Source organism: Brevundimonas sanguinis, from assembly GCF_029636725.1.
GTDB classification, from domain to species: Bacteria; Pseudomonadota; Alphaproteobacteria; order Caulobacterales; family Caulobacteraceae; genus Brevundimonas; species Brevundimonas sanguinis.
Genome location: NZ_CP116770.1, coordinates 804,471 through 857,960 on the forward strand (window position 1 = coordinate 804,471; position 53,490 = coordinate 857,960).

Consider the following 53,490-nt stretch of genomic DNA (forward strand, 5'->3'; position numbering starts at 1 on the left):
CAGGGCGAGGCCGGGTGGGGGCGGCTTGGCGATCCCGGACGCGAACCGGGGCGAGTTTCGACAGGAGGCGTCTGAATGGCCCTGCCGCCCCCACCCGGTCGCTGCGCGACCACCCTCCCCGTCCCGGGGAGGGAGAGGCGCTGTGCTTGCGCCCCTTCACTTCACGCCTCCCGGTTGGCGTGGCTCGATCAGTTCGCGGCCCTCGCCCAGCAGGATCAGCCGTTCTTCGTCATCGACGCGGATCAGCACCAGACGGCGCGACGGGTCCAGCACCAGGGTCTCGACGACCTTCATCCGCCGCACCTGTCCCTGCTGGCCCTGAAAGCGGGCCAGGATCTCCGGCGCATAACGACGCGCCGCCCAGGCGGCCAGGCCGATGATGCCCAGGGTGATGGCCAGGCCGAAGATCGCCCGGAACAGATCAAGGAAGTCCATGCGGATGCAGCCCCAGACGCGCGACGATCCGGCGTTCGGCCGCCACGCTTCGGGCCATGTTTCAACGGACGTGGTTAACGGCGCGTTTAGGGATACGGGATATTAACCATGCAGGCGGCAAAATCTGCCGATCCGTTCGTCCGAGGGATTCGCATGTCCGTCACCGACCTGCCGCTGCTGAATCAGATCAAGGGCCGTCTGGCCTGGCTGGACGACCGTCAGCGGGTGATCGCCGAGAACGTCGCCAACTCCAACACCGCCGGCTACATCGCACGCGACCTCAAGACGCCAGCCGACTTCGCCGCAGCCGTGAAAAAGAACGCCGGGCTGCGCATGACGGCCACCAACGCTCATCACGTCTCTCCGCCAGCGCGCGCGCCGCGTTTCGAGGGGATGGAAGCGCCGGATTCCGAGACCACCCTGGACGGCAACTCGGTCGTGGTCGAAGAGCAGATGCTCAAGATGGCCGAGAGCCGCATGGCCTATGACGCCGCCATCGGCTTCTACCAGAAGTCCATGCAGATGATCCGCCTGGCGGCCAAGAAGCCGGCCGCCTGAGGGGAAATGAAACATGCCTGACCCGATCAACAACCGCCCGGTAAGTCCCCGCAACACCGCCATGGCGGTCGCCTCCAGCGCGCTGAAGGCGCAGCAGTCGCGGATGCGGATCATCGCCGAGAACATCGCCAACGCACAGTCCACGGCCACTGTCGCAGGCGGCCAGCCGTATCGCCGCCAGATGCCGGTGTTTCAGGCACGCGACGTGGACGGCGCGACCGGCGTCGCCCTGGCCGAGGTGCGGCCGGATCAGAGCGACTTCCGCAAGGACTACGACCCGTCGCACCCGGCGGCGGACGCCGAAGGCTATGTCATGCGGCCCAACGTCGACACCCTGATCGAGGCGATGGACATGCGCGAGGCGCAGCGCGCCTATGAGGCCAATCTGAACGTCATCGAGACGGCGCGGAACATGGATTCGCGCACCCTCGACATCATCAAGAAGTAAGGGGCTAAGGCATGAACCCCATCATGGCCGCCCGCGCCTACGCCGCCGTTCAGGGCGGAGGCGGCGTCAGCGTCACGACCTCGGCCAACGCCGCCGCGAGCGCCGGTCCGAACGCGGCCGGCGGCTTCGCCGACCTGTTGCAGAACGTCATGACGCAGACGACGCAGGCCACCCGCGTCGCCGAGGTCCAGATGGCCCAGTCGGTCCAGGGCCAGGGCAATCTGATCGACGTCGTCACGGCCATCTCGTCGGCCGAGGCCTCGCTGGAGACAGTGATGGCCGTCCGCGACCAGGTCATCTCGGCCTATCAGGAGATCATGAGGATGCCGATCTAGCGTCGGCTTCTCCATTTCCTGACGAGTGCGGATCGAACCCGCGCCCCGCACGCTTTCTTTCCCGACAGTGAAAGGAAGACCCATGCTCAAGGACAAGAACTCCTCGGCTATCGTGGCGGTCAGGGATCTGGATCGCGCCCGCGCCTTCTATTCAGACGTGCTGGAGCTGAACCTGGCTGATAGCGGGATGGAAGGGATGCTGGGCTACCGCACCGGCGGCACCTGGCTGATCGTCTATAAGTCCGACTTCGCTGGAACGAACCAGGCCAACGCCGTATCCTGGGACGTCGGGGTCGAACTGGACGACATCGTCGCCGCTCTGAAGGCCAAGGGCGTGGCGTTTGAGCGCTATGACGGCATGGAGCACGACGGCGACATCCACGTGTGCGGGTCCCTGCGCCTGGCGTGGTTCAAGGACCCGGACGGCAATGTGCTGCATCTGGTCGGCGGCGCCGGCGCAGGCTGAGGTTAGCCTTCCAGCGACACCACCGGCTGGCTGACGGCGGCGCTGCGGCCGCGCGCCTTCAGCCACGCGCGGATGCGGTTCTGGATCGGCTGGTCGATCAGGTAGTGCAGGCCGAAGGCGAAGACGAAGGCCGCCAGCACGCCCAGACCCCACAGCCCCCAGCGCCAGGCTTCGCCCAGCGCCAGCTTGCCGGCCACGGCGTCGGCCAGGCCGAACCAGGCGATGCGCACCACCTCGTTCGAGATGAACATGGAGAAGGACACCATCGCCGCCTGCTCGACCAGTTTTGAGGGCCTGCGTCCAGGAACGGCGCCCGCCGCCAGGATGATGAGGCTGATGAAGACCAGCGAGATCAGGGCGTGTTTGTCGAAATACTGCACGCCCGCCAGGGCCACGGCGGCCAGCACGCCGGCCCAGCCGGCGACGCGCGGGTGGATCCATACCCCTTGCGCGAACCAGGCCAGACCCATGCCGAGGATGAACAGGGGCAGGGCGCGCCAGATGCCCAGGTTCAGCGGCATCTGATAGACGGGATAGTTCAGGATCGCCCAGCTCAGCTCATTGGCGGCCAGATAGCCGACGACGACCAGAATCAGCGCCGTCCAAGGTCCGATCCGGCTGAGGCCGCGCAGCACGAAGGGAAAGGCGACGTAGCAGCCCAGCAGCGCCGAGATCGACCACGTCGGCGCGTTCCAGCCGATGCCGCCGGGCACGCCGAACGACTGCACCAGGGCGACCTGAGCGGGGAGTTGGTCCCAGGCGAACCATTCGGGATGGTTGGGCGGCATCCCTGCGGCCGTGGCGACCAGCACCAGCGCCACCAGCAGACCCAAGACAATCAGGTGCGCCGGAAACACCCTCAGCGCCCGCTTCAGGAAAAAGTCTGTCTTCGACATCCGCCCCGACCCGACGGCGCGGCCATAGACGCGCATCAGCACGTATCCGCTGTCGATCAGGAAGAAGTTGGTCAGCAGAAAGCCGCCCCGCTCGAACACGGGATGCAGCCCTTCGGCCAGGGGCACGGGCGCCGACATCTGGAAGTGATGCAGGATGATCAGGGCGGCCACGATGAAGCGCAGCGCATCCAGCCACCCCCCGCGCCCGATCGGCGGCGGCTCATTCCGGGACGAAAACACGGCCTGCAGCATGGCGACCCCCTTGTTCAGAGGGTTTCATGCAGGAACGGGACCGTCTCGCCATGTCCTTCTCCCCTTGTGGGAGAAGGTGGTCCGTGAGGACCGGATGAGGGGTGTCGGCGCTGCGGTCGGTTGTCGCGTGCCTGCGTGAAGCGCCTTTCGGATGGGGCGGGCGCGCTTACACCCCTCATCCGTCAGGCTTCGCCTGCCACCTTCTCCCACAAGGGGAGAAGGAAGATGGTCCTACCCCCGCACCAGCCGCAGGAATTCCTCACGCGTGCGCGGGTCTTCGCGGACGGCGCCCAGCAGGCAGCTGGTGGACAGGCTGGCGCCTGGAACGTCGACGCCGCGCATGGTCATGCAGCTGTGCTCGGCCTCGATGACGACGCCGACGCCGACGGGGCGCAACACTTCCTGGATGGCTTGCGCGATCTCGGACGTCATCTTTTCCTGGATCTGCAGGCGCCGGGCGTAGCCGCGCACCACGCGGGCCAGCTTGGAGATGCCCACGACCCGGTCGGTCGGAAGATATCCCACGTGCGCCTTGCCCACCACCGGCAGCATATGGTGTTCGCAGAAGCTGACGAAGCGGATGTCCTTCAGGACGATCAGTTCGTCATAGCCGCCGACCTCTTCGAAGGTCTTTTCCAGATAGTCGCGCGGTTCGACCTCATAGCCCTGGAACAGCTCGCGATAGGATTTGGCGACGCGCTTGGGCGTCTCGATCAGGCCTTCGCGCGCGGGATTGTCGCCGGCCCAGCGGATCAGGGTGCGGACGGCGGCTTCGGCTTCTTCCTGCGAGACGGGCGGGGTGGGGGCGTGATCGGTCATGGGCGCTTCATAGCGCCGAGCCGCCGCCGAAGGCCAGAGCCGAGCTTGAGCGACTTTTTGTCCGGACGGTTAGCGCGGCGTTAACCATCCTGTCGGCATTTTCTGCCCACTGTCCCGTGTCTGATGTTCGGCGGGTTTGGGGAACAGCGATGAACGGCGCGGAAGTTCTGGATGTCGGGCGCGACGCCCTGTGGCTGACCATTCAGCTGTGTCTGCCGATCCTGACGGTCGCGCTGGGCGTCGGCGTGTCCATCGGCCTGTTTCAGGCCCTGACACAGGTTCAGGAGCAGAGCCTGGTCTATGCGCCCAAGATCGTCGCCGTCTTCGCCGCCCTGTTGCTGTTTCTGCCGATGATGGGCGCGCTGCTGGGCGGGTTCATGAACGAAATCGCCGCCCGCATCGCGGGAATGTAAGGCGAGGGCAGGCGGGTGGAGCCCTATGCGACGGCGGAGCAGGTCTGGACCGGCGGGCTGATCTTCGCGCGCGTCGGCGCCATCCTGATGCTGCTGCCCGGTTTCGGGGAATCCTATGTGCCGCCGCGGGTGCGGCTGTCGCTGGCCCTGGTGCTGTCGCTGGCGTTGTGGCCCATCGTGGCCAGCAGCCTGCCGGCCCTGCCCGCGACCCTGGGCGCCACCGTCGGCTGGGTCATGCGCGAGGTGCTGACCGGGCTGGCCATCGGCGCCATCCTGCGCAGCTTCATGACCGCCATGACGACGGCGGGCGAGGTCGTCTCCCTGCAGACCACCCTCGGCTTTTCTCAGACGGCCAACCCTATGCAGGCCCAGCCGGGCACGACCCTGTCGGCCTTTCTGATGCTGCTTGGCGTGACCCTGGTGTTCGCCACCAACACCCATCATCTGTTCATCGGCGGCATGGTCGGATCCTATGAGGCGATCGCCCCGGCCAAGCCGTTGATCGTGTCGGATTTCACCCAGATGGCGATCCGCACCCTGAGCCAGAGCTTCGCGCTCGGGGTGCAACTGGCGGCGCCCGTGCTGGTTTTCGCCCTGATCTTCAACCTGGCTTCGGGGCTGGTGGCGCGCGTCATGCCCAGCTTTCAGGTCTATTTCGCCGCCGCGCCCTTGAGCGTCGTTCTGGGGCTGTCGGTGTTCGCCCTCAGTCTAGGGGTCCTGGGGACCGTATTCATCGACCGTTATCGCACGGTAGCGGCCTTCTTCACGGGAGGCGCCGTTGGCTGACGGTCCCGATCCCGAGTCGAAAACAGAAGAAGCCACCCCGCGAAAACTCGAACAGGCGCGCAAGAAGGGCGATGTCGCCAAGTCGCCGGACGTGGCGCAGGCCCTGTCGCTGGCGGGCGCGGCCTGGGTGTTGCTGGCGGGGGGCGGCATGTTCGCCACCCAGATCGCCGAGGGGCTGATGCCCTTCCTGTCGCAGCCGCACGCCATGATCGGCGGGCTGGAGGCGGGGGCCGGCATCGAGATCGGGATGCGCGCTGTCTGGGTGGTGACGCCTTTTCTGGCGGCGGTGTCGTTCGCAGTCATTCTAGGCGGGGTCGGGGGCAATCTAGCGCAGTCGGGCCTCATCTTCACCGCCGACAAGATCAAGCCCAAATGGTCCAAGGTGAATCCGCTGGAGGGGTTCAAACGCATCTATGGCCCGGACGGCGTGGTGCAGTTCCTCAAGACCTTCATCAAGCTGGTCGCCATCGGCGCCGTGTGTTTCTGGGTGCTGAACCCGCATGTGCGCGAACTGGAGGCACTGGCCGCCATGAGCCCGGCCTACATCCTGCCGTTCGCGCGCGACCTGGCGCTGGCGTTGATGGTGTCGGCCCTGGTGTTCCTGGGGCTGACGGCGGGCATGGACTATCTGTGGCAGCGGATGCGCTTCGCCAAGCGGATGCGGATGACCAAGGAAGAGCTGAAGGACGACTTCAAACAGTCCGAGGGCGACCCCCATGTGAAGGCCAAGCTCCGCCAGATCCGCATGCAGCGCGGCCGCCAGCGGATGATGCAGGCGGTGCCGGACGCCACCGTCATCATCACCAACCCGACCCACTATTCGGTGGCCCTGCGCTATGAGCCCGATCAGGGCGACGGCGCGCCCGTCTGCGTGGCCAAGGGCGTGGACGCCCTGGCCCTGCGCATCCGCGAGGTGGCCAAGGAGCACCAGGTGCCGATCGTCGAGAACGTGCCCCTGGCCCGCGCCCTCTATGCGGCAGTCGAGGTCGACGATGTGATCCCTCGCGAACATTTCGAGGCGGCCGCCAAGGTCATCGGCTTCGTCATGCAGAAGCGGAAACGGCGGTGAGGGGAGACGGGCGCCACGCCTCTCCCTCCCCGTCCCGGGGAGGGAGAGGCGTCGTGCTAGAAGGTATGCTGACGAACCCTGATTCGCGCGGGCGAGACGCCATGATGATTTCCCGACCCCAAGACAGGTTGAAGGCGCAGGCGACGCGCCGCCCGACGTTCGATCCCCTGCTAGTGATCATGGCCGTGGGCTTCACCCTGGCGGTCGCCGCCATCGCCTATCCGGCCTTTCGGGCCAACGCCTTCAGCGCGCCGGGTCTGATGCTGATCTTCGCGGCGGGCGCCACGGCGCTGATCTGGCTGTTCGCCTTCGGCCGGGCCGAGGTGCGGCGCGCTAATGGCGATACGGCGGTCGAGATGCTGGACGCCCTGGCCGAGCCCGCCGCCCTGGTGTGGCCGTCGGGCCAGGTGCTGGCTTACAACGCCGCCTGGGCCGAAGAGAACGGGACCGTCACCACGCTTCCCAGGTCCGGCAAGGGAGGGGGCAAGTCCGCTCAGGCCCTGTACATGGCCTTCGCCCAGGCGCGTGAAGGCCAACAGGGCCGCGCCATCGTCCAGATCGGCGCGCGCGAGAAGGAGGTCCTCATCGGCCAGGCGGGGCAGGGGCGCTTCCTGGTCCGCGCCGCGCCCGACGCCGTCCTGCCGCTGGCCCCGTCTGCGCCCGCTGCGCCCCAGCCCATCGCCTCGACCGGCGAGGCTCGCGCCATGGCCGCAGGCGCCCCCTTCGGCTCGGCCGTCATCGGCGGCGAAGACCTGTTCGCAGGACGAGCTGAGGAGCCGAACGCGGCCATGGCCCTGCTGACCGGTCCGGCGGCCTCGGGCGACGCCGCCTTCGGCCACCTGTTCGACCCGGCGGGCGTGGCCGAGGCCCGGACCAAGCTGGAGGCCGGGTCGTCCGGCCCGATCGAGCTGATCGCCCGCGCCCACCCGGACCGCCAGCTGCACCTCTATGTCGCGCCCGAAGGCGACAAGCGCCGCGTCTGGCTGTTCGACGTGGCGGCGCAGAAGTCGATGGAGTTGCAGCTCTCGCAGGCCCAGAAGATGCAGGCCGTGGGCCAGCTGGCGGGCGGGGTGGCGCACGACTTCAACAACCTGCTGACGGCGATCCAGCTGCAGCTGTCCGGCCTGCTGGAGCGGCACCCGGTCGGCGATCCCTCCTATGACGGGCTGAACGAGATTCGTCAGACGGCCATCCGCGCCGCCGATTTGGTGCGCAAGTTGCTGGCTTTCTCGCGCAAGTCGACGGTGCGGCGCGAGCGGCTGGACCTGGGCGAGCTGGTCGGCGAGTTCGCCGTCCTGCTGCGCCGCCTGCTGCGCGAGGACGTGCGGCTGGAGACCGACTACGGCCGCGACCTGCCGCTGGTGCTGGCCGACAAGAGCCAGCTGGAGACGGCGGTGATGAACCTGGCCGTCAACGCCCGCGACGCCATGCGCGGCGTGGTCGAGCCGGGCGCGGGCGTGGTCACCATCAAGACGCGCCGCCTGACGGGCGCGCAGGCTCGCGATCTGGGCTGGCGCGACGCGCCCGAAGAGGTCGCCCTGATCGAGGTCTCGGACACCGGCCCCGGCGTGCCAGCGGCTCTGCTGGACAAGATCTTCGAACCCTTCTTCACCACCAAGGCGGTGAATGAGGGTACGGGCATGGGCCTGGCCACCGTCTACGGCATCGCCCAGCAGGCGGGCGGCCACATCACCGTGGTCAACCTGGATGGCGCCGGCGCGGCCTTCCGCATCTTCCTGCCCGCGGCCACGGCCGAGGAACTGGTCGAGGCCCCGGCGGTCGAGAAGGTCGTCAAGGCGCCGCGCGACCTGTCGGGCGCCGGCCGCATTCTGTTCGTCGAGGACGAGGCCGCCGTGCGCGGCATCGCCGCCCGCCTGCTGCGCCAGCGCGGCTATGAGGTGATCGAGGCCGCCGACGGCGAGGAGGCCCTGGTCCTGGCCGAGGAATGGGCCGGTCAGATCGACATGCTGATCTCGGACGTCATCATGCCGGGTCTGGACGGGCCGTCGCTGCTGAGGAAGGCGCGGCCGTTCCTGGGCGACGCGCCGGTCATGTTCATCTCGGGCTATGCCGAGAGCGACTTCTCGGACCTGCTGCAGGACGAGGTCGGCGTGTCCTTCCTGCCCAAGCCGCTGGACATCAAGACCCTGGCCGAGCGCGTGAAGCAGGAGCTTCACGCGAGCTGATTCAGGGCGAGGGCGTCAGGCCCTGAGGTCGAGCCGATCTTCCGACGACCAGCGCCGCTCCCGCGCGGCTTCGTGCAGGGTGTCGGCGAGATCGAGCAACTGATGACGGCGCAGACGTGGAATCACCTCCAGCAACCGCAGGCGCAGGCTTTCCGCTTCGGCGTCGGAGAGGAAGGCGCCGCGAAAACGGACAGGCATGATGCACCATCCTTGAAAAGCGACCGCAATGACGGTCCGGGGCGTGCGGAAAACCGTTATTCGCCGCTTTAGGTTCCGAAAACCGGCCTTGGCTCGACAATTGTGAACAAAGGCGAGGTTCAAGGCTTGGGTATGTCGCGCGCGGCCCTAGATAGGGTCCAGAGGAATCACACGCCGTAAAGAGGAGTCTCCCATGGCCTTCACCCTGCCCCCGCTGCCCTACGCCTATGACGCGCTGGAGCCGGCCATCGACAAGGAGACGATGACCTTCCACCACGACAAGCACCATCAGACCTACGTCGGCAACCTGAACAAGTTCGTCGACGCCACGCCCGAGGCGCAAGGCAAGTCGCTGGAAGAGATCTTCGCGATCATGTCCAAGCTGCCGAAGTCGATCCGCAACAACGGCGGCGGCGTGTGGAACCACAGCCTGTTCTGGGAACTGCTGGCCCCGGTCGGCACGGGCGGCGAGCCCTCGGCTGAACTGGCCGCGAAGATCGACGCCGAACTGGGCGGCATGGACAAGTTCAAGGCTGATTTCGACGCGGCCGGCGCCGGTCAGTTCGGTTCGGGCTGGGCCTGGCTGATCCTTCAGGACGGCAAGCTGAAGGTCACCTCGACCCCGAACCAGGACAACCCGCTGATGGACGACGCGGCCGAAAAGGGCGCCGTCCTGCTGGCCGCCGACGTGTGGGAGCACGCCTATTACCTCAAGTACCAGAACCGCCGCGTCGACTACCTCAAGGCCTTCTGGTCGGTGGTGAACTGGAACAAGGTCAACGAACTGTACGAAGCCGCCAAGGGCTGAGCCTTCGGTTTGCTTGACTCAGGGAGGGCGGGCCTTCATAAGCCCGCCCTTCTCGCATCGGGTTCGTCCCGAGGCGCGATGTCTATTACGGACGATGCGTGGACCGCCGTTGAGATCGCCGCTCCAATAGGGGAGGGGCCGGGCCGCATCATGATGAAGAGTGACATATGTCCAAGCGCCACAGCGCCAAGTACAAGCTCGACCGGGCCATGGGTGAAAACCTGTGGGGTCGCGCCAAGTCTCCTGTCAACAAGCGCTCCTACGGCCCCGGCCAGCACGGTCAGCGCCGCAAGTCCAAGGTCTCTGACTTTGGTCTGCAGCTGAAGGCCAAGCAGAAGCTGAAGGGCTACTACGGCAACATCACCGAGAAGCAATTCGCGGCGACTTACGCCGAAGCCGCCCGCCGCAAGGGCAACACCTCGGAAAACCTGATCGGTCTGCTGGAATCGCGCCTGGACGCCATCGTCTACCGCGCCAAGTTCGTGCCGACCGTCTGGGCCGCCCGTCAGTTCGTCTCGCACGGCCACGTCACCGTCAACGGCAAGAAGGTCGACATCGGCTCTTACCGCGTGAAGGTCGGCGACGTCATCGAGGTCAAGGAAAAGTCGCGCAACATGGCCCTGGTGCTGGAAGCCCAGCAGTCGGGCGAGCGTGACCTGCCCGACTATCTGGAACTGGGCGATCGCGGTTTCTCGGTCCGTTACGGCCGCGTGCCGGAACTGTCCGACGTGCCGTACCCGGTGAAGATGGAGCCGAACCTGGTCGTCGAATACTACTCCTCGTAAGTTCGACGGATCTGCCAAGCTTCTTGGCCAAGGTTCTTTGGAAGGCCCCGGCGTCGCCGGGGCCTTTCTTTGTTCATATTGCGGCCTTGACGGTTCACTTTCGGGCCAATTGAGCGCACAATGGATAATCATCAGGATCGCGCCCAGGGAGGCCGAACATGAGAAGGTCTTTCTTTGGTCTGGTTCTGGCCGCCGGGCTCGCCGCCTGCGCTCATGCGCCGGGCGAACTGGTGCGGACCGAAGGCATGCCGGGCCAGCTGGAGCCGATCCACGCCGCCGCCTTCACCCGCGACCTGGCGGTGTTCCGCGTCAGCTCCAACGGCTGCACCGACAAGGCCGACGTAAAGCCGTTCATTACGCGGCTGAAGGATTCGGCGGTCATCACCCTGCGCCGCCTGGACGAGGACCGTTGCACTCGTCCGGTCAAGGACGGCGTCCAGTTGCAATGGACTTTTGAGGAGCTGGGTCTGCCGCCCGGCGCCAATGTGGTGGTCAACAACCCCTATCTGTTGAACGGGGACGAGGGCGTGACCCAATAGGTCCGATCGAGCTGAATTTTCAGCTTTTGTTAGCTACGCTCAGACAGGCGCGTTTAAGGCCTCGGTCATAGAAGGGCCGACCGTTTTCTCATGTCTGGCGTCTCCCTCGTATGCGCGTCCTCTCGTGTCTGACCGAAGATCACCATTTCGGTCTGGTGGCCTTGGCGGCTTTCATCTGCCTGGTCGGCAGCTGGGTTACCTGCGGACTTTTGCGGCGGGTCAGGGAAGAGCGCGGCGTGCCGCTGGCGTCTTGGGTGTTCCTGGGAGCGCTGGCCGGCGGCGCCACCATCTGGTGCACCCATTTCGTCGCCATGATCGCCTATCGACCCGGCGTCGAGATCGCTTACGAGCCGCTGCTCACCGGGGTGTCCTTGGCTATCGCCATTGTCGGCGTCGGCCTGGCGTTGGGCGGAGCGACGATCCGGGGGCGCTTCATGCCTGCGCTGGGCGGGGCGGTGTTCGGCCTGGCGGTCTCCGCCATGCACTTTGTCGGCATGGCGGCCATGGCGGTGGAGGCCGTGGTGCACTGGTCCTACGCCTATGTCGCCGTGGCCTTGATCGGTTCGGTCGTCTTCGGGGCCGCCGCCTTCCAGTTCAGCGCCCGTGCTGACGACCGGTTCGCTCGCCCGAAGGGAGCCGCCGCCATGGTCATGGGCATCGTCTGCCTGCATTTCACCGCGATGGCGGCGATGACGGTCATCCCCGTCGCCGCCACGGACGGCGTTCTGACGGGGCAGGACGCCCAGCATGTGCTGGCGTTGGGCGTTGCGGGCGTGGGGTTGCTGGTGCTGGGGGCAGGGGCCGCCAGCCACTTTCTGGACAGTCAGGCGCACGCGCTGCACCGTGAGCGTCAACAGTATCTGATCGACAGCAGCGTCGACGGCATGGCGATCGAACGCGACGGGGCCATCATCGCCGCCAATGAAGTCCTGGCGACCCTGCTGGGGATCGAGCGCGAAGCCCTGGTAGGGGCAAGTCTGGAGCAATGGGTCGAGGACGCTCATCGTCTCGGGGACGGCGCGGTGGCCCAGACCGTGCTGCGGACCGAGGCCGGAGACATCGCCGTCGAACTGTCGGCCCGTCGCGACCAGACGACCGCCGGCGGCGTCATGATCTACGCCGTGCGCGATCTGCGCGACCGCATGGCCCAGGAACGGCGGATCGCCCATCTGGCGAGGAACGACAGCCTGACGGGCCTGCCCAACCGGGCCTCATTTCTGGAGCGGCTGACCCGGCTGAAGAAGACGGCGGCGGAAGGCGAGACCCTGGCTCTGTTCGCCCTCGACCTCGATCGCTTCAAGGAGGTGAACGACCTGTACGGCCATGCCGTGGGCGACCAGCTTCTGTGCGTCATCGCCGAGCGGATGAAGGCGGCCCTGCACGAGGGCGAATTCATTGCGCGTCAGGGCGGAGACGAATTCCTGGCCCTGGCGTCGGTCGCCGGCCGGGATCAGGCCCTCGCCGTCGCCGAACGCCTGCGAAAGGCGGTGATGGAAACCGTCACCATAGAGCACGCCGACCTGTCGTGCGGCGCCAGCATCGGCGTGTCGTTGTGGCCGGAAGACGCGCGGGACGTTTCGACCCTGATCAACAATGCGGACCTGGCCATGTATCGCGCCAAGGCCTCGCTGACACAGGACGTCTGCTTCTATGAGGCGGACATGGATCAGGCCGTGCGTGCGCGCCGCCGGGTCACCCAGGCCCTGCGCGAGGCGCTGGAGCGCGAGCAGTTCGAACTGCACTATCAGGTGCAGGCCTCGGTCGAGACGGGCAAGGCGACGGGGTATGAAGTCCTGCTTCGCTGGAAGAACGACGAGGGGCGCTATATCTCGCCCGTAGACTTCATCCCCGTGGCCGAGGAGACCGGGCTGATCCTGCCGATCGGCGAATGGGTCCTGCGTCAGGCCTGCCGTCACGCCGCCGCCTGGGCCGAGCCGCACCGCATTGCGGTCAATCTGTCGCCAGTCCAGCTGAGCCATGTCGACCTGCCGCGTCTGGTGCATCAGATTCTGATCGAGACCGGCCTGTCGCCGTCGCGCCTTGAGCTGGAAATCACCGAGACGGCGATGATCACCGACATGGAGCGCACCACCCATGTCCTGCGTCAGCTGAAGGCGCTGGGCGTCACGGTGGCGATGGACGACTTCGGCACCGGGTATTCCTCCCTGTCGACGCTGAAGGCCTTCCCCTTCGACAAGATCAAGCTGGACCGCTCCTTCATGCTGGAGCTGGACGGAGCGGCGCCCCAGTCGCGCGCCATCATCCGCGCGGTGTTGACCATCGGCGAAAGCCTGTCGATCCCGGTGCTGGCCGAGGGCGTGGAGACGGCCGAGCAGCTGGCCTTCCTGCGCGCTCAGGGTTGTAATGAGGTGCAAGGCTACCTGCTGGGGCGGCCCCAGCCTGAGGCGGACGCCCTGTCGCATGGCGCCGCCGTGATCCCGGCGACGGCCAGAACGGCCGCCTGAGCCGCGCAGCCGCAGCCTTTCCGATTATTCACGTGATCCGGAACGGCGACGCTGGCAGTCTTGGGCCAATCAACACGGGAAAATCCTATGCGTCGTCTCATCATCGCTCTCGCCGCCGCTGCGGTCGCCGCGCCCATGCTGTCGGGCTGCATCGTCATCGCCACCGAGAAGCCGACCACGCGCGTCATCCACTCGGCCCCGGCTGAGGCGAACTGATGCGTCTGGCTGTTGTTCTGGCTGCGGCCGCCCTGCTGCCCCTGCTGGGCGGCTGCGTCATCTATTCGAACGAAGGGGGCGAGAAGATCTCCATCGTCGCCGATCAGAGGACGACGCGCGTCGAGGCGCTTGAAGCCGTCCGCAAGGTCGACTTCGACGGTCAGCGGCTGAATGTCGTGGTCGGCTCCAACGGCTGTACCGAGACCTCCAGTTTCGAGGTCAAGATCAAGGACGGCGAACCGGCCGAACTGACGTTGACGCGCCGTACGCCGGACCTGTGCAAGGCTCTGGTTCCCGAAGGCGTTACGGTCAGCTGGACCTACGCCGAACTGGGTCTTGAGCCGGGCCAGCCGGTGCGCGTGCTGAACCCCATCAGCCTCTAGGCTTGAAACGGCCCCAGCATCTCTTTCGGGATGCGGGCCGGACGCAGGGTTCTGGCGTCGACCAGGCACCATTCGGACAGCCCTTGGGCGCACAGGCGGCCTTGGGCGTCCTCGATACGGACATAGCGGTTGAAGCGCGGCCCCTGCGGATCGCCGACCCAGGTGCGGGCGATCACGCCTGTCGCATCCGGTTCGATGGCGCGCAGGTAGTCGATCTCATGACGCAGGGCCAGCCAGGCCCATTTCGCGCGCGTCTCCTCGTCAAAACGCGCGTTCCAGTGCGCCGTGCCGACATCCTGCAGCCAGCCGACATAGACGACGTTGTTGACGTGGTTGTTCTCGTCGATGTGCTCCGGCCGCACCTCCAGCGGCACGACGAAGACCTCGCGGTCCTCTCGCGGCTGAAGCTGCGGCCGGGCCATCGGTTCAGCCTCCGCTCGGCTTACGCTTCGCCGAGGGCGACGCCCTTCTCGGCCATCAGGGCTTGAAGCTCGCCCGACTGGAACATCTCGCGTACGATGTCCGAACCCCCGACGAACTCGCCCTTCACATAGAGCTGGGGAATGGTCGGCCAGTCGGTGAAGGCCTTGATGCCTTCGCGCAGGGCTTCGTCCTGCAGCACGTCGACGCCGACGAAGGGCGCGCCGACGTGATCCAGGATCTGAACGGCCAGCGAGGAGAAGCCGCAGCGCGGCGAGTCCGGCGTGCCCTTCATGAAGAGCACCACGTCATGCTCAGCCACCGCCTGGGCGATGAAGGCGTGAACGGGATCGGCGGCGGCGGTTTGTTCGGTCACTGTGTCGAAACCCTTCTTGAGGAGCCCGTGAGCTAGGCGCCCTTTGGGGCCGGGTCAAGGCCGGGACAGTGCAGGGCCAGTCCAGGGCCAGTGCAGGGGCGGTGCAGGCGGACTGTCCGCCTCAGGCGGACTGCGTGCGGGCGGTCAGCCGTTCGGCCCGTTCCGCCAGCGTCTGGGCGCCGTATTCGCGCGCGGTCTGGGCGGCTTCAGTCAGCATCAGGCCGACGCCGCGGGGGCTTTCGCCGGTCCACCGCGCCCGGGCCAGCGCGACCCGCGCCAGGCCGATCTGTTCGGCCGCCCAGTCCAGCGGCGTGGCCTTGACCGAAGGCCGCGCCAGACGGCGCCGCAGGCTGGTCTCGATATCCAGCAAGGCGGTCAGGTCGCCGGCGGCGCTGGCGCGGGCGGCGTCCTGGGCCACCCGCTGCTCATGGGCCAGGGCGCCCAGGATCAGGCCGCCGCCTTCGGTGAGGGCCTCAGCCTGGATCAGCACCACCGACGGCAGGGTCTCCCGCTCGGCGCGCATGACCTGGATGGCGGCCCAGTCCAGCGGGCTGTGATCGGGGGTGAACAACTGGGCGGCCACGTCGAACATGGCCTGCGCCTGATCGCGGGCGGCGGGGGCGTCGGCGACGGCCGCCAGGGCCGCCATGCCGGCCGCGCAAAGGGCCAGGGCGCGGGCGCGGCTCAGCGGCCTCTGTTCCGGAGCGGCCGCCTCGACAAGGGCGCGCAGGTCGCGGCCGGCCTGATCCAGCATCTGGGGATCGCGCGCGGTCAGGCCGATGTCCAGAACCAAGGCGGCGCGGTCCAGCCGTATCTCGTCTTCCACGGTGCGCGGGCCCTTCAGGTTGGCCAGCGCAGTTTCCAGCAGGCTGGCGGCCTCGTGCATTTCCGAAAGGCGGCCGGACAGAAGCGCCAGCCGCGCGCGCAGGCGGGCGTGCAGCGCCGCCGCCGCCGCGACCGTATCCACCCGCCGCGCCGCAGGCAGGTCGCTCAACAAATCGAGGGCGGCGGTGAGGCGTTCCGGCCCGCCGCGAAGGTCGAAGGCCAGCATGGCGGTTGCGGCCAGGTCCAGGGCGGCGCGCACCGCCTGATCGCCGTTGGCGGCGTGTTTGGCGGCGTCGCGGCCGCTGCTTTCGGCGCGCTCCAGACTGCCGGGGGCGCCGCAGCGACGCGCGTGCTCGCGCCACAGGGCGGCGGCGCGCAAGGCGGCGTCAAACGGGCGGGTGCAAGACACGCGCCCGGCGTCGGTGGCTTGCTGGCGCGCCTCGACCTCGACCAGGCCCACGCCGATCAGCTCCAGCCACCCAAGGTCGTCGCTGTCGCGCGCCTTCTCGAACAGCCGTCTGAGATCTCTGCCGAATTCGAACATTCGCCTCTATCGCCGCCTGCATCGTCCCGCTTCGGGATCAAGAGGATGATCCCTGGGTCGACCAAGCAAACGCAGCGCCGTTGGAACGGTTCGCCTTAACCATATGCACAACTTTTGGGGCGGCAGGGCGAGGGCCCGCCGCGTTGGGAGGCTGCGCGACGCGGCCTCAGCCCAGGCGGGGCGCCTTCTGACGGCAGCGCTGCAAGGTCGCGCGAGCCTCGGATTCTCCGGCGGAAAGGCGACGCACGGCGTCCAGACGGGCGCGAGTCTGTTCCGTTTCCGCCACGGCGGGATTGCGTCCGGCGACGGTCGCCGCCTGCATGGCCGCCAGCGACCAGTAGAGGGCGGCGTCATAGAGCGAGCGGCCATAACGGCTCTCTCCGCCCTCCAGTTCGGACGCCGCCTGTGTCAAACCGGCGCAACGCACCGCCTCGTCATAGGAGACGAGCCGGGCGCTGGGCGCTGGAGCCGGAGCCTGGGGCGAAGGTTGGGTCTTCGCCGAGGTCTGGGCCAGCGCCATGGCGGCGGTGACGACAAGGATGAACATCAGAACTCCACAGGCGCGGGGAGCGCCAATCTGGCCCTAATAGAGAACCACGTCCCCGTGAAGGATGAAAGACGTGTTCAGCTAAGCTTCAGGTTGCATCCAGGGCGTCGGGCATGGCGCGCCCCTGATCGCCGAGCCAACGCAGGAACTGACGGCGACCCTCCTGCATCCGTTCGGCGCCCTGGTCGCCTTCGTCGGCGGCAAGGGGGCGGCGGGCGCCGTCGCCATGGGCCAGGGGGCGGGCAACGGCCTGCTGGCGGTGGCCTCGGGCCTCCTGCCGCTGCATCTGTTCGGGCGCGAGAACTATGGCGCGCGACAGGCCCTGATGCTGACGCCCGCCCGCTTCGTCCAGGCGGCGGCTCCGGCGCTTTACGAGGTGGTGCTGGATCGCTCGGCGGGGCTGGCCATGCTGCTGTCCAGCGGCGTCTGTCTCGTCATGGCCGCCATGACCTTCGGGCTCAGACGAAAGCCGGACCTGTAATTCCCGGCGCGATCAGGCAGAAGGGGGCCATGTTCATGCGCCGCTTCATCCAGCTTCAATTCGGCCTGTGCCTGTATGGCGTCGCCGCCGCCATGATGGTGCGGGCCAATCTGGGCTTGGATCCGTGGAACGTCTTCCATCAGGGCCTATCGCTGCGCACGGGCATGAGCCTGGGGACCGCCTCCATCCTGATGGGCGTGGTGGTGATGCTGACGTGGATTCCGCTGCGGCAGAAGCCGGGGATCGGCACCCTGTTCAACATCTTCGTCATCGGCCTGTCGATGGATGCAGCGCTGGCGGTTATGCCTGAGATGACGACCCTGCCGCTTCGGCTGGCCTTCATGGCGGGGGGCGTCGTGCTGACCGCCGTAGGCGCGGCGGCCTATATCGGGGCGGGCATGGGGACGGGGCCGCGCGACGGCCTGATGGTCGGGCTGAACCAGCGGCTGGGCTGGTCGATCCGCGTGTCGCGGATGCTGATCGAGCTCAGCGTCCTGGCCGGCGGCTGGCTGCTAGGCGGCTCGGTCGGCGTCGGCACCATCGTCTTCGCCGTGGGCATCGGCCCGCTGATCCAGATCTTCCTGCCGTGGTTCCAGAGTCTGGCGCGGGAAGGCTCGCCCGCCCGCGCCAGCGCGTGATCGGTCAGCCCCGTTCCTTGGTCTTCGAGAAGGCGACCTTGGGGAAGCGTTCGGAAACGTAGCCCGTCTCCCAGCTCGACTTGGCCAGGAAGACCGGGTTCTGGTCGATGTCGGCCGCCATCTGCGGCCGATATTTGCCGGCAAAGTCCTCAAGGTCGGCCTTGGCTCCGGACACCCAGCGGGCCTCGGCGTAAGGGGACGGCTCGAACATGACGTCCAGGCCGTATTCCTCGCCCAGGCGGTCGGCCATGACCTCGAACTGCAGCTGGCCCACGGCGCCGACGATGAAGTCCGCGCCCAGTTCCGGGCGGAACAGCTGGGTGACGCCTTCCTCGGCCAGACCGACCAGCGCCTTTTGCAGGTGCTTGGCCTTCAGCGGGTCTTTGACGCGGACGCGCTGCAGGATTTCCGGCGCGAAGTTGGGCAGGCCCGCAAAGCGCACAAGGCCGCTCTCCGACAGGCTGTCGCCGACGCGCAGCACCCCGTGGTTGGGAATGCCGATGACGTCGCCGGCATAGGCCTCTTCGGCCAGTTCGCGGTCCGAGGCGAAGAACATGATGGGGGCGTTCACCGACAGCTGCTTGCCGGTGTTCTGCACCTTCAGCTTCATGCCGCGCTTGAAGCTGCCCGAGGCCATGCGGAACATGGCGATGCGGTCGCGGTGGTTAGGGTCCATGTTGGCCTGGACCTTGAAGACGAAGCCGGTGACTTCGTCCTTGCTGGGTTCGACCGTGATGTCTTCGGGCGCGGGAGCGTTGCGCGTTTCGGGCGGCGCCTCCTTGCGGGCCTTCATGGTCTTGGGCGGCGGGGCCCACTCGCCGATGGCCTTCAGCAGCTCCTCGATGCCGAAGTGGCGCAGGGCCGAGCCCCACAGCACAGGCGTCATATGGCCTTCCAGAAACGCCTGATGATCGAACGGCTTATAGCCCGCCTCGACCAGTTCCAGCGCATCGACCATGTCGGCCTGCTCCGTGCCCTGGAAGAAGTCGGCGGCCTGATCGAAGGGCAGGGGCGCCGGGTGTTCGCCGTCGTTGTCGGCGGTCTTGCGCGTATAGGGCTGGAAGCGGCCCTGACCGCCGACCTCGGCCAGGCCGCGCAGGCGATTGCCGCTCTCGGCCGGCCACCAGATGGGCGAGGGGTCCAGCTGCAGGCGGGACGCGATCTCATCCAGCAGGGCCATCGGGTCCTGCGCTTCGCGGTCCAGCTTGTTGATAAAGGTGATGATCGGAATGTCGCGCAGGCGGCAGACCTCGAACAGCTTCAGCGTCTGCGGCTCGATGCCTTTGGCGGCGTCCAGCACCATGATGGCGCAGTCGGCGGCGGTCAGGGTGCGATAGGTGTCTTCGGAGAAGTCCTCGTGCCCCGGCGTGTCCAGCAGGTTGAACATCTTGCCGTCGTGCTCGAACGTCATGACCGAGGCGGTGACCGAGATGCCCCGTTCCTTCTCGATCTTCATCCAGTCCGAGCGCGCCCGGCGGTTCTCGCCGCGCGCCTTGACCGCGCCCGCCGCGCGCACGGCGCCGCCCGCCAGCAGAATATGCTCGGTCAGCGTCGTCTTACCGGCGTCGGGGTGAGCGATGATGGCGAAGGTCCGACGGCGATCGGCCTCCTGGGCGAGGGTCAGTTTGGACATGGAGCTTCCTTTAGGACGCGCGACCTAGCGCGCCGGGGCTCAATTGTCGACGTTCACGATGCCGTGAGAGACCCTTCGCCTATGAGGGTTATTCGAGGCATCCTCGTTTCTGGGAGACGGCGGGCCATGAGTTCGCCGCACTAGGGAAGGGAAAACGTCATGGCTCTGGTCCACCCAGGCAAGGTCGCGCCTGCACCGAACGCGTCCAAGATTCATCCGCTGGTCTGCTTTCTGGCCGGGTTCGCCCTGATCGTCGTGGCCGCAGCCGTCGTGCACACGGTGTTCGGCGTCCTGCTCTAACACCTTTCAGGTCAGGCGGCGTCGGTGGCCTGACCCTGCGCATCGGCGTCGTCTTCGTCGTCAGGCTCGGGTCCTGTTTCCAGCGGAGCCTGGTGCAGGGCCTGTCGCGCGCGGTTGATCATGGCTCGCGCCTGGCGCTTGTAGCCGCTGGAATGGGGGCTGTTGGCCACCGGCGTCAGGACGGCGATCGCCTCCGGGTTCATGCCGCGCGCCATATAGGCGTGGGCCAGTCGGGTGCGGCAGTCGAAGGACTGCGGCGCCAGGGCGCAGGCGACCTCCAGGGTGGAGATGTCGTTATCCGTCGGATAGCGCGGCTGGCCGTTTCGTACGTCGTTCAGACCCAGATAGATACGGAAATCCAGTGGCTCGGCGTCCATCGCACGGGCCAGATAGATGGAGGCCTGACGGCGAAGCTCATTGGCGTCGTCTATCGACTCCGCCGCGTCGGTCTGGTCCAGCAGCGCCAAGGCGGCGACACGCAGGACCTGGGCGTTGCTCGTGTTGGCGTCGAGGCTCGGCGCCAGAGCCGCCAACGCCAGATCGGGGCGTTGTGACAGTCTGTGGGCACGGGCGGTGAGCAGACGGCCCACATCGGAGTCTGCGTGAAGTTCGCCTAGGGCGAAGGCCGAGCGGATCAGTTCGGCCCGGTTTTCGCTCGCCTCTTTGCGCTCGCGAACCCGACGCGCCTTTTGCGCTTCTGATTGAGTTTCATCTTCGGTCTCCTCCTCGGCCGGAGGCTTGATCGGCGCGTTATCGAGGCGCACGTCCAGCCAGATGGCGTCCGCTTGGGCTTTCGACAGCCGACTGATCGCCACCTGCGGATCTGTGACCGCAATCTGGGGCGTGGTCACGTTGATGGAGCCGGAAATATAGCGCCAGACGTCGTCCTGAAGCTGAGCGGGGGTCCGGCCTGTCGCCGCCTGCATGGCGACGACGGAATCCTCACCACCGGCCACAGCCCCCAGATAGCGTCCGAGCATCTGGGTGCGTTCGGGCGTGCTCATGAAGTAATGGGTCATGGCCCAGGCCTGGGCGTAATAGCTATGCGCCGGGTAACGTCCGGAATCCGAGATGCGCCACTTCAGCACATCCTCCATCTTGGCCCACGAGCTGAACCCCATGGTCAGGGAGTTCATCCGGCCCGGATTATGCCGTCCGAACTGGATCTTCTTATCGGTCAGGCTGGCGGTTGAGTAGAATTCGGCAAACCCCTCCACGAACCAGGATGGATAGGCGTTGGCCTGCATCTGGAACATGAAGTGGTGCGCGTATTCGTGGAAGACGACGACATCGCCCATAGAGCTGCGCGTATCGACAATCGTATAGATGCGGCCGCTGTTCGGCGAATAATAGCCCGCTACCCCCTCGCCGATGCCAGGAGACATGCGGTTCATGTCGCGTCGACCTTCGGCCATGAAGATCTCCAGCTTGGGGATCTCGTGGTCGGTCTGGATGGGATAGTAGGTTCTCAACAGGGCGTCGAAACGCTCGACCTTCTGGGCGTAGCGCCGCAGGCTGCCTTCCGAGGTGTCGCCATAGACGATGAAGTGGTCGGTTTCGGCCCGGAGCCATTCCGCCAGCGCCGGCGATGCGGCGAAGGCGCCGAGGGCGGCCGCCACGGTCATGGCCGCGCCGCGCTTTACGCGAAACCGCATTTTCTTGTTCATCGCCCTTCGTCTCCCCAAGGCTGAGGGACAAGAAATAAAGAACGATGGTGTTCTATGGAAGCCCTAGGCGGCCAGGCGGCTCCAGACCGTCTTGTCGGCCGTGGCGGCGTCCAGGGCGCCGCGACGCGCGCGCTGATGCAGGTGACGCAACACGATCTCGGGCAGGGCGCAGAAGCGCGGCTCCACCAGTTCGGGCGCGCAACCGGCCTGCGGCGCCGCGAACAGGGCGGCGCTGACGCCTTCGGCCTTGTGGGCGATCAGCCAGGCCAAGCGGCGAGCGCGGGCGGGGTCGTTGTGGTGATGCAGCGGGTCCTCGGCGAACAGTTCGCAGCCCATCTCCAGCACATAGTCGAACGACAGGCCCTCGAACCGACGCACGTCGTGGCTGGGGGCCGGGCAAGCCTCGTCCAGATCGAAAACGACGTCGTTCAGAAGAAACAGCATGGACCGCGCCCGCTCGCAGGACCGTTCTGGTCCCATGCGAGGGGTTTTAAGACGCCGCGCTTGCGGTCCGGTTCACGAACGCGGTGAACGAGCCGGTTACCATTTTGAGCGGCCCTACCGGCCTTCGGCCTGCTTGAGGGCCGGTGCGGGGGCCTACCTATAGACCCTCTATCCGGGCGAGGGAGGGTCAGCCCTGCGTCTTCTCGGTCAGGAAGTGGCGGCCCTGGCGGTACTCGATCTCGACGATCCAGAGGTCGGGGTCATAGCGGCGCTGGCGATCCAGATAGGCGTCCAGTTCGCTCTCGAACTCGCTGGCGACGGGCTGGATCCACAGCGGTTCGCCGTCCTGGCCGGTGGCCTCGGTCCACAGTCGGGCGGTGCGGGTGGCGGTGTCATAGGCCTTGACGATGACGGCGCCGGCGCGGGCGTCGCCCTTCTTCACCACCACGGCGTTGGCGCCCTCCAGCTCGGCGCGTCGGATCAGGGCGCCGACCCAGACGTCAGTGGAAAGAAGCAATTGATTCACCCTGTTTGGAGACGGACCCGGAACCGGCGTCGGCTAGGGTGGAGGCATGAACATAGCGCTGTCGCCTCGCATAGTCAGCAGAACGCTGGCCGCGATCGTCGTACTGGCCCTCGCGGCCGGGACGGCGACCGCTGCTGGCCAGAACTCTAGCGACGTCTATTACGAGCGCGCCTTCGTGCGGGCGGCCCAAGACAAATGCCGCCTGTTCGAGCCGCGCCTGACGCAGGCGCTGGAGGCGGCGACGCTGCAGGCGCGCGGGGCCGCCTTGCGGGCAGGTCGCCCGGCGACCGAACTGGCCGCGACAGCCGGGCGCGCCAAGGCGCGGGCGGAGGCGACCGCCTGTGACGACGCCGAGCTGAACCGGGTCAAGACGCGGGTGCGCCACGCCTTCGCCGGGTGGTCGCGGGCGGCGCGTATCAACTTCCCCGGCGACAAGGCCGTGTGGAGCGCCGACCGTTTCGAAAGCGTCCGCGACGGCTGGCGCCTGTTCCAGGACGGGGCGACCGGCGCCTCGCCTGTTCGCTTCGGCCTGACCGGCAAGGCGCCGCAGGACGCGCGTCCGGCGGCGGTCGTGTCGTTCGTCGGCAAGCCCCGACCCTATGCCGCGCGCATCGTCATGCGGGACGCGACGCGCTCGCCCCGACCATGGCTGGGAACGGACGGCCTGCCGCCGGACGCCGCGCGCCGCGCGGTCTTCGCCGCCGGGTCCGATCTCGCGCCGCGCGAGCTGTTGGTCTCAGGCGCGCGGGCGGGCGAGGTCTGGCGCTTTCCCGACAGCGCCGCCGAGGCGCTTGCGGCGCTGGACCCGCGCGAACCCTTCCTGATCGAATTCCTGTTCCGCGACGACAGCGTGGCGACGGCGCGTTTCGAGGCGGGCGATTTCGCCGCCGCCCGCGCCTTTCTGGCTATGGGCCCGGTCTGACGGCGGCGTCAGTCTTCGGCCAGAACCGGCAGTCGCAGAGCGGCGGCCGTGCCCTCGCCCAGGGTGCTGTCCAGGCTCAACGTCCCGCGATGCAGTTCGGCTAGGGCGCGGACGAGAGCCAGCCCCAGCCCGCTGCCTTTCGCCTTCTGGTCGGCTTCGCCGGCCTGCTCATAGGGGCGCCCCAGCCGCGCCAGATCAGCCTTGGCTATCCCGACACCGGTGTCGGCGACGATCACTTCCAGCATGGTCCCCGCCGCCTGCGCCGAGGCCGTGACCGTCCCGCCCGCCGGGGTGAACTTCACTGCGTTCGACAGCAGGTTCAGCGTCATCTGCTTCAGCGCCCGCCGGTCGGCCCGGATCATCAGCGGTTCGGGCGGCAGGACGGCGGTCAGTTCGACCCCCTTGTCCTCGGCCTGAAGGCGGACCAGCGCCAGTCCGGCCGTCACCGCTTCGCGCGCGTCGAAACGCTCCAGCGCCAGCTCATAGCGGTCCGCCTCGATGCGGCTGACGTCCAGCACGTCGTTGATCAGGTCCAGCAGATGGCCGCCCGCCTCGTGGATCGAGCGGGCGTAGTCGGCGTAGCGGGGCGGGACCGGGCCGAACAACTCCTGCCGCATGGCGTCCGAAAAGCCGATGACGGCGTTCAGCGGAGTGCGCAGTTCGTGGCTCATATGGGCCAGGAAGCGCGACTTGCCGGCGCTCTGGGCCTCGGCCTCCATGCGGGCGGCGTCCAGTTCGGCCTCGCGGGCGTACTGCAAGGTGGCGTCCAAGGCCTGAACGATCAGGCGAGAGCCGCCGTCATCCATGCGCCGCGCCGTCAAAAGGATGCGGCGGTCCAGCGCCAGGCGGGGCGTAAAGCGGGCCTGTGCCTCGCCCAGGCTGCGCGCGCGGGCCAGCGCGGCCAGGACCGCGGGGCGGTCGGCAGGGTCGACGGCCGACAGCAGCCCCTCTTTGAATAGCGGCTCGACCGGCAGGGCGGCGGGCGCCGCACCATAGGCGGCCAGGGCGCGCAGGTCCTGATTGAGCGCCAGAGTCAGGGCGGGCTGACCGGCCAGCAGGGTCTCGACCCCGGCCACGTCGGCTTCGGCGACCTCCATCCGGCGAGCCGCGCGGCGGGCACCGAGGAACAGGGCCGCCGTGGTCGCGCCGGCCGTCATCAGGGCCGAGATCCCCGCCGTGGTCGCCGCCGCCGACGGCGCGCCCAACAGCCAGCCGGACAGCAGCCCCGCGCCCGCCGCGCCCGTGGCGGCTATGGCGGCGACCAGCACGCGGCGGCGCCCGCCCAGCGCCAGACCCGCCGCCAAGGGCGCGAAGACGAAGCCCGCCAGCGGGCCGCCCGCCCCGCCGCTGAGCGCCGCGCCCGCCAGGGCCGCCAGCGTCCACAGCGTCAACAGGGCCGAACGGGCCTCGTCATCGTCGCGGCGCAGCAGGGTCAGCCCCGCCAGCCCCGGCGCCGCCATGACCCCCAGAGCCAGCAGCAGGGGCGCCGCCGTCCCGGCGGCTTCGGCGCCGGTCCCTGCGCCCGTCGCGAACAGCGCCGTCACGCCGACGGCCGCCGCCCAGCCCGCGTGCCAGGCGGCCACGGCGGCGCCGTCCCCGGCGTCGTGGACCTCGGGGCGGCGGATCGGATCAAGCAGGGCGGTGTGAGGCTTCAAGTGCGCCTGAGACGGACGGAGTGATAACAACCCTATATCTAGGCCGCGTCGTCTCAAGCCCCTAGGGCGCTCGCCTGTAGGGGGAGCGGCGCGCCGGTTGTGATCGCGGCGGCGGGGGCCTATGTCGCGCCCATGACTTCTACCGCCCCCGACCGCTCCATCGACGACACCCTGGCCGAACTGGTCGAAGAGTTCGACCTGTTGGGCGATTGGGAAGGGCGGATCGAATACGTCATCGACCTGGGCAAGGACCTGCCGCCCCTGCCCGTAGAGGCGCGGATCGAGGCGAACAAGGTGCCGGGCTGCGCTGCTCAGGTCTGGTTGTCGATGCGGCCCCAGGGCGAGCGGCTGTTTTTCGACGCCGACAGCGACAGCGCCCTGTCCAAGGGCAATATCGCCCTGCTGCTACGGCTTTACTCGGGGCGGCTGCCGGGCGAGATTCTGGCGTTCGACGCCAAGGCCGCGCTGGACCGGCTGGGCCTGCCCTCGGCCCTGACGCGCCAGCGCGCCAACGGCCTGAACAGCATGGTCGGGCGTATCCGCGAGGCGGCGCTGGCGGCGAGCTGACCGCGACCGCCGCTTCTCTTCCGATTGCGCGCGATCGGGCGCATGATGAGGCGTCTCATACGGTGTGGAGCGGTCTGATGACGGCCCTGACGAAGCGCGCCCCTTCCTTTTTCAATCCTGTCCGAATGGCCGGCTGGGGCGCGGTTGGGCTGATCCTGTTGACGCCGCTGGCGGCCATGCAGGTCACCTCCGAGGTCGCCTGGGACGCCCAGGACTTCCTGTTCGCCGCCGTTCTGCTGGTCGGGGCGGGTCTGCTGCTGGAGCTGGTTCTGTGGAGAACGCGGACCCCGCTGGTGCGGCTCATGCTGGCCGCAGCGGTGATCCTGGCCGTGCTGTTGATCTGGGTCGAGGCGGCGGTCGGGATTTTCTGAAGCCCAACCGCCTTTATCGGCTTAGGACTGCGGGCCCAGGAAGGCGAAGGCGCGCGCACTGCTGAACTTGGCGGTGGCGTCGCCCGCATGGGTGTTGATCTGGTTCTCGCCCAGCTCCAGCCGCTTGACCGGGGCGCGCGCCGAGAAGTCGATCTTCTTCAGGTCCACCCAGAAGGTGTTCGGCGTCAGGGCCGACTCGAAGAAGTACAGCTTGCGCTTGTGATCCACGACCGTCCGCCAGCGCGTCGAGGAGATGTTCGGCTGATCCGGGGTCGAGATGCCGAACGGCACCGAGACGTTGCGGATCACGCTGAACACGCTGGCCACGGCCATGTTCTGGTCTTCGAACTTGGGAATGGCGTTGGCGTAGAAGGAAGCCCTCGCATAGCGGTCGGCCGCCCGGTTGGTGCCCGGCAGCATGACCGTGCCGCCGATGCCCTGCCAATAGGTGTTCAGCGCCAGCTGCTGATCGAACGTCGGCGAGTTGGTCATCACCTGGTAGTCGCGGCTGTGGTGGATCACCAGTTTGCCGTCGATGTATTCGAAGATGGCGCTGTCGCCGCCGGAATCCGACAGGGACAGGTGCAGGGTGGTCAGGCGGTCTTGGCCGGGCACATTGTCGCTGACCAGAACGAAGGGCTCGTCGCGCAGGGCCTCGACCGCCTCGGCCACGGTGGCGAAATTGTCGAGGGCGTACTGGGCCCAGGCGGCGATGCTGAGGGCCGGCTTGTTCGGGTCGTAGGCCGGGTATTGCGACTCGACCAGCCACAGGACATTGGCGACCAGGCCCATCTCGTTCACGCCGTCGACGGTCGAGATGTCATAGCCGCTGGCGATGACGCTGCCGTATTTGGACGTCCAGGTCAGGGGGTTGGGGCCGCCGGACCCGTCCCGCGCCATGCCGCGCGGAAAGATCCACAGGTTGGTCATGATCTCGTCCTTCCAGTCCATCGACCGGGCCGTGATCACCGCGCCGTCGTGGCCGTGGTAGACAAGGCGCGTGCAGGCCTCGGCCGCCGGAACGGCCAGCATGAAGGCGGCGGCCAGGGCGGCGACGCCCTTCTTCATTCCGTTACGCATGTCGTCTCCTTGGGATGGGGGGCGTGAGAAAAGGGTCAGTAGGTCAGCTGCGCCCGGCCAGCGTGACGTTCCCGTCCAGCGAGGTGGCCCAGACATAGGGGCTGACCGTGGCGCGCCACCGCTCCTCCGCGCTGGTCTGGGCAAAGGCGGAAGCGCCGCCCGCCAGCCCCAGAGACAAGCCCAGAACTTGTGCGGCTGGACGGAAGAAGGTCATGGGGAATTCCATTCGCTGCCACCGGAAGATCGCGTCACGGTAGAACGCCCATGCTTAAGCAATGATGGAGCGACAATCGCTGATTGCATGCCGCAATGTCGCAGTTCGGCCGCATCATCCTATGCCGTAATGCTCCGCCAGCGCCTGCAGCCCCTGTTTGAGCAGGGTCTTGCCCTGACGGCGGCGCAGGGACAGCGCCTGTTCCGCCAGTTGCAGAGACGTGCCGTGGATGCAGACCTGCTCGACCATGGCGCGCAGGCGCGGGCCGCAGGCCTCCAGCGCCGCCTGCACCCGGGCCGAAGCGGAGATGGCGTGGTCGCTGGGCTCGACCCGTCCCGCGCCGCCGCCGGAGCCGCTGCGTGGCAGGCCGTCCCAGCGCATGGTCATGGAAGGGCCGGCGGCGGCGATCTCGGCCTCGGCGCGCAGCCGCTCGCCGGCCGCGACCTCGGCCGGGGTCAGCCAGGGGCGGCCCGACTGGTCCTTACGCCGCGCCAGCCATAGGATCGGGCTCTCGCCCAGATTGGCGCGGCGCATCGTCAGGCGGCCGTCCGCCTCCATCACCGGCCGTTCGCCCTCGATGACGCCGGGGCGGCCGGGCGGGGGCGAGGCGGGGGCGTGGTCGTTGGCCGCGCGGGGCAGCCAGCCGCCGCCCTGACGCAGCTTCAGCCCCGGCCGCTCGATCACGGCGCGGAAGGCGGCCTCATCCAGCGTCAGGACCACCCGGCTGCGCCGGTCGCCGCCAAGACGCAAGGGATAGGCGCCGTTCGCCTGGTCCAGCCAGGCGCCGGGGCGTTGCAGCAGGCTGCGCGCGCGTTCCAGTTGACGGCTCATCGGCGGCCTCCGGTTTCGGGCGCCAGATCGACCAGCGGCAGTTCCATCACCGCCCGCAGCGACCCCTCCAGCCCGTCCATCAGCGCGTCATAGTCGGGGCGGTCGCGTTCATCCTCGGCCCAGCGACAGGCCGCGCCCGCCGTCGCCCGGTTCAAGCCGAAGGCGTGGGCGACCCGCTCCAGCGGCCAGCCAAAGGAGACGTGCGCCAGATACATGGCCGACCATCGCGCCCGGCAGGCCCGGGGCCGCACCCGCTCGCGCCGCGTCATTTCCGCGACCGGCACCCCCAGGGCCAGACCTGACAGCGACAGGGCGGCGTCCGCCCGGATGCGGTCGCCCTCCGTCACCGGCACGCGATAGGGTTCCATGATCTGCGCTTCCTCCCGTCATTCCTGTGGATGCCGCCATTATGAGTGCGTGTGGCGGGTGCGTTAGGAATGTTGTCCTATGAGGCGTCAGAAGCGGTCGCTTCCCCAGGCGGCGTCGGGCATCGGCGGGGACGGTTGTGCACGCCCCCTGTGGAAGACGCGCCAAAGGTCAACAGGGGAATGCGGCCCCCGCCCTTAATAAATTAACGAATCCTTGACTCAGGACTCTGGACGGCGATTCGCAAATCATCCTACGCGTTCCATATCGGGACCCGTTAACCCTTCTTAAGGTTTTGGCCCGTTAACGTTGGAACAAGGTTACCCGGCCGTATCTCACGTGCGGTCATCCCAAGCTTTGCCTGGAGGGGCATTAATGCGCGTCCTGTTGATCGAAGACGACCACGCGACGGCCCAAAGCATCGAACTGATGCTGAAGTCGGAAGGGTTCAACGTCTACACCACTGATTTGGGTGAGGAAGGCATCGATCTGGGCAAGATCTATGACTACGACCTCATTCTGCTGGACCTGAACCTGCCGGACATGAGCGGGCTTGAGGTTCTGCGCCAGCTGCGCAACGGCAAGATCAATACGCCGGTGATGATCCTCTCGGGCAGCCATGAGATCGACACCAAGGTCAAGACGTTCGGCGGCGGCGCCGACGACTATCTGACTAAACCCTTCCACAAGGACGAGCTGATCGCGCGCACCCACGCGGTGGTCCGTCGCTCCAAGGGCCACGCCCAGGCGATCATCCACACCGGCGAGATCGCGGTGAACCTGGACGCCAAGACCGTCGAGGTGAACGGCCACCGCGTGCATCTGACCGGCAAGGAATACCAAATGCTGGAGCTGCTCTCCCTGCGCAAGGGCACGACCCTGACCAAGGAGATGTTCCTGAACCACCTGTACGGTGGCATGGACGAGCCGGAGCTGAAGATCATCGACGTCTTCATCTGCAAGCTGCGCAAGAAGCTGGCGACGGCTGCGGGCGGCAAGCACTACATCGAAACCGTCTGGGGCCGCGGCTATGTCCTGCGCGACCCGGCCGAAGGCGCGGCCACCGTCGCCGCTTGAAAAGATCCCTCCTGAGCCTCCACTCAGGAACGATCCAGAAACGCCCGCCGATGAACTCGGCGGGCGTTTTTTTATGTCCTTCTCCCCTTGTGGGAGAAGGTGGCGGGCGGAGCCTGACGGATGAGGGGTGTGGGCGCCTTGATCTGAAGGGGCTGTCGCACCGCTCGATCTCAGAAGGTCAGTAGTCGCGCCGACACCCCTCATCCGAGCGCCTCCGCCCGCCACCTTCTCCCACAAGGGGAGAAGGATTAATGCGCGAACGCCTCGGTCAGCACGTCGAACATGGGATTGGCCCTGCCTGCGTCGTCGAACAGCAGGGGACTGTCCTGGCCGTCGTCGTTCTTGCCCCGGCGCAGCCAGGAATCGCTGTCGCGCACGCCCCAGACGGTGAAGGCGAAGCGCTGGGCCGGAGGCAGGTCCATGAAGGCCTCGGCCAGTTCGGCCACGCGCGCGCTCTGCTGCTCGCGGCGCTGGGCGCGGGGGCGCAGGTCGGGCATCCGGCCGCCGCGCTTCAATGGGGCGTCCAGTTCGGAGACGTGGATGGGCAGACCGAACTGCCGGGCCTCGTTCATGAAGGCGGCGATCTGGCCGCCGGGGATTTCGATGTCGAGGTGGGACTGGATGCCGATGCCCTGGATCGGCGCGCCCGCCTTCAGCATCCGTTCAATCAGACGCAGGAAGGCCGCGCCCTTCTTGGGCGTATTCTCCAGGTTGTAGTCGTTCAGGAACAGGGTCGCCTCGGGCGCCGCGAGGCGGGCCTGTTCGAAGGCGCGGATGATATAGGCGTCGACGCCGCCCAGGCCCCGGCTCCAGACGCAGTCGCGATAGCCGCTGCCGTCATCCTCGACCGGCTCGTTGACCACGTCCCAGCCGACGATCTGGCTGCGCCAGCGGCCGGCGACCTCGGCGATATAGCGGTCGTGCTCGGCGATGAAGCGCGGTCGGTCATCGACGATGGCCGTGAACCACGGATGCTCCTGCGCGTACCAGATCAAGGCGTGGCCGAAGAGGCGGATGTCCAGATCCCGCGCGAAATAGGCGATCCGGTCCGGCGCGTCGAAGCGCAGGGAGCCGTCCTTTTGCAGGATGTACTCCATCTTCATCTCCCACTCGGGCGTGAGCTGGGAGAAGTGGGTGGAGACGAGGCGGAACCAGTCCTGATCCGACAGTTGGCCGGACATGGCGACCGTGCCGACCGGGAAGGGGGCGACGGACTTCAGCGGGCGGACGGGGCCGGCAGGCGCCGCTTCGGGCGCCTCGCCCGCGCCGCACGACGCGAGCGCGAGGGTCGAGGCGAGCAGGGCGCGACGGTCGATCACGTCTAGCCCTCGGCGCGGCGACGCAGGCCCATTTCGTCATAGGCGGCGGCCTCGCGCTTGGCGGCGGCCATCAGCTTGTTCAGTCGGGTGGTCTCGGCGACGTGCTCGAACTTCTTCAGTTCCTCAAAGGCGCCGGTCAGGGCGTCGCGGGCGCCTTCCTCCTCGGCGGCGACGGCGGCGATCTCGGCCTCGGCGTCGGCGCGGCGCAGCTTCCAGCCGTTGAGATAGGCCTGCAGCATCATGCCGGAGGACGGGTCGAGCCGGGCGTTCTCACGCTCGATCTCGGCCTGGGCGTCCAGCACGGCGACGCGCATCTCGGCCTCTGCCTTGCGGGCGCTGATTTCGGCCAGGCGCTTCTGCAGCGTCTCGACCTCATAGTTTGAGATGCGGATCAGGGATTGGGCCCAGGCCGTCATGCGTCGTCTCCGGCGATCATTGGTCCACCATGCCCTGGTTCAGGATGGTTTCAAGTCTGTCGAAACTGTCGTTCAGGCGCGTCACGTCGTCCTTGTCCTGGGTCAAGAAGCCTTCCAGGGCCGGGTTCAGGGCGATGGCGCGGTCGACGATGGGGTCGGCGCCGGTGCGATAGGCGCCGATGCGGATCAGCTCTTCCATGTTGGAATAGGCGCTCAGGCACTGGCGCGCGCGGCGGTTCAGTTCGCGCTCGGGCGGGGACTGGTTGCCGGGCATGGTGCGGCTGACGGACTTCAGCACGTCGATGGCGGGGAAGCGGCCGCGCTCGGCGATCTTGCGGTCCATGACGATGTGGCCGTCCAGGATGCCGCGCACGGCGTCGGCGATCGGCTCGTCATGGTCGCCGCCGTCCACCAGCACGGTGAACAGGGCGGTGATCGGCCCCGCCTCGGTGCCGTCCGGCCAGATCGGCCCCGGCCCGGCGCGCTCCAGCAGCTTGGGCAGTTCGGTGAAGACGGTGGGGGTGTAGCCCTTGGTGGTCGGCGGTTCGCCCGCCGCCAGGCCGATTTCGCGCTGGGCCATGGCGAAGCGGGTGACGCTGTCCATCAGGCACAGCACCTCCAGCCCCTGATCGCGGAAGAACTCGGCCACGGCCATGGTCATATAGGCCGCCTGGCGCCGCTTCAGCGCCGGCTCGTCTGAGGTGGCGACCACGACGACGGCCCGTTTCAGCCCCTCTTCGCCCAGGGTCTCCTCGATGAACTCGCGCACCTCGCGGCCGCGTTCGCCGATCAGGCCGACGACGACGACGTCGCAGGTCGCCTGGCGCGCCAGCATGGACAGCAGCACCGACTTGCCCACGCCCGAGCCGGCGAAGATGCCCAGGCGCTGGCCCCGGCTGGTGGTGGTGAAGACGTCCATCGCCCGCACGCCCAGGTCCAGCCGCTGGCCCACCCGGCCGCGCGAATGAGCGGGCGGCGGCGGGGCGCGCAAGGGGTAGGGGACAAGGCCCGGCGTCAGCGGCCCCAGGCCGTCGATCGGCTCGCCGAAGGAATCGATGATCCGCCCCAGCCAAGCCGTCGTGGGGCGCACGCTGGCGGCGGCGTTGATGATCTTGATGTCGGCCCCGGGGGCCACGCCCTCGACCGGGCCGAAGGGCATCAGCAGGGCCTTGGCCTCGCGGAAGCCCACGACCTCGGCGGGCAGGGGCGGCTGGCCGCGTCGCTCGATCTCGGCGCGGGCGCCGACGGCGAGGCGCGACAGGCCGCCGCGCGACTCGATCAGCAGGCCGCTGACGCCCGCCACCTTGCCGGTGACGACCAGCGGGTCGATCGCTTCGACGGCGGCGACGAGATTACGCAAGGAAGGCCCCCAGGCCGCGAGCCGCGCGACCGATCCCAGCCACGGTGCTGCATCATGGTTAATGGTCGATGAAGTTCGGCGTGAATTGCAACTCTTGATTGCAAGTAACGAAAATGAAACCTCTCAAGCGCCAGTCTTATCCACAGACTTATCCAGTCCATCGCCGTTATTCTGAAGGGGGGCGGTTCGGATGTTCAGTGCAGGTCGTCGACAAAAACGGGCCACGGATATTGAGCGGCTTGAGGAACTGGATCGTCGGATGGCGGCGATCGGGCGGTCCCAGGCGGTGATCGAGTTCGACCTTGACGGCACGATCCGCGACGCCAACGAAAACCTGCTCCAGACCATGGGCTACGGCATGGATGAAATCCGGGGACAGCATCACCGGATGTTCCTGGACCCGGCCGAGGCGGCGTCGGCCGACTATCTGGCCTTCTGGCGAGAGTTGAACGAGGGGCGCTTCGTCGCCCGCAAATTCCGCCGCATCGCCAAGGGCGGGCGCGAGGTCTGGCTGGAAGCGTCCTACAATCCCGTGCTGGACGAGGCGGGGCGACCGCTGAAGGTGGTCAAGCTGGCCGTCGACATCACTGAAGCCGAACAGGCCGCCCAGCGGGCCGAGCAGGAGCGCCTGGCGGCCGAGGCGGCGCAGGCTCGACTGGTCGGCGCCCTGGCGGAACAGCTTTCTCGCCTGTCAGACGGCGATCTGACGGCCGCTATCGAACAGGATATGGACGGCGCCCATCAGGCGGTGAAGGCGGACTTCAACGGCGCTGTGTCCAGCCTCAGGACTGCGCTTGAAAAGGTCCTGTCGGCGGTGACGACCCTGCGGGGCGGCTCGGACGAGATCAGTCAGGCGTCGGACGACCTGTCGCGACGCACCGAACAACAGGCGGCCAGTCTGGAAGAGACCGCGGCGGCGCTGGACCAGATCACCGCCACTGTCCAGCGCAGCGCCGAGGGCGCCCGGCAGGCGGCCTCCGTCGCCGCCAAGGCCCATGCTGAAGCCGGGCGGTCGGGCGAGGTCATGCGTCGGGCGGTGGCGGCGATGGACGGCATCAGCCGCCGCTCATCCGAGATCAGCGACATCGTCGGGGTGATCGACGAGATCGCCTTCCAGACCAACCTGCTGGCGCTGAACGCCGGGGTTGAGGCGGCGCGGGCCGGCGACAGCGGGCGCGGCTTCGCCGTGGTGGCGTCTGAGGTGAGGGCCCTGGCCCAGCGATCGGCTGAGGCGGCCAAGGAAATCAAGGCGCTGATCTCCGCTTCCGGAACCGAGGTGGCGCAGGGCGTCGAACTGGTCGCCGAGACCGGCCGCGCGCTGGGGACCATCGCCGAACAGGTCAATGAGATGGACGGGCTGGTCGCCGAAATCGCCGCCTCAGCCCAGGAGCAGGCTTCGGGTCTGGGCCAGGTCAATCAGGCGGTGAACCAGATGGACCAGGTGACCCAACAGAACGCCGCCATGGTCGAGCAGACCACGGCCGCCGCCGCCAACCTAAAGACCGAGGCCGAGCATCTGGCCGAACTGGTCGGGCGGTTCCGCACGGGCGCCGAAGGCGGCGTGGTGCGCGCGTTGAAGGCCTATGGCGGCCCGCCGCCGGCGCTGGAGGCGCAGCGCGCCCGTCTGCGCGCGGTCGTCAACGGCCCGGCCGCCGACGAATGGACCGAGTTCTAGGCGTCGAGATCAGGCAGGGGCGGCCGGATCCTGCAACGGCTGTTCGTCTGACGGCGAGGTCAGCACCGCGCCGACCGAGGCGGCGATGATGGCGGCGATGGCCAGCCACTGCTGGGTGCTGAGGTGCTCGCCCAGCACGAACAGGCCCGCCAGGGCGCCGATGGCCGGATCGCCGCTGACCGCCACGCCGAAGGTGCGCTTGGGGATATGGCGCAGGGCGACCATATCCAGCGTATAGGGCAGGGCGCTGGACACCAGGGCGACGACCAGACCCAGCGCCAGGATCCTGGGGTCCAGCAGGCTCATGCCCGCGCCGGCGACGCCGAACGGCACCACCGTCATGGCGGCGAAGGTCATGCCGATGGCGACGGTCGAGCCGCTGGGCAGATGGCTGACCCGCTTGCCGAAGACGATATAGCCCGCCCAGAATACCGCCGCCGCCGCCGCATAGGCGCAGCCGACCGGATCAAGCCCCGACACGTTGCCGTCCAGAGGCAGCAGCAGGACCAGACCCAGCACCGCCAGCCCGATCCAGACGAAGTGGATCAGCCGTCGCGAGTTGAACAGGGCGACCGACAGCGGCCCCATGAACTCGATCGCCAGGGCCACCCCCAGCGGAATGGTGTTCAGCGCCATGTAGAAGCTGAGGTTCATCAGCCCCATCACCACGCCGTAGACCGCCAGGGCGCGCAGGTCGCCGGTGGTGAAGGCGCTGCGCCAGGGACGAAACACCGCCAGCAGGACGATGGCCGACAGCCCGACGCGCAGGCCCGCCGTCCCGGCTGGTCCCACCATCGGATAAAGCGTCTTGGCGAAGGAGGTGCCGGCCGAAAGCGACACCATGCCGCCGAGCAGGGCGAGATAGGGCAGGACCGCTGACAGGCGCGGATGGCGAAGGGCGAGGGCCGGGGAGGACATGGCCGGCAACCTATCGAAAAGCCGCTCGTTTTTCTTGGCGATTTCGCCTGCCATGCTGCAAGAAACACGCGTATTGTCGCCTCGTATGCAAGAAAACGCCGACCTCGATTCCTTTGACCGTCGCCTTCTGGCCCTGGTGCGCCGCGACAACCTCCAGCCTGCGCGGGTGCTGGCGGACAAGGTCGGCCTGTCGGAATCGGCGGTGTCGCGACGGTTGCGGCGGCTGCGCGACGAGGGGATCATCATCGCCGATGTCGCCGTGGTCGATCCGGCCCGGCTGGCCCGCGTCCTGACCATGCACGTCCTGGTCGAGATGGAGCGCGAGGGTACGGCGGTTCTGGACGCCCTGATCGACAAGCTGACCGCCCGTCCCGAGGTGCAGGCGGCCTGGTATGTGACCGGCGACACCGACCTGATCCTGTATGTCGTGGTGCCGACGATGGAGGCGTATGAAGTCTTCACCCGGGAAATGCTGAACGACGACGCCCGGGTGCGCGCGTTCAAGACGCTGATTTCAATCAGGGAAGTTCTGCCGTTCGACCCTGCGCGACGGGCGCTGGCGCGATGAAGTCCGGTTTGCGGCCCTGTTTCAGTTTCGCCGCTGAATCGCCTTGAGAATCCGGATAGGCTGACGCTATGCATGGTCGTTTTCCGATCCTCTATATCGCCGAGGCGGACGCCGAAGAGGCGGTCCTGTCGTCTGGAGCGCTGGCCCAGTTGGTCGAGGCGATCCCGCAGGCGACCTTCACCGTCGTCGGTTCTCCGGCCAGCGCGCCGCTGTTCGCCGACCTGCCGCGTCTTCAGCGGCTGATCACCCTGGACCGCGACGGGCGCTGGGACTGGATCGCTCTTTGGAACCAGGTGCGCGAGACGAACTGGGGGCTGGTGGTCGACATGCGCGGCTCGACCCTGTCGGGCAAGCTGCGGCGCCAGCGGCGCGCGGTGAAGGGCAAGACCGTGCCGGGCGTGCATCTGGTCGAACAGGCGGCGCGGACCCTGCAACTGGACGAGATTCCGGCGCCGAAACTGTTCATCGAGCGGGACACTCAGGAAGCCGCCGACGCCCTGATCCCGCCAGGGGGCGGCCCGATCCTGGCCATCGGGCCGGGCGCCGACTGGATCGGCAAGCGCTGGCCCGCCGATCGCTACGCCAAGGTCGCCATCTCCCTTCTGGGCGAGGGCGGGCCGCTGGCGGGCGGGCGGCTGATGATCGTGGGCGAGGAGGCGGACCGCGATGCGGCCCAGACCATCCGCTCGGCGGTCAAGCGCGACCGGGTGATCGAACTTCAAGGCCGATTGACGCGCCTGCAGACGGCGGCGGCCCTGTCGCATGCGGACCTCTATCTGGGCGGGGACTCCCTGTGGACGCAACTGGCGGTGGCGGCGGGCGTCCCGGCGGTGGCGGTCTTCGGTCCTTCCGACGAGACGCTGAAACGTCCCTGGACCGGCGTCGCCGTGCGCGGACCTCGCAGCCTACAGGAGTTCCAGGAACTGGACCCGCGCCTGAACCAGCACATCCAGCACATGATGGACCTGCCCTATGAGCGGGTGCTGAAGGCGGCGAAGAAGCTGCTGGCTGAACGGGCCTCCTGACTGCCCCTTGGCTTGCGTCTCCAAGCCTTCGACGCGCATAAGCGCCGGAGCTTCAGGAGATGCGCGCGATGATCCAGACCTATGACCTGATCGTTCGGGGCGGCGAAGTCGCCAACCACGCCGGGCGAGGCCGGGCCGACGTCGGCGTCATCGACGGCCGCATCGCCTTCATCGGCGACCTGAGCCAAGCCTCGGCCGGAGAAGTGTTCGACGCGACGGGCCTGACCGTCCTGCCCGGCGTCATCGACACCCAGGTCCACTTCCGCGAGCCGGGGCTGGAGTGGAAGGAAGACCTGGAAACCGGCAGCCGCGCGGCGGCTCTTGGGGGCGTCGTCGCCGTGTTCGAGATGCCGAACACCAATCCCAACACCACCGATCCCGAAACCATGGCCGACAAGCTGGCGCGGGCGAAGGACCGGATGTGGACCGACCATGCCTTCTACGTCGGCGGCACGCATGAAAACGCCGAACATCTGGCCGATCTGGAGCGTCTGCCGGGCTGCTGCGGGGTCAAGGTCTTCATGGGCGCCTCGACCGGCGACCTGCTGATCGCCGACGACGAGGGGGTGCGCAAGGTCCTGTCCAACGTGCGCCGCCGCGCCACCTTCCACTCCGAGGACGAATACCGCCTGGTCGAGCGCCGCAACCTGGCCCGCACCGGCGACTGGACCAGCCACCCGGAGGTCCGCGACGCCGAGAGCGCCATCATGTCCACCCGCCGTCTGGTCGGGCTGGCGAAAGAGACCGGCGCCCGCATCCACGTCCTGCACGTCACGACGCGCGACGAGATGGAGTTCCTGCGCTTCCACAAGGACGTCGCCACGGTTGAGATCACGCCCCAGCACCTGACGCTGGTCGCGCCCGAAGCCTATGAACGCCTCGGCGCCTACGCCCAGATGAACCCGCCGATCCGGTCGCAGGAGCATGTCGACGCCTTGTGGCTGTGGGGGATGCAGCAGGGCGTGGCCGACGTCCTGGGCTCGGACCACGCGCCGCATACGAAGGAAGAAAAGTCCAAGCCCTATCCGGCCTCGCCGTCGGGCATGCCGGGGGTGCAGACCTTGGTGCCGCTGATGCTGACCCATGTGGCGAACGGGCGGCTGTCGCTGGAGCGCTTCATCGACCTTACCTCCGGCGGGGCGCAGCGGGTGTTCGGCACGGCCAACAAGGGGCGCATGGCCGTCAGCTATGACGCCGACCTGACCATCGTCGACCTGAAGGCGAAGAAGACGATCAGCCACGACCAGCAGGCCACGCGTTGCGGCTGGACCCCCTTCGATGGCTTCGAGACGATCGGCTGGCCGGTCGCCACCATCGTGCGCGGCCGGGTTGTCATGAAAGACGGCGAACTGATCGGCCAGGCGCATGGCCAGCCGGTGCGGTTCCAGGAAACGCTGGCGGGGTGAGCGGCGTCCGCCCCCAGCTTGGTCTGATCGGCTTCGGCGCCTTCGGACGGCTGACGGCCAAGCATCTGTCGCCGTGGTTCGATATTCTCGCGCACGATCCAGCGGCGAGCGACGGCGAGGGGCTGGCGCGGCTGACGACGCTGGAAGAGGCGGCGGCTTGCCCGACGGTGGTGCTGGCCGCGCCGGTCGGAGGCCTGGCCGAGACGGTGGCGGCCATCGCGCCGCATCTGGCGCCGGGCGCCGTAATCCTCGACGTCGGCTCGGTGAAGGTGAAACCGGCGCAGGTCATGCTGGATGGCCTGCCCGAAGGCGTTCAGATCGTCGGAACCCACCCTCTGTTCGGCCCTCAGAGCGGCAAGGACGGCATCGCCGGTCTGCGCATCGCCGTCTGTCCGGTGCGCGGCGACAAGGCGGCGTGGCGCGTCGCCGCCTTCTGCAGGAAGGCGCTGGGTCTCAAGGTCTTCGTCGTTACGCCCGAGGCTCATGACCGCGAGGCGGCGACGGTGCAGGGCCTGACCCATCTGATCGCCAAGGTGCTGTTGGCCATGGAGCCGCTGCCGACGCGCATGACCACGACCAGTTTCGAACGCGTCGTGCAGGGCGTCGACATGGTCCGTCACGACAGCGAAGCGGTGTTCCGCGCCATCGAACACGACAACCCCTTCGCCGCCGAAGTCCGCCGCCGCTTCTTCGACCTGGCCGAACAGGCGCGCGCGGACTTGGATGATTAGAGGCGTCTAGCGGGCTTTCAGGATGAAGTCCGCCACCGCAGGAACCACGGCTGCGCCCAGCGGGATCGAGGCGTCGCCATAGGTGGCGGCGTTCCCGGCGGGGTCGGACGGCGCCTGACGCAGGACGTGATTCAGGCCTTCGAGATGATGCGTTCAGCCTTGGGCTGCGCGGCGGCCAGGGTTTGGCTGTTTTCGGGGGTCACCTGGATATCGGTCGAGCCATGACCCAGCAGCACCGGGCGCTGGTATTTCGCGATCAGCGCCTGCGGATCTGCGGCGAAATAGGAGATCAGATAAGGCTGGATCGACGGGCGGAACAGGGCGGCCAGATAGGGCGGCGTCTCTGGGACGGTGCGCCCGGCCTCCAGTTCGCTCATGATGTGATCGACTTCTGATTTGATGGCGGGCGGCAGTTTGGGCTCGATCTGGCGGCGCAGTTCGACATTGGCGCGCACGCCGACCGGCGACAGCAGCACTAGGCCGCAGACGCCCGGATTGTCCGCCGCCGCGGCCTGGGCGATCAAGGCGCCTTCCGAATGGCCGATCAGCCAGACGCAGGCGGCGCCGGTCTTCTGGGCCGCCAGGGCCGCCCAGGCCTTGGCGTCGTCGATGTAGGTGTCGAGGGTCAGGCTCGCCTCGCTGGTTGCTGCAGGGACGCTCTCCCCGACGCCGCGCTTGTCGATGCGGACGGTGGCGATCCCCCGCCCGGCCAGCCCTTCGGCCAGTTGGCGCAGGACGCCGCCGTTTACGCCGAGCGGACTGTTTCCGTCGCGATCCGTCGGTCCGGATCCGGCGATGATGACGGCGGCGGCGCGCGTCTGGCTCTCAGGCGTCAGCAGGGTTCCGTGCAGGGGCGCGGGCGTCGAAGGCAGTTCGACCGGCGTGGAGACCGGCGAGAGCAAAAGGGCGGCGGCGAGGGTCAGCATGGGGGTCTCCTGAGCTGAGGGCGATTAACGTGGAGGCCACGGCCAAATGCAACCGCTGTTCCTGCATGCCTGACTGGCCTTCCTCACGGCCCCGGCCTATGGCTGAGGTCGGTTCAGAAGCTGCGAGTTGTTCTCATGGAAATCCGCGATCAGATCGTTCTCATCACCGGCGGCGCGCGCGGCGTGGGCGCGGCGGCGGCGCGGGCCTTTGCGGGCCAGGGCGCGCGGGTGGCGATCAACTGGCGCAGAAGCGGAGAACGCGCCGAGGCCCTGGCGGCGGAACTGGGCGATCGCGCCTTCGCCGTTCAGGCTGACGTGACGGACCGCGCAGGCGTCGACGCCATGGTCGCCAAGGTCGAGGCGCATTTCGGCGGACCGGTCAGCACCGTGGTCAACAATGCGCTGGATTACAGCTTCAACGGCGACGCCCGCGCCCAGATGGCGGACATTCCGTGGGAAGACATGGAGCGCCAGTTCACGACCGTGATCCGCGGCGCCCTGAACGTCATTCAGGCCACGGCGCCGGGCATGGCGGCTCAGACGTTCGGCCGGGTGGTCAACATCGGCACCAACCTGTTTCAGAATCCGGTCGTGCCCTATCACGACTATACCGCCGCCAAGGCCGCCCTGCTCAGCCTGACGCGAACGGCGGCCGGCGATCTGGGGCCGTCGGGAATCACCGTCAACATGATCTCGGGCGGCCTGCTGCGCACGACGGACGCCAGCGCGGCGACGCCGGAAGCTGTGTTCGACCTGATCGCCAGCATGACGCCGCTGCGCTCTGTCACAACGCCTGAAGAGTTCGCGGATGCGGCCCTCTTCTTCGCCTCGCCGTGGAGCCGGGCGGTGACGGGGCAGAATCTGGTGGTCGACGGCGGGCTGGTGCGGGATTAAGTCACCCCGACAGCAAAGCCTCAGCCAGGACGGACATCATGAGCGGCGTCATTCTGATCACCGGAGCCACCTCGGGCATCGGTCGGGCGGCGGCGCGCCGCTTCGCCGGCGCAGGCTGGAAGGTGATCGCCACTGGCCGCCGCCAGGAACGGCTGGACGCACTGGTCGCGGAGCTGGGCGCCGACCGGGTCCACGCCGCGACCTTCGACATGCGGGACGAAGCCGCCATCGACGCGGCGCTGGACGCCCTGCCTGAAGGCTTCCGCGATATCGACGTGCTGATCAACAACGCCGGTCTGGCGCTGGGCACGGCGACGGCGCAGGAGGCGGACCTGGCCCAGTGGCGCCAGATGATCGACACCAATATAACTGGTCTGGTGACGCTGACGCACCGCCTGCTGCCGCGCCTGATCGCGCGCAAGGGGGCGATCCTGAACATCAGCTCGGTGGCCGCGACCTACCCTTATAAGGGCGGTAACGCCTATGGCGGGACCAAGGCCTTCGTGCGCCAGTTCTCGCTGGGCCTGCGGGCGGACCTGCACGGGACGGGGGTGCGCGTCACCTCCATCGAGCCGGGCATGGCCGAGACGGAGTTCACCCTGGTCCGCACCGGCGGCGACCAGGCGGCGTCTGACGCCCTGTATGGCGGCGCGGCGCCGATGACCGGCGAGGACATCGCCGAGACCCTGTTCTGGGTCGCCACCTTGCCGCCGCACCTGAACATCAATGCGCTGGAGCTGATGCCGGTCAGCCAGTCCTTCGCGGGCTTTCAGGTCGCGCGCGACTAGGCGCCTGCCCGCCTCGCGCCGGGCCGCCGAGGCGGCCTCTCCTGCGCGCGCGGCGGCGGCAGGAGAGGCCTTGCATCAGACGCGCGCGGCCTGGCTGCGCGCGGACGGAAGCCGCAGATAGGCCTCCAGCGAGTCGTCGAACGCCTTGATCCACGGCACATGGTGACGCGCCGCCAGCGTGCCGGTGAGCACTGAGCGATAGCATTTGTCGCGATAGCCCATGATGTCGGCCTTCTTGTCCTTCTTCCACTGCAGGAAGATCCTGTTGATGTTGTCGACATCAAGCTCAGGATAGTCGGTCTGGGCGATCAGGCGCTTGATGTAGTCGCCTTGATATTCAAAGGCCTGTTCATCCGTGCGGATGGCGACCTCCTTCTCGCGCCAGTGGTCGTTGGCGGCCTCCATGTCCGCGCGTGACGGCAACGGGACGCGATCCATGATGATGTCCCGCGTCAGCCAGGCCTGGGCGTCGAACATGTTGAAGCTGTACCAGAGGTCCTGCATCCCCAGGTAGAACAGCCTGGGGTTGGGCGTGAAGACCACGCCTTCGTACAGGTTCAGCGGCCACAGGCGGTTGCTGGTCTTCAGGCGCAGCTCGTCCGGCAGGAAGGGGAAGTGGTGCTTGTAGCCGGTGCACAGGATGATGGCGTCGACGTCGCGGCGCGTACCGTCGCTGAAGTGGGCGGTCTTGCCGTCCACGCGCGTCAGACAGGGCTTCTCCTCCCAGCCCTTGGGCCAGTCATAGCCCATCGGTTGGCTGCGATAGCTGGTCGTGACCGACCGCGCGCCGTATTTGTAGCACTGTGAGCCGATGTCCTCGGCCGAATAGCTGGAGCCGATCAGCAGCACGTCCTTGCCCTTGAACTCCGCCGCGTCGCGGAAGTCGTGGGCGTGCAGGATGCGGCCGGGGAACAGGTCGAAACCCGGATAGGCTGGCGCGTTCGGCGTCGAGAAGTGGCCGGTGGCGACGATCACATGGTCGAACGTCCCTGACGTGCGGCGTCCGGCGGAGTAATCCTGGGCCGTCACTGTGAACTGGCCGGTCGTCTTGTCGAAGGCCACATCCTTCACGGCCGTGTTGAAGCGGATGTATTGGCGAATGTTCGCCTTTTTCACGCGGCCCTGGATGTAATCCCACAGGACTTCGCGCGGCGGATAGGAGGAGATCGTCTTCTTGAAGTGTTCGTCGAAGGTGTAGTCGGCGAACTCGAGGCACTCCTTGGGGCCGTTCGACCACAGATAGCGATACATGCTGCCGTGAACCGGCTCGCCGTTCTCGTCCATGCCGGTGCGCCAGGTGTAGTTCCACATGCCGCCCCAATCCTTCTGCTTCTCGAAGCAGACGATTTCAGGGATGTCGGCGCCCTCGTCGCGGGCGGACTGAAAGGCGCGCAGCAGGGCCAGGCCTGACGGGCCGGCGCCGATGATGGCGATGCGTTTTTGCTTGGGCATATTCACTTTGAGCTGATGGGTGACAAGCCCCGATGCAGGCGGCTCTGCGGCCGCAAAAAACTCGGGGCGAAAGATGGTCGATCGCCAGCATTCCCAATATCTGGAATGCGTTCGTCAGGTCGACGCACGGAAATATCGCCTAGTCCGAATATTTTAGAGTTTATGCTTTCTAGGTATAATGATTACTTCTCCAGTTCTTTATTCGTATAGCAACATAAGAACAAAAAACGTCACGGCGAATGTGACCGTATATTCGACGCTGCGGTCTTATGTTGTCTGTATAATAGGGCGATTGTGACGCAATTCTCAATGAATCGCAAATCTGGCCCGGATATATCCTGGGCGCCGCATAGGTGAGGGTCGATGGAAGCTCGCCCTGCGAGCGTCGACGGTTCCCTGTCGGGGAGCGGAGCACGGCCGAGGGAAGGGCGCTTGGGCGCCTCGGCGCGTCTGACTGGCGTGCTCGAATTGCGGGCTTAAGGGTAGGACCAGCCGTCATGCTCGACGCGGAAAATGCGCAGGGGCGCGTCCGGCTTGTCGGCATCCGCGCGAATATGGAAGACGGCGCGCTGCGACTGGCCGAAATTGGTGAAGCGACGTTGATCGTGATCATGCCGCGCAACATTGGATGATCCGGGTCCGGCGTCGGATCGCCCACGGCGCCGTCGGTTCGAGCCCGGCGCGCCGCTGCGCGCGGCCAATAATCGCCGTTGAAAAGGCGTTTCGTTCCATCGAAAAGCGCACTCTTGCGTCCTTGGGCAGCTTGACTGCGCCAGAACTTGTGCCGGCGAAAGCTCTGCGGTTTGGTTTCAAGCCCCAACTGGCGGTGCGCGTCTGCAGCGACGGGGCGGGTAGATCCGGCGACCTCGCCCGGTATCCTACCGGCGCGCGTCATCGCGTTTGATGAGGGTCTGGCCTATATAGCTCTCATTCCGTCTATCCTGACGTTCTCCCAATAAGGCCGATGCACCCACCGCATAGACTGTCCGTGGCGCCCATGATGGACTGGACCGACCGAAACTGTCGGGCGTTTCATCGTGCGTTGAGCGCGCGCGCCCTGCTGTATACGGAGATGGTGACGGCGCCGGCGGTGATCCACGGCGATCGGGACCGTCTGCTGGGCTTCGACGCGGTCGAGCATCCGGTGGCGCTGCAACTCGGCGGTTCGGACCCGGCCCAGCTGGCCGAGGCGGCGAAGATCGGCGAGTCGTATGGCTATGACGAGATCAACCTGAATGTCGGCTGCCCTTCGGATCGCGTGCAATCGGGCCGTTTCGGCGCTTGTCTGATGCGCGAGCCGGAGCTGGTGGCCGACTGCATGGCGGCGATCAAGGAGGCGGTCGCCGTGCCCGCCACCGTCAAATGCCGCATCGGCGTCGATGATCAGGACCCGCAGGAGAGCCTGTTCGCCACGGTCGACGCCTCGGCGGCGGTGGGGATCACCCACTTCGTCGTCCACGCGCGCAAGGCCTGGCTGAAGGGCCTGTCGCCCAAGGAGAACCGCGACGTGCCGCCGCTGGACTATGATCTGGTGCGGCGGCTGAAGCGCGAGCGGCCGCATCTGACCATCTGCATCAACGGCGGCATCGGCGACCTGGACCAGGCCGAGGCGCATCTGGACGCCTCGGACGGGGTGCAGTTGGACGGCGTCATGCTGGGGCGCGCGGCCTATCACGAGCCGGCGCTGATGGGGCAGGTGGACCGCCGCATCTTCGGCGAGGCTGTTGAAGACGTGGACGTCTTCGAGGCGCTGGAGCGTTACCGCCCCTATATGGCGGCGCGGTTGGACGAGGGCGCCAATCTGGCGAGCATGACTCGGCACATGCTGGGGCTGATGCACGGCCGGGCGGGGGCGCGGGCCTTTCGTCGCATCCTAACCGTGGAGGGCGTGAAGGCCGGCGCGGGGCTGGAGGTGGTGGATCGCGCGGTCTCGGCCGTGCGTGAGGCCGAAGCGCGGCAGGCCCGTCTGGGCGAGAGCGAAGAAGCGGCCTGATTCCTCAGACGTCACCTATTTCTCTCGTCATCCCGCGGTCTTGTTATGCTCGCCGGAGGATGGCGAAAGGGACCCGCCTTGCACCCTTTCCGGGATGACGCTGCCGGGCTGTGCGGCTAAGCCATCGGCCATGAGCGCCCTTCCCCTATCCGAACTCGTCCTGATGCTCGCCGCCCTTGTCGGCGCCGGGGCGATCGCCGGAGTGATCGGCGGCCTGTTCGGCGTCGGCGGCGGGACGGTGCTGGTGCCGGCGCTGTTCTACGCCTTCTCGGTGCTGGGCGTGGGCGGCGAGAGCAATTTGCACGTCGCCATCGGCACCTCGCTGCTGACGATCGTCGCCACCTCGCTAAGGTCGCTGGCCACGCACCGGGCGCATGGGGCGGTGGATGAGACGGTGCTGAAGACCTGGACGCCGTGGGTGGCGTTCGGCGGTCTGGTCGGGGCGGCGATTGCGGGCTTCACCTCGATGGAGGGTCTGGCGGTCGTCTATGGCGCCTGTCTGCTGTTGGTCGCGGCGCAGATGGGGGTGATGCCCGAGCGGTTCACCCTGAGAAAAGACCTGCCGACGGGCTGGGGTCGTCGCGGGGCGGGGACAGGCATCGGCCTGCTGTCCGCCATGATGGGCGTGGGGGGCGGCAGCTTCGGCGGCATGATGATGACCCTGTGCGGACGGCCGATCCATCAGGCGGTCGCCACCGCCTCGGGCTTCGGCCTGGCGATCGGGGCGGCGGCTGCGTTGGGTTTCGCCTTTTTCGGCTGGGATGCGCCGGGGCGGCCGCCGCTGTCGCTGGGTTATGTCAATGTGCCGGCGGCGGTGATCATGGGGCTGCTGACGGCGTTGACGGCGCCCTATGGCGCGCGGCTGGCGCACCGGCTGGACCGCAAGATCCTGCGCCGGGCGTTTGCGGCCTATCTGTTGCTGACGGCCCTGTCGGTGGTGCTGAAGGCGCTGTGAGCGCGACTAAGTAGATGCCCGCAGGCGGGCGCTAACACTTTGTCGAACAACGGCGGGGTAGGAGCGAGGCTGAACCTCCCTCTGTCTGAGCCGTGAGCCATGCTGCAGAACCTGTCCGTGCCCAAGAAGCTGATCCTGTCCTTTATGGCGGTGATCGGGGCCTGCGGGGCGGCGACCCTGATCGTCCTGTGGTGCGTGGTCTCGCTGCAGCGCGCCGACGCGGCGGACCTGACGTCGCGCGAGGTGATGAAGGCGTCCGACCGCCTGCTGGCCGCCGCCGTCGAGCAGCAGAACGCCATGCGCGGCTATGTCGCCAATCGCGACCCGGCCTTCATCGAGGTGTTCGACACGAGCGGCGCCGACGTGAAGGCGCGCATGGCGGACCTGGCGGCGTCGGATGTCGAGGGCGCCTATGTCGCCGAACAGACGGCCCTGATCGCCGCCGCCGCTGCATTCGAGAAGAGCGCTGCAGAGATCATGGCTCTGGCCCGCGATCCCGCAGCCGATGGCGCGGCGCAGTCGCAGGCGGCCGCCGGCGCCCGCCTGACAGACATTCGCCAGGCGGTCAGCGCCATCCAGACCAGGGAGGCGGCTCAGGCCCAGGCGCGCGCCGAGGCCAAATCCGCCGCCTTTGTTCAGGCCTATGTCTCCTTCGCCATCGGCGGGGTGCTGGCTCTGGCCATCGCCGTGGCCGCCGCCCTGTGGCTGATCGGCGCCCTCAGCCGCCCGGTCGAGGCCATGACCCGCGCCATGGGCCGTCTGGCCGGCGGCGATCTGAACGTGGCCATTCCGGCGATGGGCCGCCGCGACGAGATCGGGCGCATGGCCGACGCCGTCCTGACCTTCAAACAGAACGCCGAGGAGAAGGCGCGTCTGGAGGCCGAGGCCGAGGCCGCGCGCCTGGTCGCCGAGGCCGAACAGCAGTCGCAGGCCGCCCGCGACGCCGAGGCCGCCCGCCAGCAGGCCCAGGTGGTCCAGGGCGTGGCCAGGGGGCTGGAGCGCCTCTCGGGCGGCCAGTTGGCCTTCCGCCTGAACGACCCGTTCGCGCCGGAATATGAAGGCCTGCGCACCGACTTCAACGCGGCGATGGATCGGCTGCAGGGCGTGATGCGGGTCATCGTCGAACGCGCCGCCGCCATCGGCGCCAGCGCCCGCGAGATCAGCCACGCCTCCGACGACCTGTCGCGCCGCACCGAACAGCAGGCCGCCAGCCTGGAAGAGACGGCGGCCGCTCTTGAGCAGATCACCGCCACCGTGGCCCGTTCGGCCGAGGGCGCGATAGAGGCGGGCGGCGTGGTGCGCGGCGCCCGGTCCGAAGCGGTCGAGGGGCAGGCCGTGGTCGGCCGCGCCATCGCCGCCATGAGCGCGATCCAACAATCCTCGAACCAGATCGGCGCCATCATCGGCGTGATCGACGAGATCGCCTTCCAGACCAATCTGCTGGCCCTGAACGCAGGGGTAGAGGCGGCGCGGGCGGGCGACGCCGGGCGCGGCTTCGCCGTGGTGGCGTCCGAGGTGCGGGCCCTGGCCCAGCGCTCGGCCTCTGCGGCCAAGGAGATCAAGGCGCTGATTTCGGAATCCGGCCGTCAGGTCGGCGCGGGGGTGGCGCTTGTGGGCGACACCGGCCAGGCGCTGGAGCGGATCGCCGGTCAGATCGAGCGTCTGACGACCATCGCCGAAGAGATCGCCGCCTCGTCGCAGGAGCAGTCCAGCGGCCTGCAGCAAGTCAATATCGCCGTGACCCAGATGGATCAGGTTACGCAGCAGAACGCGGCCATGGTCGAACAGTCGACCGCCGCCAGCCATGCCCTGGCCTCCGACGCGGTCGAGCTGGATCGGATGATGGGGCAGTTCGCGTTGGACGACGTGCGTGATCTGGACGCGCGCGGGCGGATGGAGGCCCTGGCGCGGGCGGTGGCGTAGGGCGCCGACCCTCTCCCTCCCCGTCCCGGTGAGGGTGGTCGCGAAGCGACCGGGTGGGGAGGGCGAGGTGATCCTGAGCGCCCCCACACCACCCACCCGCCGTCATTCTCGGGCTTGACCCGAGAATCCAGCCCCGCAACGCCTGAACCGTCGTGAGGGCTGATGTGGTCGCCGTCGTGTTTGCTGGACTCTCGGGTCAAGCCCGAGAATGACGGCCAGATAGAAGACGCGCACCCATCGCCCTGCCGTCCCCACCCGGCTTCGCCTTGCAGGCTCAGCCACCCTCCCCGGGACGGGGAGGGAGAGGCGCGCGTTTGGATTACGCCGCCGCCTTCAGCGTCACCGTATCCAGCGCCCGGGCCAGGTCAGCCAGGATGTCGTCCTGATGCTCCAGTCCGACCGACAGGCGCAGCAGGCCGTCGGTGATGCCAGCGGTCACGCGCGCCTCGGGCGTCATGGCGGCGTGGGTCATGGTGGCCGGGTGGGCGATCAGACTTTCAACGCCGCCCAGGGATTCGGCCAGGGTGAAGACCTCCAGCCCCTCGATGACCGCGCAGACCGCCTCGGTCCCGCCGGTCAGTTCGAAGCTGAGCATGGCGCCCGGCCCCGATTGCTGGCGCGACGCCAGCGCATGGCCGGGGTGGCTGGGCAGGCCCGGATAGTGGACGGCCTTGACCGCCGGATGCTGCTCCAGCGCGGCCGCCACGGCGCCCGCTGTCGCCTGCTGGCGCTCGATGCGGGTGAACAGGGTCCGCAGGCCGCGCAGGGTCTGATAGGCGTCGAACGGCGAGCCGGTGACGCCCAGGCAGTTGGCCCACCAGGCCAGCTGCTGATGGTCGGTAGGATCGGCCGCGATCACCGCGCCGCCGACCACGTCGGAATGGCCGTTGATGTATTTGGTGGTCGAGTGGACCACGATGTCGGCGCCCAGCTCCAACGGCCGCTGGAGGGCCGGCGACAGGAAGGTGTTGTCAGCGACCACCTTGGCCCCGACGGCGTGGGCGCGGCGACAGACGTCGGCCACGTCCACGACGCGCAGCAGGGGGTTGGACGGCGTCTCGACCAGCACCAGCCTGCACCCGTCGGCCAGGGCGGCGTCCAGCGCGGCGCTGTCGTTCTGATCGACGAAGGCGACGCGGAAATGCCCCTTCTTCGCGCGGGCGGTGAGCAGGCGGTGGGTGCCGCCGTAGCAGTCGTGCGGGGCGATCAGCAGGTCGCCGGGCTCCAGCAGGCTGAGCGGCAGATCGACCGCCGCCATGCCGGTGGCGGTGATGACGGCCCCGGCGCCGCCTTCCAGCTCGGCCAGCGTCTCGGCCAGCACGTCGCGGGTCGGATTGCCCGAGCGCGAATAGTCGTATTTGCGCGGCTGGGCGAAGGCGGCGAAGGAATAGTTCGACGACAGATACAGGGCCGGCATGACCGCGCCGTGGGCCGTGTCCGTATCGACGCCCGAGCGGGCGGCGATGGTGCGGGGATCGGCGGGGCGGGCGCGGCTCATTGGTCGATGTCCTTCAGCACGGAGGTCAGGATGTCGCCGACCAGTCTGTCTTCCTTCAGGAAGGCGTCGTGGCCGTAGAGGGAGGGGGCTTCGACGAAGCGCCAGAGGTTGGGCAGGCGGTCGGCCAGCTCTCGCATGTCGTCGATGGGGCACAGGCGATCGGTGGTGAAGCCGACCAGGGTGACGGGCGCGCTGATGGCCTCCGGCTCGACCCGGTGGCGGTCGATGGAATCCGAAAGGGTCAGCCAGCGCGAAGGGGTGGTGCGGTCGCGATAGGCCCGGCCGCGCGAGGTCAGGTAGTCGCACACCGGATAGGCCTGGCCGGCGTGGCTGGGAGCCTCGGAATCGAAGCGCTCGCCGAACTCTTCCGGGGTGCGATAGGTGGTCATGGCCAGTTCGCGCGCCAGACCGACGGCCTGGTCGATGCGGCCGGTCTCAAGGCCCAGTTGCAGGATGCGGCGTTGAATGCCGCGCCAGGCGGTGGCCAGCGGGTGAGGGCGGTGAGCGGCGGACACGACCACCAACTGCTCGGCCCAGTCCGGGAAGAGCTCGCCGAAGGCCAGGGCGATCATGCCGCCATAGGAACAGCCGATGAAGGCGGCGACCTTGTCCACGCCCAGATGGTCCAGAAGGTGGGCCAGCAACCGCGCCTGATCCTGGGTGGTGATGGTCAAGGGGGCTTTGGGCTCCGTCACGCCCTCGCCGAATTCCGGCGCGAAATCAAAGGCCAGGACACGGAAACGGGTCAGGTCGATCGGCGCGCGCACGCCCACGGCGCCGGACCACCAGCCCAGGCCTTTCGTTTCGGTGCGATGGACGTAACGGTCGGCGGAAATCCCGCCCGCGACCACGATCAGGGGGGCGCCCGGCTTGCCGTGCAGGCGGCCGACGACCCGCTTCTGGGTCAGGGTTCCGCCGAAATCCAGTTCGAAGCCGTCCGGGATCGGAACCACGACGTCATGGGCGCCCTCGCGTTGCAGCAGTTTGGACGGGCGGCGCGCGGAAGCCGACCGACAGGCGGGCTCTTCGGCGGGGGACGCGGGGTCGATCAGGGCCAGGGTCATGGGTCTCGGTCACTCAGCAGATACGGCTCGCCAAGGAACCCATGCAGTGACAGACCTGTGGCGCGTCGCCTCGTCGACGCTCCACCCATCTCTCGCGGTCCATTCAGGCAAGCCCGAAGAACCCCGCAGGAGTTGGCACCGTTTCGGGCGGAACCCGATGGTTGCCCCGGCGTCAAAGGGCCTAATCCCTCAGCCGGTCTTGATGAGTGAGCTTACGGTGCGGTTGCGAACGGCGCCGGTCAAGCGAAAAATTTCACCCCTATCTGGCGGCGGCGCTCGACTTGAGCGGTCAAAACGGCGGTCGCGGGCTTCGTCGCGAAAAATTATTCCGGCGCGGGGTTGACGCGGCGCGGCGCCCTGGCTCACCCTAAGGCACGATTTTCAACCGGACGCCGCCTGTGCCTTACCGCCTCGCCAGCATGAAGACGACCATGATCGCCGCCTCGGCGACGGGTCTCTTCGCGTCCGCCATTACCACCACCGGTACCACCACCATGCCCTTGCGGGCGGGGACCGGATGATGCGCGCCGTCTAGGCGAGAAACGCAGAAAACCGATCACCCGCCCGGACCCCCGGGCGGGTTTTTTATTGCCTCAGATCCACTCCAGACCGCCCCAGCTCCCTCGAAATCCTCCCCCCGACCCAGCCTCCAGGAAACGCCCAATGTCCGCCTCGCTCGCCCTCGTCGCCGATCAGCCCAAACCGGTCGAACCGCTCGCTCCCGCCGCCGTCCCCGCCGCCGAAGTGGTGGTGCTCAAGTTCGGCTCCTCCGTCTTGCGAGACGCCTCTCAGGCCCCCGCCGTCGCCAGCGAAATCTACAGCCACGTCCGCGCCGGCCGTAAGGTGGTCGCCGTCGTCTCCGCCCTGGCCGGCCAGACCGACAAGCTGCTGTCCGAGGCGCGCAGCCTGGGCCTGGACCACGAGAACGAACTGCTGCCCGCCTATGTCGTGCTGGGCGAAGAGAAGGCCGCCGCCCTGGTCGCCGTCGCCTGCGATCGGGTCGGGCTGGACGCCATCGGCCTGTCGGTGCGGGAACTGGGCATCGTCGCCGAGGGGCCGAGCCAGCACGCCCGCCCGGTCTGTCTGAAGGGCGATCATCTCCAGCGGGCTCTGGAGGCGCATGAGGTGGTGGTCGTTCCGGGCTTCGGCGCTGTGCGGCCCAACGGCCGCGTCGCCCTGCTGGGCCGGGGCGGATCCGACCTGACGGCGGTGGTTCTGGCGGCTGAGCTGGGGCTGGACCGCGTGCGTCTGGTCAAGGATGTCGACGGCCTCTACGACCGCGATCCGGCTGTCAGCGCCGGGACGCCCCTGCGCTATCGCCGCGCCAACTGGGACACGGCGCGCCAGGTGGGCGGGGCGCTGGTCCAGCATGACGCCATCGACCTGGCGCAGGCCCGCGCGGTCGAGATCGAAGTGGCCGCCCTGGGCCGCGCTGAGGGCACGGTGGTCGGCGATCGCGGCGCCCCTCCCGGCCCGGTGCAGGCGGCGGCGCCGCTGAAGGTGGCCGTGGCCGGGTGCGGGGTCGTCGGCGGCGGCCTGCTCAGCCGCCTTCTGCCCGACAGCCGCTTCGAAGTCGTCGGCGTCCTGGTCCGCGAGCCGAAGAAGCCGCGCGACGTCGCCGCGCCGGCTGAACTGTTCACCAATGACGTCGACGCCCTGCTGGCCAAGAAGCCGGACCTGTTGCTGGAGGCCCTGTCCGAGGGCGAAGCCGGCCACGCCCTGATCCGTCGCGCCTTGGAGGCGGGCTGCGACGTGGTCAGCGCCAACAAGCAGGCCGTGGCTCGCGATCCGGCGGGGCTGCAGGCCCTGGCCGACGCCCACGGCTGTCGCGTCGCCTGGTCCGCCTCGGTCGGCGGCGGCTCGCCGATGATCGAGACCCTGCGCGCCGCCCGCGCCGCTGGACCGGTGGTCGGTTTCGAGGCGGTGCTGAACGGCACGGTCAACTTCATGCTGCAGCGTCTGGGCGAGGGGGCGACCTTCTCCGACGCCCTGGCCGACGCCCGCGCCGCCGGTTTCGCCGAGGAGGACCCGTCGTCGGACCTGGAAGGCTTCGACGCCGAGGCCAAGGTCAAACTGCTGTCGTTCGAGGCCTTCGGCCGTTCGCCCGACGCCCTGCCGCGCGATGTCCTGGCCGCCGAAACGCCGTTGGGCGAGGCGCCGGTGCGCCAGATCGGCGCCTGTTTCGACCGCGACGGCGAACTGGACGCCTATGTCCGTCTTGACGGCGCGCTTGACGACGCGCTCTTCCTGTCGCTGAACGGAGAGCGCAACGCCTTGAAGGTCTATGGTCAGGACGGACGGGTGTGGACGTGCAAGGGGCGCGGCGCCGGGCGCTGGGCCACCACCGAGAGCGTTCTGGCCGATGTCGCCGACGTCATGCGCGCCCGGCGCGCCGCTGCGGAGCTTGTCTAGTCATGGCCGTCTTCACGCCCGTCACGCCGCAACAGGCCGACGACTATCTCATGCGCTACCCCCTCGGCGGGCTGGTCGAACTGACCCCCATCGCCGAGGGGGTCGAGAACACAAACTATCGCCTGGTGACGGACAAGGGCGCCTATGTCCTGACCCTGTTCGAGGGGCGGACCGACCCGTCGGCTCTGCCGTTCTGCCTGGGGTTGACCGGGCGTTTGGCGGCGCAAGGGTTCCCCACGCCCGCGCCGGTGGCGGATCGCGAGGGCCAGGTGATCGGCCGCCTGAATGATCGCGCCGCCGCCATCGTCGAATGGACGCCGGGCGCCTGGAAGCGTCAGCCGACGGACAAGGACCAGTATCGCGCCGGTCAGGTGCTGGCCCTGCTTCATCTGGATGCGGCCGACTATGAGGGCGTGCGCGAGAACCCCGTCGGGCCGCGCGCCTGGGCGGATCTAGCCGCGCGCTGCGACGGGATCGCCCAGGGCGAGGACCGCCGGATGCTGGAGCAGATGCAGCGCCTGCTGCCCGATCTGGCCCGGCCGTGGAGCGACCCGACCTTGCCGCGCGGCCCGATCCACGCCGACTACTTCCCCGATAACGTCCTGTTCGCGGTGAACGAGCATGGG

General features: G+C 67.9%; 59 protein-coding genes and 1 riboswitch (1 of these 60 cut by a window edge). Of the genes, 34 read left to right on the plus strand and 25 right to left on the minus strand.

Annotation, left to right across the window (positions count from 1 at the left end):
• Positions 1–156: 156 nt before the first annotated feature.
• Entirely contained in the window at positions 157–435 is a 279-nt protein-coding gene (locus PIB44_RS04135; RefSeq protein WP_278070522.1) for a FliO/MopB family protein, read from the minus strand.
• 153 nt (positions 436–588) lie between these two features.
• Between PIB44_RS04135 and PIB44_RS04140 the strand changes: the two genes are divergently transcribed.
• From PIB44_RS04140 to PIB44_RS04155, 4 genes are all read left to right on the plus strand, one after another.
• The gene (locus tag PIB44_RS04140; RefSeq protein WP_278070523.1) at positions 589–993 is read left to right on the plus strand and encodes a flagellar basal body protein; all 405 of its coding nucleotides are present in this window, start codon (positions 589–591) and stop codon (positions 991–993) included.
• Positions 994–1,006: 13 nt separating this feature from the next.
• On the plus strand, positions 1,007–1,441 hold the full coding sequence (flgC, locus tag PIB44_RS04145) for a flagellar basal body rod protein FlgC (protein WP_025978476.1): 435 nt from the start codon (positions 1,007–1,009) through the stop codon (positions 1,439–1,441).
• An 11-nt stretch (positions 1,442–1,452) separates the two neighbouring features.
• The gene (gene fliE / locus PIB44_RS04150; protein WP_278070524.1) at positions 1,453–1,776 is read left to right on the plus strand and encodes a flagellar hook-basal body complex protein FliE; all 324 of its coding nucleotides are present in this window, start codon (positions 1,453–1,455) and stop codon (positions 1,774–1,776) included.
• An 82-nt stretch (positions 1,777–1,858) separates the two neighbouring features.
• Positions 1,859–2,242 carry a VOC family protein gene (locus PIB44_RS04155; RefSeq protein ID WP_278070525.1) on the plus strand — a complete coding sequence of 128 codons (384 nt, stop codon included), beginning with the start codon at positions 1,859–1,861 and terminating at the stop codon, positions 2,240–2,242.
• Positions 2,243–2,244: 2 nt separating this feature from the next.
• On the opposite strand, the gene PIB44_RS04160 is transcribed toward PIB44_RS04155, so the two are convergent.
• Both PIB44_RS04160 and folE read right to left on the minus strand, forming a co-directional pair.
• On the minus strand, positions 2,245–3,390 hold the full coding sequence (locus PIB44_RS04160) for an acyltransferase family protein (protein ID WP_253119766.1): 1,146 nt from the start codon (positions 3,388–3,390) through the stop codon (positions 2,245–2,247).
• A 231-nt stretch (positions 3,391–3,621) separates the two neighbouring features.
• Positions 3,622–4,209 (minus strand): GTP cyclohydrolase I FolE, encoded by a 588-nt coding sequence (folE, locus tag PIB44_RS04165; RefSeq protein ID WP_025978472.1) that lies wholly within the window; start codon positions 4,207–4,209, stop codon positions 3,622–3,624.
• 149 nt (positions 4,210–4,358) lie between these two features.
• Here folE and fliQ point away from each other — a divergent pair, with 149 nt between their 5' ends.
• From fliQ to cckA, 4 genes are all read left to right on the plus strand, one after another.
• Entirely contained in the window at positions 4,359–4,622 is a 264-nt protein-coding gene (fliQ, locus tag PIB44_RS04170) for a flagellar biosynthesis protein FliQ (protein ID WP_024353554.1), read from the plus strand.
• A 15-nt stretch (positions 4,623–4,637) separates the two neighbouring features.
• Positions 4,638–5,408, plus strand: coding sequence for a flagellar biosynthetic protein FliR (gene fliR, locus PIB44_RS04175; protein ID WP_025978471.1), 771 nt, complete (start codon positions 4,638–4,640; stop codon positions 5,406–5,408).
• Entirely contained in the window at positions 5,401–6,477 is a 1,077-nt protein-coding gene (flhB, locus tag PIB44_RS04180; protein ID WP_278070526.1) for a flagellar biosynthesis protein FlhB, read from the plus strand. Before fliR ends, flhB begins: the two co-directional genes overlap by 8 nt.
• A 104-nt stretch (positions 6,478–6,581) precedes the next feature.
• Positions 6,582–8,663, plus strand: coding sequence for a cell cycle histidine kinase CckA (cckA, locus tag PIB44_RS04185; protein ID WP_376787735.1), 2,082 nt, complete (start codon positions 6,582–6,584; stop codon positions 8,661–8,663).
• A gap of 15 nt (positions 8,664–8,678) precedes the next feature.
• Here cckA and PIB44_RS04190 read toward each other — a convergent pair whose 3' ends face one another.
• Positions 8,679–8,861 (minus strand): hypothetical protein, encoded by a 183-nt coding sequence (locus PIB44_RS04190; protein ID WP_278070528.1) that lies wholly within the window; start codon positions 8,859–8,861, stop codon positions 8,679–8,681.
• 193 nt (positions 8,862–9,054) lie between these two features.
• Between PIB44_RS04190 and PIB44_RS04195 the strand changes: the two genes are divergently transcribed.
• The 6 genes from PIB44_RS04195 to PIB44_RS04220 all read left to right on the plus strand — a co-directional run bounded on the left by PIB44_RS04195 (position 9,055) and on the right by PIB44_RS04220 (position 14,057).
• Complete coding sequence (locus PIB44_RS04195; RefSeq protein ID WP_278070529.1) at positions 9,055–9,669, plus strand: superoxide dismutase; 615 nt, start codon at positions 9,055–9,057, stop codon at positions 9,667–9,669.
• Between the two features lie 167 nt (positions 9,670–9,836).
• Positions 9,837–10,454, plus strand: coding sequence for a 30S ribosomal protein S4 (gene rpsD, locus PIB44_RS04200; RefSeq protein ID WP_025978466.1), 618 nt, complete (start codon positions 9,837–9,839; stop codon positions 10,452–10,454).
• Between the two features lie 158 nt (positions 10,455–10,612).
• Positions 10,613–10,993, plus strand: coding sequence for a lipoprotein (locus PIB44_RS04205; RefSeq protein WP_025978465.1), 381 nt, complete (start codon positions 10,613–10,615; stop codon positions 10,991–10,993).
• A 236-nt stretch (positions 10,994–11,229) separates the two neighbouring features.
• Positions 11,230–13,458 carry a bifunctional diguanylate cyclase/phosphodiesterase gene (locus tag PIB44_RS04210; protein ID WP_278070530.1) on the plus strand — a complete coding sequence of 743 codons (2,229 nt, stop codon included), beginning with the start codon at positions 11,230–11,232 and terminating at the stop codon, positions 13,456–13,458.
• Positions 13,459–13,545: 87 nt separating this feature from the next.
• Positions 13,546–13,674, plus strand: a complete 129-nt coding sequence (locus PIB44_RS04215) for a hypothetical protein (RefSeq protein WP_278070531.1) — start codon at positions 13,546–13,548, stop codon at positions 13,672–13,674.
• A complete protein-coding gene (locus PIB44_RS04220) occupies positions 13,674–14,057 on the plus strand; it encodes a hypothetical protein (protein ID WP_278070532.1) in 384 nt (127 codons plus the stop codon). The genes PIB44_RS04215 and PIB44_RS04220 overlap by 1 nt, the downstream gene beginning before the upstream one ends.
• Here PIB44_RS04220 and PIB44_RS04225 read toward each other — a convergent pair.
• The 4 genes from PIB44_RS04225 to PIB44_RS04240 all read right to left on the minus strand — a co-directional run bounded on the left by PIB44_RS04225 (position 14,054) and on the right by PIB44_RS04240 (position 16,769).
• Positions 14,054–14,479 (minus strand): acyl-CoA thioesterase, encoded by a 426-nt coding sequence (locus PIB44_RS04225; RefSeq protein WP_025978462.1) that lies wholly within the window; start codon positions 14,477–14,479, stop codon positions 14,054–14,056. The genes PIB44_RS04220 and PIB44_RS04225 overlap by 4 nt on opposite strands.
• A gap of 20 nt (positions 14,480–14,499) precedes the next feature.
• The gene (gene grxD / locus PIB44_RS04230; protein WP_134579900.1) at positions 14,500–14,853 is read right to left on the minus strand and encodes a Grx4 family monothiol glutaredoxin; all 354 of its coding nucleotides are present in this window, start codon (positions 14,851–14,853) and stop codon (positions 14,500–14,502) included.
• 121 nt (positions 14,854–14,974) lie between these two features.
• A complete protein-coding gene (locus PIB44_RS04235) occupies positions 14,975–16,222 on the minus strand; it encodes a hypothetical protein (RefSeq protein WP_278070533.1) in 1,248 nt (415 codons plus the stop codon).
• A gap of 166 nt (positions 16,223–16,388) precedes the next feature.
• Positions 16,389–16,769, minus strand: a complete 381-nt coding sequence (locus PIB44_RS04240) for a hypothetical protein (protein WP_134579903.1) — start codon at positions 16,767–16,769, stop codon at positions 16,389–16,391.
• A 226-nt stretch (positions 16,770–16,995) separates the two neighbouring features.
• Between PIB44_RS04240 and PIB44_RS04245 the strand changes: the two genes are divergently transcribed.
• Together PIB44_RS04245 and yczE are read left to right on the plus strand one after the other, a co-directional pair.
• On the plus strand, positions 16,996–17,250 hold the full coding sequence (locus PIB44_RS04245; protein WP_278070534.1) for a hypothetical protein: 255 nt from the start codon (positions 16,996–16,998) through the stop codon (positions 17,248–17,250).
• A 29-nt stretch (positions 17,251–17,279) separates the two neighbouring features.
• Positions 17,280–17,888, plus strand: a complete 609-nt coding sequence (gene yczE, locus PIB44_RS04250; protein ID WP_278070535.1) for a membrane protein YczE — start codon at positions 17,280–17,282, stop codon at positions 17,886–17,888.
• Between the two features lie 4 nt (positions 17,889–17,892).
• On the opposite strand, the gene PIB44_RS04255 is transcribed toward yczE, so the two are convergent.
• On the minus strand, positions 17,893–19,521 hold the full coding sequence (locus PIB44_RS04255) for a peptide chain release factor 3 (protein ID WP_278070536.1): 1,629 nt from the start codon (positions 19,519–19,521) through the stop codon (positions 17,893–17,895).
• Between the two features lie 159 nt (positions 19,522–19,680).
• Between PIB44_RS04255 and PIB44_RS04260 the strand changes: the two genes are divergently transcribed.
• A complete protein-coding gene (locus tag PIB44_RS04260; RefSeq protein ID WP_167309436.1) occupies positions 19,681–19,821 on the plus strand; it encodes a hypothetical protein in 141 nt (46 codons plus the stop codon).
• An 11-nt stretch (positions 19,822–19,832) separates the two neighbouring features.
• On the opposite strand, the gene PIB44_RS04265 is transcribed toward PIB44_RS04260, so the two are convergent.
• The 3 genes from PIB44_RS04265 to PIB44_RS04275 all read right to left on the minus strand — a co-directional run bounded on the left by PIB44_RS04265 (position 19,833) and on the right by PIB44_RS04275 (position 22,449).
• Positions 19,833–21,476: a DUF1570 domain-containing protein gene (locus tag PIB44_RS04265; protein ID WP_278070537.1), complete on the minus strand. Its 1,644-nt coding sequence runs from the start codon at positions 21,474–21,476 to the stop codon at positions 19,833–19,835.
• A 75-nt stretch (positions 21,477–21,551) separates the two neighbouring features.
• Positions 21,552–21,932 carry a hypothetical protein gene (locus PIB44_RS04270; RefSeq protein WP_278070538.1) on the minus strand — a complete coding sequence of 127 codons (381 nt, stop codon included), beginning with the start codon at positions 21,930–21,932 and terminating at the stop codon, positions 21,552–21,554.
• A 187-nt stretch (positions 21,933–22,119) separates the two neighbouring features.
• Entirely contained in the window at positions 22,120–22,449 is a 330-nt protein-coding gene (locus tag PIB44_RS04275; RefSeq protein ID WP_278070539.1) for a DUF1491 family protein, read from the minus strand.
• Between the two features lie 55 nt (positions 22,450–22,504).
• Here PIB44_RS04275 and PIB44_RS04280 point away from each other — a divergent pair, with 55 nt between their 5' ends.
• The gene (locus PIB44_RS04280) at positions 22,505–23,380 is read left to right on the plus strand and encodes a hypothetical protein (protein WP_278070540.1); all 876 of its coding nucleotides are present in this window, start codon (positions 22,505–22,507) and stop codon (positions 23,378–23,380) included.
• Positions 23,381–23,388: 8 nt separating this feature from the next.
• On the opposite strand, the gene PIB44_RS04285 is transcribed toward PIB44_RS04280, so the two are convergent.
• Positions 23,389–25,035 carry a sensor histidine kinase gene (locus PIB44_RS04285; protein WP_278070541.1) on the minus strand — a complete coding sequence of 549 codons (1,647 nt, stop codon included), beginning with the start codon at positions 25,033–25,035 and terminating at the stop codon, positions 23,389–23,391.
• 132 nt (positions 25,036–25,167) lie between these two features.
• Here PIB44_RS04285 and PIB44_RS04290 point away from each other — a divergent pair, with 132 nt between their 5' ends.
• Together PIB44_RS04290 and PIB44_RS04295 are read left to right on the plus strand one after the other, a co-directional pair.
• Positions 25,168–25,602: a SufE family protein gene (locus PIB44_RS04290; RefSeq protein WP_134579915.1), complete on the plus strand. Its 435-nt coding sequence runs from the start codon at positions 25,168–25,170 to the stop codon at positions 25,600–25,602.
• A gap of 77 nt (positions 25,603–25,679) precedes the next feature.
• The gene (locus PIB44_RS04295; RefSeq protein ID WP_278070542.1) at positions 25,680–25,973 is read left to right on the plus strand and encodes a hypothetical protein; all 294 of its coding nucleotides are present in this window, start codon (positions 25,680–25,682) and stop codon (positions 25,971–25,973) included.
• 21 nt (positions 25,974–25,994) lie between these two features.
• Here PIB44_RS04295 and PIB44_RS04300 read toward each other — a convergent pair whose 3' ends face one another.
• The 4 genes from PIB44_RS04300 to PIB44_RS04315 all read right to left on the minus strand — a co-directional run bounded on the left by PIB44_RS04300 (position 25,995) and on the right by PIB44_RS04315 (position 28,466).
• Entirely contained in the window at positions 25,995–27,053 is a 1,059-nt protein-coding gene (locus PIB44_RS04300) for a linear amide C-N hydrolase (protein WP_278070543.1), read from the minus strand.
• 43 nt (positions 27,054–27,096) lie between these two features.
• Entirely contained in the window at positions 27,097–27,267 is a 171-nt protein-coding gene (locus PIB44_RS04305) for a hypothetical protein (RefSeq protein WP_278070544.1), read from the minus strand.
• 114 nt (positions 27,268–27,381) lie between these two features.
• Positions 27,382–28,098, minus strand: coding sequence for a DUF6456 domain-containing protein (locus PIB44_RS04310; protein WP_278070545.1), 717 nt, complete (start codon positions 28,096–28,098; stop codon positions 27,382–27,384).
• The gene (locus PIB44_RS04315; protein WP_024353527.1) at positions 28,095–28,466 is read right to left on the minus strand and encodes a chromosomal replication initiator protein DnaA; all 372 of its coding nucleotides are present in this window, start codon (positions 28,464–28,466) and stop codon (positions 28,095–28,097) included. Before PIB44_RS04315 ends, PIB44_RS04310 begins: the two co-directional genes overlap by 4 nt.
• Before the next feature lie 373 nt (positions 28,467–28,839).
• On the opposite strand from PIB44_RS04315, the gene ctrA reads away from it, so the two are divergent.
• Positions 28,840–29,541 carry a response regulator transcription factor CtrA gene (gene ctrA, locus PIB44_RS04320; RefSeq protein ID WP_024353526.1) on the plus strand — a complete coding sequence of 234 codons (702 nt, stop codon included), beginning with the start codon at positions 28,840–28,842 and terminating at the stop codon, positions 29,539–29,541.
• Between the two features lie 248 nt (positions 29,542–29,789).
• Here the strand turns inward: ctrA and PIB44_RS04325 are convergent, their stop codons facing one another.
• The 3 genes from PIB44_RS04325 to fliI are packed head-to-tail and all read right to left on the minus strand — an operon-like array spanning position 29,790 to position 32,636.
• On the minus strand, positions 29,790–30,860 hold the full coding sequence (locus PIB44_RS04325) for an endo-1,4-beta-xylanase (RefSeq protein ID WP_278070546.1): 1,071 nt from the start codon (positions 30,858–30,860) through the stop codon (positions 29,790–29,792).
• 2 nt (positions 30,861–30,862) lie between these two features.
• Positions 30,863–31,276, minus strand: a complete 414-nt coding sequence (locus PIB44_RS04330) for a flagellar export protein FliJ (RefSeq protein ID WP_278070547.1) — start codon at positions 31,274–31,276, stop codon at positions 30,863–30,865.
• Between the two features lie 16 nt (positions 31,277–31,292).
• The gene (gene fliI, locus PIB44_RS04335; protein ID WP_278070548.1) at positions 31,293–32,636 is read right to left on the minus strand and encodes a flagellar protein export ATPase FliI; all 1,344 of its coding nucleotides are present in this window, start codon (positions 32,634–32,636) and stop codon (positions 31,293–31,295) included.
• A 259-nt stretch (positions 32,637–32,895) separates the two neighbouring features.
• On the opposite strand from fliI, the gene PIB44_RS04340 reads away from it, so the two are divergent.
• A complete protein-coding gene (locus PIB44_RS04340) occupies positions 32,896–34,311 on the plus strand; it encodes a methyl-accepting chemotaxis protein (protein WP_278070549.1) in 1,416 nt (471 codons plus the stop codon).
• Positions 34,312–34,320: 9 nt separating this feature from the next.
• On the opposite strand, the gene PIB44_RS04345 is transcribed toward PIB44_RS04340, so the two are convergent.
• Positions 34,321–35,229 carry an EamA family transporter gene (locus PIB44_RS04345; protein ID WP_278070550.1) on the minus strand — a complete coding sequence of 303 codons (909 nt, stop codon included), beginning with the start codon at positions 35,227–35,229 and terminating at the stop codon, positions 34,321–34,323.
• A gap of 73 nt (positions 35,230–35,302) precedes the next feature.
• Here PIB44_RS04345 and PIB44_RS04350 point away from each other — a divergent pair, with 73 nt between their 5' ends.
• The 4 genes from PIB44_RS04350 to PIB44_RS04365 all read left to right on the plus strand — a co-directional run bounded on the left by PIB44_RS04350 (position 35,303) and on the right by PIB44_RS04365 (position 38,959).
• On the plus strand, positions 35,303–35,797 hold the full coding sequence (locus PIB44_RS04350) for an Lrp/AsnC family transcriptional regulator (RefSeq protein WP_278070551.1): 495 nt from the start codon (positions 35,303–35,305) through the stop codon (positions 35,795–35,797).
• Positions 35,798–35,865: 68 nt separating this feature from the next.
• Complete coding sequence (locus tag PIB44_RS04355) at positions 35,866–36,822, plus strand: glycosyltransferase family 9 protein (RefSeq protein WP_025978438.1); 957 nt, start codon at positions 35,866–35,868, stop codon at positions 36,820–36,822.
• A 68-nt stretch (positions 36,823–36,890) separates the two neighbouring features.
• Positions 36,891–38,228: a dihydroorotase gene (locus PIB44_RS04360; protein ID WP_278070552.1), complete on the plus strand. Its 1,338-nt coding sequence runs from the start codon at positions 36,891–36,893 to the stop codon at positions 38,226–38,228.
• On the plus strand, positions 38,225–38,959 hold the full coding sequence (locus tag PIB44_RS04365) for a prephenate dehydrogenase/arogenate dehydrogenase family protein (RefSeq protein WP_278070553.1): 735 nt from the start codon (positions 38,225–38,227) through the stop codon (positions 38,957–38,959). Before PIB44_RS04360 ends, PIB44_RS04365 begins: the two co-directional genes overlap by 4 nt.
• Positions 38,960–39,090: 131 nt before the next feature.
• Here the strand turns inward: PIB44_RS04365 and PIB44_RS04370 are convergent, their stop codons facing one another.
• Positions 39,091–39,885: an alpha/beta hydrolase gene (locus tag PIB44_RS04370; protein ID WP_278070554.1), complete on the minus strand. Its 795-nt coding sequence runs from the start codon at positions 39,883–39,885 to the stop codon at positions 39,091–39,093.
• A gap of 135 nt (positions 39,886–40,020) precedes the next feature.
• On the opposite strand from PIB44_RS04370, the gene PIB44_RS04375 reads away from it, so the two are divergent.
• Positions 40,021–40,779, plus strand: coding sequence for a 3-oxoacyl-ACP reductase (locus PIB44_RS04375; protein WP_278070555.1), 759 nt, complete (start codon positions 40,021–40,023; stop codon positions 40,777–40,779).
• A 38-nt stretch (positions 40,780–40,817) separates the two neighbouring features.
• Positions 40,818–41,567, plus strand: a complete 750-nt coding sequence (locus tag PIB44_RS04380; protein WP_278070556.1) for an SDR family NAD(P)-dependent oxidoreductase — start codon at positions 40,818–40,820, stop codon at positions 41,565–41,567.
• Between the two features lie 75 nt (positions 41,568–41,642).
• Here PIB44_RS04380 and PIB44_RS04385 read toward each other — a convergent pair whose 3' ends face one another.
• Positions 41,643–43,019 carry a trimethylamine monooxygenase gene (locus PIB44_RS04385; protein WP_253119692.1) on the minus strand — a complete coding sequence of 459 codons (1,377 nt, stop codon included), beginning with the start codon at positions 43,017–43,019 and terminating at the stop codon, positions 41,643–41,645.
• Positions 43,020–43,516: 497 nt separating this feature from the next.
• Here PIB44_RS04385 and PIB44_RS04390 point away from each other — a divergent pair, with 497 nt between their 5' ends.
• From PIB44_RS04390 to PIB44_RS04405, 4 genes are all read left to right on the plus strand, one after another.
• On the plus strand, positions 43,517–43,651 hold the full coding sequence (locus PIB44_RS04390) for a hypothetical protein (protein ID WP_278070557.1): 135 nt from the start codon (positions 43,517–43,519) through the stop codon (positions 43,649–43,651).
• 332 nt (positions 43,652–43,983) lie between these two features.
• On the plus strand, positions 43,984–45,012 hold the full coding sequence (dusA, locus tag PIB44_RS04395; RefSeq protein ID WP_227157909.1) for a tRNA dihydrouridine(20/20a) synthase DusA: 1,029 nt from the start codon (positions 43,984–43,986) through the stop codon (positions 45,010–45,012).
• 130 nt (positions 45,013–45,142) lie between these two features.
• A complete protein-coding gene (locus tag PIB44_RS04400) occupies positions 45,143–45,967 on the plus strand; it encodes a sulfite exporter TauE/SafE family protein (protein ID WP_278070558.1) in 825 nt (274 codons plus the stop codon).
• Positions 45,968–46,066: 99 nt separating this feature from the next.
• Positions 46,067–47,890, plus strand: a complete 1,824-nt coding sequence (locus PIB44_RS04405; RefSeq protein ID WP_278070559.1) for a methyl-accepting chemotaxis protein — start codon at positions 46,067–46,069, stop codon at positions 47,888–47,890.
• Between the two features lie 319 nt (positions 47,891–48,209).
• Here the strand turns inward: PIB44_RS04405 and metB are convergent, their stop codons facing one another.
• Together metB and metX are read right to left on the minus strand one after the other, a co-directional pair.
• Positions 48,210–49,388 carry a cystathionine gamma-synthase gene (gene metB, locus PIB44_RS04410; protein ID WP_278070560.1) on the minus strand — a complete coding sequence of 393 codons (1,179 nt, stop codon included), beginning with the start codon at positions 49,386–49,388 and terminating at the stop codon, positions 48,210–48,212.
• Entirely contained in the window at positions 49,385–50,452 is a 1,068-nt protein-coding gene (metX, locus tag PIB44_RS04415; RefSeq protein WP_278070561.1) for a homoserine O-succinyltransferase MetX, read from the minus strand. The genes metB and metX overlap by 4 nt, the downstream gene beginning before the upstream one ends.
• Positions 50,453–50,534: 82 nt before the next feature.
• A riboswitch (SAM riboswitch) is annotated at positions 50,535–50,661 on the minus strand.
• Positions 50,662–51,115: 454 nt separating this feature from the next.
• On the opposite strand from metX, the gene PIB44_RS04420 reads away from it, so the two are divergent.
• Positions 51,116–52,864, plus strand: coding sequence for an amino acid kinase family protein (locus tag PIB44_RS04420; RefSeq protein ID WP_278070562.1), 1,749 nt, complete (start codon positions 51,116–51,118; stop codon positions 52,862–52,864).
• Positions 52,865–52,866: 2 nt separating this feature from the next.
• A protein-coding gene (locus tag PIB44_RS04425) for a homoserine kinase (protein WP_278070563.1) crosses the window boundary here: on the plus strand, positions 52,867–53,490 show its 5' portion. The gene runs 339 nt beyond the window's last position; 624 of the gene's 963 nt are visible here — the first part of the coding sequence; the start codon lies at positions 52,867–52,869; its stop codon lies off the right edge, out of view.

Excerpts from the sequence above, each read along its gene's own strand:
- rpsD (WP_025978466.1), top strand. The coding sequence starts at position 9,837 with ATGTCCAAGCGCCACAGCGCCAAGTACAAGCTCGACCGGGCCATGGGT.
- PIB44_RS04135 (WP_278070522.1), bottom strand. The coding sequence starts at position 435 with ATGGACTTCCTTGATCTGTTCCGGGCGATCTTCGGCCTGGCCATCACC.
- ctrA (WP_024353526.1), top strand. The coding sequence starts at position 28,840 with ATGCGCGTCCTGTTGATCGAAGACGACCACGCGACGGCCCAAAGCATC.
- flgC (WP_025978476.1), top strand. The coding sequence starts at position 1,007 with ATGCCTGACCCGATCAACAACCGCCCGGTAAGTCCCCGCAACACCGCC.
- PIB44_RS04345 (WP_278070550.1), bottom strand. The coding sequence starts at position 35,229 with ATGTCCTCCCCGGCCCTCGCCCTTCGCCATCCGCGCCTGTCAGCGGTC.
- PIB44_RS04245 (WP_278070534.1), top strand. The coding sequence starts at position 16,996 with ATGGGCCAGGGGGCGGGCAACGGCCTGCTGGCGGTGGCCTCGGGCCTC.
- PIB44_RS04360 (WP_278070552.1), top strand. The coding sequence starts at position 36,891 with ATGATCCAGACCTATGACCTGATCGTTCGGGGCGGCGAAGTCGCCAAC.
- PIB44_RS04240 (WP_134579903.1), bottom strand. The coding sequence starts at position 16,769 with ATGTTCATCCTTGTCGTCACCGCCGCCATGGCGCTGGCCCAGACCTCG.
- fliQ (WP_024353554.1), top strand. The coding sequence starts at position 4,359 with ATGAACGGCGCGGAAGTTCTGGATGTCGGGCGCGACGCCCTGTGGCTG.
- PIB44_RS04205 (WP_025978465.1), top strand. The coding sequence starts at position 10,613 with ATGAGAAGGTCTTTCTTTGGTCTGGTTCTGGCCGCCGGGCTCGCCGCC.
- dusA (WP_227157909.1), top strand. The coding sequence starts at position 43,984 with ATGCACCCACCGCATAGACTGTCCGTGGCGCCCATGATGGACTGGACC.
- PIB44_RS04385 (WP_253119692.1), bottom strand. The coding sequence starts at position 43,019 with ATGCCCAAGCAAAAACGCATCGCCATCATCGGCGCCGGCCCGTCAGGC.
- metX (WP_278070561.1), bottom strand. The coding sequence starts at position 50,452 with ATGACCCTGGCCCTGATCGACCCCGCGTCCCCCGCCGAAGAGCCCGCC.
- PIB44_RS04405 (WP_278070559.1), top strand. The coding sequence starts at position 46,067 with ATGCTGCAGAACCTGTCCGTGCCCAAGAAGCTGATCCTGTCCTTTATG.
- PIB44_RS04265 (WP_278070537.1), bottom strand. The coding sequence starts at position 21,476 with ATGCGGTTTCGCGTAAAGCGCGGCGCGGCCATGACCGTGGCGGCCGCC.
- metB (WP_278070560.1), bottom strand. The coding sequence starts at position 49,388 with ATGAGCCGCGCCCGCCCCGCCGATCCCCGCACCATCGCCGCCCGCTCG.
- yczE (WP_278070535.1), top strand. The coding sequence starts at position 17,280 with ATGTTCATGCGCCGCTTCATCCAGCTTCAATTCGGCCTGTGCCTGTAT.
- PIB44_RS04315 (WP_024353527.1), bottom strand. The coding sequence starts at position 28,466 with ATGGAACCCTATCGCGTGCCGGTGACGGAGGGCGACCGCATCCGGGCG.
- PIB44_RS04280 (WP_278070540.1), top strand. The coding sequence starts at position 22,505 with ATGAACATAGCGCTGTCGCCTCGCATAGTCAGCAGAACGCTGGCCGCG.
- PIB44_RS04330 (WP_278070547.1), bottom strand. The coding sequence starts at position 31,276 with ATGACGGCCTGGGCCCAATCCCTGATCCGCATCTCAAACTATGAGGTC.
- PIB44_RS04380 (WP_278070556.1), top strand. The coding sequence starts at position 40,818 with ATGAGCGGCGTCATTCTGATCACCGGAGCCACCTCGGGCATCGGTCGG.
- PIB44_RS04420 (WP_278070562.1), top strand. The coding sequence starts at position 51,116 with ATGTCCGCCTCGCTCGCCCTCGTCGCCGATCAGCCCAAACCGGTCGAA.
- PIB44_RS04370 (WP_278070554.1), bottom strand. The coding sequence starts at position 39,885 with ATGCTGACCCTCGCCGCCGCCCTTTTGCTCTCGCCGGTCTCCACGCCG.
- PIB44_RS04260 (WP_167309436.1), top strand. The coding sequence starts at position 19,681 with ATGGCTCTGGTCCACCCAGGCAAGGTCGCGCCTGCACCGAACGCGTCC.
- PIB44_RS04300 (WP_278070543.1), bottom strand. The coding sequence starts at position 27,053 with ATGCGTAACGGAATGAAGAAGGGCGTCGCCGCCCTGGCCGCCGCCTTC.
- PIB44_RS04340 (WP_278070549.1), top strand. The coding sequence starts at position 32,896 with ATGGCGGCGATCGGGCGGTCCCAGGCGGTGATCGAGTTCGACCTTGAC.
- PIB44_RS04270 (WP_278070538.1), bottom strand. The coding sequence starts at position 21,932 with ATGCTGTTTCTTCTGAACGACGTCGTTTTCGATCTGGACGAGGCTTGC.
- PIB44_RS04290 (WP_134579915.1), top strand. The coding sequence starts at position 25,168 with ATGACTTCTACCGCCCCCGACCGCTCCATCGACGACACCCTGGCCGAA.
- PIB44_RS04160 (WP_253119766.1), bottom strand. The coding sequence starts at position 3,390 with ATGCTGCAGGCCGTGTTTTCGTCCCGGAATGAGCCGCCGCCGATCGGG.
- PIB44_RS04215 (WP_278070531.1), top strand. The coding sequence starts at position 13,546 with ATGCGTCGTCTCATCATCGCTCTCGCCGCCGCTGCGGTCGCCGCGCCC.
- folE (WP_025978472.1), bottom strand. The coding sequence starts at position 4,209 with ATGACCGATCACGCCCCCACCCCGCCCGTCTCGCAGGAAGAAGCCGAA.
- cckA (WP_376787735.1), top strand. The coding sequence starts at position 6,582 with ATGATTTCCCGACCCCAAGACAGGTTGAAGGCGCAGGCGACGCGCCGC.
- PIB44_RS04190 (WP_278070528.1), bottom strand. The coding sequence starts at position 8,861 with ATGCCTGTCCGTTTTCGCGGCGCCTTCCTCTCCGACGCCGAAGCGGAA.
- PIB44_RS04400 (WP_278070558.1), top strand. The coding sequence starts at position 45,143 with ATGAGCGCCCTTCCCCTATCCGAACTCGTCCTGATGCTCGCCGCCCTT.
- PIB44_RS04310 (WP_278070545.1), bottom strand. The coding sequence starts at position 28,098 with ATGAGCCGTCAACTGGAACGCGCGCGCAGCCTGCTGCAACGCCCCGGC.
- PIB44_RS04225 (WP_025978462.1), bottom strand. The coding sequence starts at position 14,479 with ATGGCCCGGCCGCAGCTTCAGCCGCGAGAGGACCGCGAGGTCTTCGTC.
- PIB44_RS04375 (WP_278070555.1), top strand. The coding sequence starts at position 40,021 with ATGGAAATCCGCGATCAGATCGTTCTCATCACCGGCGGCGCGCGCGGC.
- PIB44_RS04220 (WP_278070532.1), top strand. The coding sequence starts at position 13,674 with ATGCGTCTGGCTGTTGTTCTGGCTGCGGCCGCCCTGCTGCCCCTGCTG.
- PIB44_RS04355 (WP_025978438.1), top strand. The coding sequence starts at position 35,866 with ATGCATGGTCGTTTTCCGATCCTCTATATCGCCGAGGCGGACGCCGAA.
- fliE (WP_278070524.1), top strand. The coding sequence starts at position 1,453 with ATGAACCCCATCATGGCCGCCCGCGCCTACGCCGCCGTTCAGGGCGGA.
- PIB44_RS04235 (WP_278070533.1), bottom strand. The coding sequence starts at position 16,222 with ATGTTCGAATTCGGCAGAGATCTCAGACGGCTGTTCGAGAAGGCGCGC.
- PIB44_RS04390 (WP_278070557.1), top strand. The coding sequence starts at position 43,517 with ATGCTCGACGCGGAAAATGCGCAGGGGCGCGTCCGGCTTGTCGGCATC.
- PIB44_RS04155 (WP_278070525.1), top strand. The coding sequence starts at position 1,859 with ATGCTCAAGGACAAGAACTCCTCGGCTATCGTGGCGGTCAGGGATCTG.
- PIB44_RS04295 (WP_278070542.1), top strand. The coding sequence starts at position 25,680 with ATGACGGCCCTGACGAAGCGCGCCCCTTCCTTTTTCAATCCTGTCCGA.
- PIB44_RS04255 (WP_278070536.1), bottom strand. The coding sequence starts at position 19,521 with ATGTCCAAACTGACCCTCGCCCAGGAGGCCGATCGCCGTCGGACCTTC.
- PIB44_RS04140 (WP_278070523.1), top strand. The coding sequence starts at position 589 with ATGTCCGTCACCGACCTGCCGCTGCTGAATCAGATCAAGGGCCGTCTG.
- PIB44_RS04305 (WP_278070544.1), bottom strand. The coding sequence starts at position 27,267 with ATGACCTTCTTCCGTCCAGCCGCACAAGTTCTGGGCTTGTCTCTGGGG.
- PIB44_RS04195 (WP_278070529.1), top strand. The coding sequence starts at position 9,055 with ATGGCCTTCACCCTGCCCCCGCTGCCCTACGCCTATGACGCGCTGGAG.